This is a genomic window from Stenotrophomonas indicatrix, assembly GCA_041545745.1.
GTDB lineage: Bacteria > Pseudomonadota > Gammaproteobacteria > Xanthomonadales > Xanthomonadaceae > Stenotrophomonas > Stenotrophomonas indicatrix_A.
Genome location: CP168152.1, coordinates 4,459,666 through 4,515,606, shown reverse-complemented (window position 1 = coordinate 4,515,606; position 55,941 = coordinate 4,459,666). Strand labels below are relative to the sequence as shown.

Here is a 55,941-nt window from a genome sequence, read left to right as displayed (position 1 = left end):
TCTGCAGCTGGTGGCAGGGCCCGAGCGAGACTGCGCTGTACATGTATGGCCAGTCGTTCGAGGCGATGCGTGATGCGATCGCTGAATTCGTCGGCAGTTACCCGTTGTGCCAGAACGCACGCGTGGTGCAGATCGCCTGAAGTTGCGGTTCCGGGTGGAGCCGGCCAGCGGCCGGCACTACCGGAGCGCGATCAGCGTGCCGGCTGGGCGGATGCGCCCTGCTGAGCGTTGTCTGCCTTGGCCAGTGATTTGCCGAACTGGTAGCCACCCACAAACAGGACGAAGGCAGCGACACAGGCCAGCACGATGATCAGGCCGGTTTTGGAAGTCGAGCGGGGGCGGTCCTGCATGGAAAATCTCCTTTCAGGTAGGGGTCGCAGCCGGATCATGCGCCGTGGCCGGTGCACGCGCAAGCTGGGCCGTCGCGCTACAGGGCCGGATCTCGCACCTGCTCCCAGTCCAGCCCAAACTTGGCCAGGTATTTGCGCAGACGGTCGGCGTCGTTGGTGCTGGCGCGTTGCGTGCGCGAGACCGCGAACAGCTCGCGACCCGCAGCGGACAGCGACTTCGAGCGCGCGCAGACCCGCACCACTTCTTCCAGCTGCACGCGATCGAAACGGTCCAGTGTGTCCACGGCATCGCCCAACAGCGCATCCAGCGGTGACGGCACATCGCCGCCGCGCCACTGTGCCCGCAGGCGCGCGATCTCGTCTTCCACCCCCTCGATCTGGATGCGCCCGGCACTCGCCAATGTGGCCAAGCGCATGATCGACGCGCCCAGATCGCGGAAGTTGCCGCGCCACGCCGCTTCCGGGCTGGTGGCGAACGCGAGATAGCGCGTGCGTGCCTCAACGTTGAACCGAACCCGCGCATGCTGGTCCTGCGACCACCGTTCCAGCTCGAACTCGATGTTCGGTTCGATGTCTTCCATGCGCTGCGCCAGACCGGGCAGGTGGTACGTCCACAGGTTGAGGCGCGCCAGCAGGTCTTCGCGGAAGCGGCCTTCCAGCACCGACTGCTGCAGATCGCGGTTGGTGCCGGCGATCAGCTGGAAATCGCTCTCCACTTCGCGGTCACTGCCGACCGGCAGGAAGCGCTTCTCTTCAAGTGCGCGCAGCAGCATCGCCTGTTCGTCCTGGCCGAGTTCGCCGATCTCGTCCAGGAACAGCAGCCCCTGGTGCGCTGAGCGCAGCAGGCCGGCGCGGTCGCTGGAAGCACCGGTATAGGCGCCCTTGGTATGGCCGAACAAGGTGCTCATCGCACCATCGCCGCGCAGCGTGGCGCAGTTCACCTCGACGAAGCGACCCGGCAGCTGATGCTTGAGCTTCTTCAGCTCGAACACGCGCTTGGCCAGCTGGCTCTTGCCCGCACCGGTCGGCCCCATCAGCAGCATCGGCGCGCGCGAGCGCGTGGCCACTGTTTCGATCTGTTCGATCATGCGGTTGAAGGCGGCGTTGCGGGTGGCGATGCCGCCCTTCAGCAGGTCGCGGTCCTGCAGCTGCTGCTGGGCGAAGCGCTGGGCGATATGGTCGTAGCGCGACAGGTCCAGGTCGATGATCGCGTACGTACCGGCGGCACCGTCCTGTTTGCGTGGCGGCGAGGTCTGCAGCAGGCGCCCGGGGAAGTGACGGCTCTCGGTCAGCAGGAACCAGCAGATCTGCGCGACGTGCGTACCGGTGGTGATGTGGACGTAGTAGTCCTCCTCCTCCGGCTGGAACGGATAGCTGGCGACGAAGTCGTGCAGGGTGGCGTAGACCCCTTCGAACTCCCACGGATCTGCCAGGTAGGTGTCGTGTCGCTGCACGTTGATGCCCGGCGCAGCCTGCACCAGATCCTCGCAGACCACGCGCGCCAGCTTGCTGTAGCGGCGCTCATCCAGCAGCAGCTCGATGCGGTCGGGCAGGAAATCCTCATGCATGCCCAGTGACACCGTCGGGCGCCACTTCTGCCAGCGGCCCGGGCCTTCGCCCGCGTCGAGCTGGGTGCCGAGCATGCCGAAGACCACCTGCCGACGCGCCATATCCATTCCTATAAAAGATGCGCTGAAAATATATATCTTTTCGCCGAGGCTCGCTGGCAAAAATAGCTCGATTCACAAGAAATGCCATTAAAATCAATTGCATGGGTCCCTTCAGGAAAAGTTGGCACGGCCATTGCTCTATATCCGGCAAGACACGACGCGGGCTGTTCCCGCCGAGGACATCAGCATGGCCAACCTTTCGCTCTTCTCCTGGATGCGCACGCCGCAGCCGCCGCAGGCAGACACCGTCAATGAAGCCGGTGGCCTGGCCTACCGCCGCGACCCGCGTGCAGCGCTGGCGCTGTATGCGGCCACCGGGTGCCTGAACAACACTTTCTACAGCGACGCCGAGGCGCAGCTGCAGCAGGTGCTGGCGCTGACCGCGCAGGTCGAGCCGCGCTTCATCGCCCGCACTGCGCTGTACGCCCGTCAGGTTGCACACATGAAGGACATGCCGGCACTGCTGCTGGCGGTGCTCAGCCTGCGCGATCCGGAGGCGTTCGCTCTGGCGTTTCCGCGGGTGATCGACAACGGCCGCCAACTGCGCACCTTCGTGCAGATCATGCGCAGCGGCCAGGTAGGGCGTCGTTCGCTGGGCTCGCTGCCCAAGCGCAGGGTGCGCGAGTGGATCCAGCAGGCCTCGGCGGAAACGCTGGTGCGTGCGGCGATCGGCCAGCAGCCGTCGCTGGCCGATGTGATACGCATGGTGCACCCGAAGCCGGCCAACGCCGAGCGCAAGGCGCTGTATGCCTGGATCATCGGTCGTGCGTACGACGAGGCGCAGCTGCCGGCGGTGGTGCAGGCCTACGAAGCGTTCAAGCGTGATCCGCGCAGGCTGCCGCCGGACCTGCCGTTCCAGTACTACAGCACGCTGCCGCTGGATGCGGCGCAGTGGTCGGCACTGGCCCGCAATGCATCGTGGCAGTCGATGCGGATGAACCTCAACACGTTCGCCCGCAACGGCGTGTTCGATGATCCAGCGATGGTGCAGGTGATCGCAGAGCGCCTGCGTGATCCGCAGCAGGTGCGTCGTGCCCGTGTACTGCCGTACCAGCTGCTGATGGCCTTCCACGCGGGCGCTGGCTTGCCGTCGCCGATCCTGGAAGCGCTGCAGGATGCGATGGAGATCGCCACGGCGTCGGCACCGGCATTGCCGGGGCGGGTGGTGGTGGCGGTGGACGTGTCCGGTTCCATGCAGTCGCCGGTGACCGGCTACCGCAGGGGCGCCAGCACCGCAGCACGCTGTGTGGACGTGGCGGCGCTGGTTGCAGCCTGCGTGCTGCGCGGGCAGCCGCAGGCCAAGGTATTGCCGTTCGATACCGAGGTGCGTCACGTGCGGTTGAACCCGCGCGACAGCGTGATGACGTTGGCCCGCCAGCTGGCGATCAACGGTGGCGGTACGTCGGTCAGCGCGCCGCTGCACCACCTCAACCTGCGGCGCGAGCCGGTGGACCTGGTGGTGCTGGTGTCGGACAGCGAGAGTTGGCGTGACACCCGCCACGGCGGGCAGACGGCCACGATGCTGCAGTGGGATGCACTGAAGCGCCGCTGCCCACAGGCGCGGCTGGTATGCATCGACCTGCAGCCGGTGGCCAGCAGCCAGACCGTGCAGCGCGATGACGTGCTGCACATCGGAGGCTTCAGCGATGCGGTGTTCGACCTGATCGCGCAGTACGCCGCTGCGGCCGAAGACGGCAGCAGCTGGGTCCAGCGCATCCAGGACATGGCGTTGTAAGGCGGCAGGGAAGCCGCCACGGACCGCCCGGCTGGCAATGGGGCCAGCCGGGCAGGGCCAGGAATTCTTTTTTTGCGGTGAATGCTGGTGGAACTACATTGGTTGTCCCTTCGGGGTCGGGTTCGAGTCCCGCGTTTCCTGCCTGTCGTGAGGAAACAGACGTTCCACTTCCTCTTGTCACCGCACCTTTTCAAACGGCACCGGCAACGGCGCCGATGCTTCACCGCCGGCACCGCGAATGCCGGAGGAACTACAGCCCCTTAAGCTCCAGGTCGCGGGTTCGAGCCCCGCCCGCTGTGGTAACGCAGCGGTAGCTCAGTGGTAGAGCAGGATGTTCCTCCAGATTCTTGTCGTGCTGCCGGCACCTTCGCTTTCGTTGCGCGGGGAATGCAGGTGGAACTACATCGGAAGCCCTTCGGGGTCGGGTTCAAGTCCCGGCCGTCCTCCACGGCAACGTGGGCGACGGAATGTTCCACCCCCTTTGTCACCGCACCTTCTTTGTTTTTGCTTTGGATGAAAGGAAACATCACCATGACCACCCTCAATTACGACGTGATCCAGCAGCCGGGTGCTGCACCGATCAAGCTGTGGACCCGCGGCGTGCCGCTGGAAGACCAGGCGCGCGAGCAGCTGCAGAACATCGCCAAGCTGCCCTTCATCCACAAGTGGATTTCGGTGATGCCCGACGTGCACCTGGGCAAGGGCGCGACGGTGGGTTCGGTGGTGCCGACCATCGGCGCGATCATTCCTGCGGCGGTGGGCGTGGACATCGGCTGCGGCATGATCGCAGTGCGCACCACGCTGGTCGCCAGCGACCTGCCGGACAACCTGTCGGCGGTGCGCAGCGCGATCGAGCGGGCTGTGCCGCACGGCCGCAGCGTCACCCGCGGTGGCCGCGACAAGGGCAGCTGGGACACGCCACCCGAGCTGGCGGTGGAAGGCTGGGCGCAACTGGTGGATGACTTCGCATTGATCTGCGAGCGTCACCCGCGCCTGAAGAACACCAACAACCTCAAGCACCTGGGAACGCTGGGTACCGGTAACCACTTCGTCGAGGTCTGCCTGGACCAGGAGCAGCGCGTGTGGTTCATGCTGCACTCCGGTTCGCGTGGGGTGGGCAATGCCATCGGCACCTACTTCATCGAGCTGGCCAAGCAGGAAATGCGCCGCTGGATGATCAACCTGCCCGACCAGGACCTGGCCTACCTGCCCGAGGGCAGCCAGCACTACGGCGACTATGTGTTCGCGGTGGACTGGGCGCAGCGTTTCGCACGCATGAACCGCGAGGTGATGATGCGCAACGTGGTGGCCGCGGTGCGTACGGTGATCAGCAAGCCGTTCGAGGCCGAGGCCGAGGCGGTGAACTGCCACCACAACTACGTGAACCGCGAGACCCACTTCGGCAAGGAAGTGATGCTGACCCGCAAGGGCGCGGTGAGTGCGCGCAGGGGCGAGCTGGGCATCATTCCGGGCAGCATGGGCGCCAAGAGCTTCATCGTGCGTGGCCTCGGAAACGAGGACAGCTTCCACAGCTGCAGCCACGGCGCCGGCCGCGTGATGAGCCGTACCCAGGCGCGCAAGCTGATCACGGTGGATGACCACGTCAAGGCCACCGCGCACGTGGAATGCCGCAAGGATGCGGAGGTGGTGGATGAATCGCCGGCGGCCTACAAGCCGATCGAGGCGGTAATGGAGGCCCAGCGCGATCTGGTCGAGATCGTGCACACGCTGCGCCAGGTGGTGTGCGTGAAGGGATGAGGCAACCCGTGCGCGACGTACACTGCGCCGCGCACGGCAGCAAGGCCCGGCATCGACACAACGGGTACGGAGGAACAGACAGATGGACATGATTGAACTGGATGGCGGGCACGGTGGCGGACAGCTGCTGCGCTCGGCGTTGACCCTGAGCCTGTGCACCGGTACAGGCTTCACGTTGAACAACATCCGCGCGATCCGGCGCAAGCCGGGGTTGATGCGCCAGCACTTGACCGCGGTGAACGCGGCGGCGCGGGTTGGCAACGCGTGTGTGCACGGTGCAGAGCTGGGCGCTACCTCACTGCGCTTCGAGCCGGGTCTGGTGAGCGCTGGCGACTATCATTTCGCGACCGGCAGCAGTGGCTCGGCAACGCTGGTACTGCAGACCGTGCTGCCGGCACTGTGGCGCGCGCAGGGGCCGTCGCAGCTGCGCTTGGAAGGCGGTACCCACAACCCGTTGGCGCCCAGCGCGGACTTCATTGCCGAAAGCTATCTGCCTGCGCTGCAACGTATGGGCGTGCAGGCGTCGATGCAGCTGCTGCAGCACGGCTTCCATCCGGCGGGCGGTGGCGTGATGGAGGTGCAGGTGCAACCGTGCACGGCGTTGCAGGCGCCGTCGCTGGAGGTGCGTGCACCATTGCAGGGAATCGAGGCACAGGTGCTGATGTCCGGCCTGTCCAGCGGCATCGGCCTGCGCGAACTGCAGGTACTGGCCGAGACGCTGGGCGTGGATCCGCATCCGCGCCATGTGCGGTCGATACGGCCGGCACTGGGACCGGGCAACGTTGCCCTGGTGCGCGTGCGTCATGGTGATCACGTGGAGGTGTTCAGCGGGCATGGCGAGCGCAGTGTCTCCGCCGAGCAGGTCGGCGCGCGCCTGGCTGGGCAGGTGAAGCAGTACCTGGACGGGGCGGGTGCCGTTGGCGAGTACCTGTCCGACCAGTTGCTGCTGCCGATGGCGCTGGCGGGCGGCGGTGCGTTCACCACCCACGTGCTGAGCGATCACCTGGTCAGCAATGCGCGGTTGATCGAGAAGTTCCTGCCGGTGGAATTCGACTGGCAGCCGCACGAGGGGGGCTGGCGGATCACGGTGGAGGGATGACAGCTGCGCCGGGCAGGGTCCGGCGGCTGTCTACGGCGCAGCAACCCGGTGCGGCGCCGCCAGCGTACGCCAGCCCGCGGCGCGTGCCTCGATCATGCCGCGCTGCGCAGGCATCGCTGCGCGCTGCCGGATTGATCCTGCGCAAGGCACGATCTCCACATCGGGTGTGCAATGGTGGCGTTCCCACTGGGTAGATCACCGCGGAGCCCCACCATGTACAAGCGCATCCTGATTGCCACCGACGGGTCCGAACTGGCCGACAAGGGTCTGGCCAAGGGCCTGGAGCTGGCCAAGGACCTCAACGCCGAAGTCGATATCGTCACCGTCTCCGAGCCGTGGGCCGTCGGCATGTACGACGCCATGGGCTGGAGCGTGGGTTACATGAACAGCCCGGAGTACAAGGCCGACCGCGAGGAAGGCGCGCAGAAGGTGCTGCAGCCTGCCCTGGCCAAGGCGGCCGAGCAGGGCATCACCGCCAATCCGGTGCATGTGCTGGACCGCTACGCGGCCGACGGCATCATCGAGACGGCGGGCCAGCGCAACAGCGACCTGATCGTGATGACCTCGCACGGCCGCCGCGGTGTCACCCGCGTGCTGCTGGGCAGCCAGACCGCCGAGGTGCTGGCGCGCAGCACGCTGCCGGTGCTGGTCATCCGCTGAAATGCAGAGCGTCCCGGGGAGGGGACCCGACGCCGGCCGCAGGATGCGCGCCGGCGTTGTTTTTTCCGCCGCCCGGCGGATAGGGCCACCGAAACGCCCAGTAGATCCACGCCATGCGTGGATGGGCCACCGCAATGCCCAGTAGATCCACGCCATGCGTGGATGGCGTGCACCTACCGCAACCACATCACCAGCTGTACAGCTTCCAGTACACCGGCGACACACCATCCTTATCGTTGTCGAAGCGGCCATCGCCGTTCTTGTCATACATGTAGAACGGGGCGCCGCGTGCCGGCGTCACCTTGACCATGCGCAACTGGCCGGACACCCGGTATTCCTCGATGGTGTCGCCGTTGTCCATCGTGCGCTTGGAAACATCGGCGCCCTTGACGTCCACCGGGGGAGCGCCTGCGCCGCCCATGCTGGCGCAGCCAGCAAGCAGGAGCAGGGAAGCCAGCATCAGGGTCTTCATCGGCGGGGCCTTTGCCTGGAAAGAGCCTTGATTATGCCCCATCGCCGCGTCACCGCCGTGTCGCCTCGGTGCAGGCGTGGGCGCGTAGAATCGTCGCATGAGCAGATTAGTCCTGATCGACGGGTCCAGTTACCTGTACCGCGCGTTCCACGCGCTGCCGCCCCTGTCCAATGCACAGGGTGAGCCCACCGGCGCGCTGTTCGGCGTGGTCAACATGCTGCGCTCGACGCTGAAGGAGCGCCCGGCCTACGTCGCCTTCGTCGTCGATGCGCCCGGCAAGACCTTCCGCGACGACCTGTACGACCAGTACAAGGCCAACCGCCCGCCGATGCCCGATGAACTGCGCAGCCAGGTCGAGCCGATGTGCCGCATCGTCGAGGCGCTGGGCATCAGCATCCTGCGCATCGACGGCGTGGAGGCCGACGATGTGATCGGCACGCTGGCGCTGCAGGGCGTGGCGCAGGACCTGAAGGTGACCATCTCCACCGGTGACAAGGATTTCGCTCAGCTGGTGCGCCCGGGCATCGAGCTGGTCAACACCATGACCGGCAGCCGCATGGACTCGGACGCGGCGGTGATGGACAAGTTCGGCGTGCGCGCCGACCAGATCGTCGACCTGCTGGCGCTGATGGGCGACGCGGTCGACAACGTGCCCGGCGTGGAGAAGTGCGGGCCGAAGACCGCTGCCAAGTGGCTGGCCGAATACCAGCATCTGGACGGTGTGATCGCGGCGGCGCCGACCATGAAGGGCAAGATCGGCGAGAACCTGCGCGCCGCGCTGGAGCGCCTGCCGCTGAACAAGGAGCTGGTGACCATCCGCACCGACGTCGCGCTGGACGCCAGCCCGACCACGCTGGCCCTGCGCGATCCGGATGTGCCCACCCTGGGCGAGCTGTACCTGCGTTATGGCTTCACCCAGGCATTGAAGGAGCTGGGCGGGCCGGTACCGGCGCCTGCGGTGGCCAACGACGCGACGCCGAGCCTGCGTGGCACCGCGGCCGGCTTTGCCCGTGCCAGCGCCGAAGCGCCGCCCGCCGGCGAGCTCGATCCGGCGCTGTCGGCGCCCGGCGAGTACGAGACCGTGCTTACCACCGAGCAGCTGCAGGCCTGGGTTGCGCGCGTGCAGCAGGCCGATCTGATCAGCTTCGATACCGAGACCGACGCACTGGATGCGATGCGCGCGCGGCTGGTGGGCATCAGCCTGGCGGTGGAGCCGGGCAAGGCCGCCTACATCCCGGTCGGTCATGACTATCCGGGCGCGCCGGCACAGCTGCCGCTGGCGCAGGTGCTCGATGCGCTGCGGCCGGTGCTGCAGGATCCGGTGAAGAAGAAGCTGGGCCAGCATGGCAAGTACGACCTGCACGTGCTGCGCCGCCATGGCGTGGACGTGCAGGGCTACCACGACGACACCATGCTTGAGAGCTTCGTGCTCAATTCCACCGCCACCCGCCACGACATGGATTCGCTGGCCCTGCGTTACCTGGGCTACAACACCATCAAGTTCGAGGAGGTGGCCGGCAAGGGTGCCAAGCAGATCTCGTTCTCGCAGGTGGGCATCGACGAGGCCAGCCGCTACGCCGCCGAAGACGCCGACATCACCCTGCGCCTGCACCACGCGCTGCAGCCGCAGCTGCTGGCCGAACCGACCCTGGAGAGCGTGTACCGCAGCATCGAGATGCCGCTGGTGCCGGTGCTGGCCAGCATCGAGGCCAATGGCGTGCGGATCGACACCGACGAACTGCGCCGACAGAGCCAGGACCTGTCCTCGCGCATGCTGGCCGCGCAGCAGAAGGCCACCGAACTGGCCGGGCGCAGCTTCAACCTGGATTCGCCCAAGCAGTTGCAGGCGGTGCTGTTCGACGAGCTGAAGCTGCCGGCGGTGGTGAAGACCCCCAAGGGCCAGCCCAGCACCAATGAAGAGGCGCTGGAGGCGATTGCAGAGCAGCACGAGCTGCCGCGGGTGATCCTCGACTACCGTGGCCTGGCCAAGCTGCGCAGCACCTATACCGACAAGCTGCCGGAGATGGTCAACCCCGACACCGGCCGGGTGCACACCAGCTACCACCAGTCCGGCGCCGCCACCGGCCGCCTGTCCTCGTCCGATCCGAACCTGCAGAACATCCCGATCCGCACCGAGGATGGCCGCCGCATCCGCCGCGCGTTCATCGCCCCGGAAGGCTTCCAGCTGCTGGCGGCCGACTATTCGCAGATCGAGCTGCGGATCATGGCCCACCTGTCCGGAGACCCGGGCCTGGTACGCGCCTTCGAGCAGGGCGCCGACGTTCATCGTGCCACCGCCGCCGAGGTGTTCGGCCGCACCCTGGAAGAAGTGACCAGCAACGAGCGTCGCGCGGCCAAGGCGATCAACTTCGGCCTGATGTACGGCATGAGCGCGTTCGGGCTGGCCCGCAACCTCGGCATCGACCGCGGCCAGGCGCAGGACTACGTCGCGCTGTACTTCAGCCGCTATCCGGGCGTGCGTGACTTCATGGAGCGCATGCGCGAGCAGGCCCGGGAGCAGGGCTACGTGGAGACCCTGTTCGGCCGCCGCCTGTACCTGAACGACATTCATGCACGTAACCAGGGCCTGCGTGCCGGTGCTGAACGCGCGGCGATCAATGCCCCGATGCAGGGCACGGCCGCCGACATCATCAAACGCGCCATGGTCGATGTGGACAAGTGGCTGCGTGACAGCGGCGCCCCGGCGCGGATGATCCTGCAGGTGCACGATGAACTGGTATTCGAAGCCGAGGCCGGGTTCATTGAAGAGCTGCGCAGCAATGTCGTGCAGCACATGTCGCAAGCGGCACAATTGCGGGTGCCGTTGGTGGTCGACACCGGTACCGGCAGCAATTGGGATGAGGCGCACTGAGTCGTATTCAGGCCGAAAATGCCGTGAATTCATTCATTTGGTTGATATTTCTGACTCGAACATGAATGTTTCCCTGAGGGGCGCTTATTAAATTGGGCCCCTTCACGAACCGTTAGTGTTCGGAGTGCTTCTATAACTCCCGACAGGCGCAATGCCTGTTATGGATCTCTCCCATCCCCTGGAGCAGATCTCGGAACGGGGGCTCCTCCCCAAGCGCCCGTTCCCCGGCCCCGTTGACCTCCCCCTGGTCAGCGGGGCTTTTTTATTTGTGCGCTGCTGCGCCACGCCGGCCATCGCTCAGCAGGGAAACCCGCAATGCCTGATCTGTTCGCCCTGGCGATGCCGTGGTGGGAATTCATCCGGCGCGCGGCCGCGGTCCAAGCGGTGGTGCTGGGCATGGTCCGGCTGAGCGGCAAGCGCGCGCCGGGCAGATCACCCCGTTCGATGTGTTGCTGATCGTGCTGCTGGGCACCGATACTTCGCTGGCCGGCGGCCTGCTGCTGGCCGCCACGCTGATCCTGCTGAACTACGGCGCGAGCTGGACAGCCGCGCCGATTTCGATGTCGCCGTGCGCCAGCAGAGCTGCATCGGCGTGGAAGAGATGGAACTGGCGCTGCTGGAGACCAACGGTCACATCACCATCATTCCTCGCCGCAAGGAGAGGTAAGGCGCTGTGGTGCATGTCGAGCTTGCTCGACCGCCTTCTGCATGGTGCCAACAGCAGTCGAGCAAGCTCGACGTCTACCAACAACCACACATCACCCCCAGTCGCGGGGCACCAGATAGTCCGCCAGCCTCGCCTCGGCGCTGCCTTCGTCGGGGCTGAAGCCATATTCCCAGCGCACGCGCGGCGGCAGGCTCATCAGGATGCTCTCGCTGCGGCCACCGCTCTGCAGGCCGAACAGCGTGCCGCGGTCGTAGACCAGGTTGAACTCGACGTAGCGGCCACGTCGGTACAGCTGGAACTCGCGTTCGCGCTCGCCGTACGACGTGTCCTTGCGCTGCTGCACGATCGGCAGATACGCATCGAGGAAACCATCGCCGACCGCGCGCAGGTAGGCGAAGTCACGCTCGAAATCGCCGTGCAGATCGTCGAAGAACAGACCGCCCACGCCACGTGTTTCGTTGCGATGGCGCAGGAAGAAATACTCATCGCACCAGCGCTTGTGCGCGGCGTAGCGCTCTTCACCGAACGGCGCGCACAGATCGCGCGCCACCCGATGCCAGTGCTGCACGTCCTTGTCGAACGGGTAGAACGGGGTCAGGTCGAAACCACCGCCGAACCAGCTGGCCACTACCTCGCCATCGCGCTGCGCCTGGAAGAAGCGCACGTTGGCATGGGTGGTCGGCACGTAGGGATTGAGCGGGTGGAATACCAGCGACACCCCGGTGGCGCGCCATGAGGCACCGGCCAGCTCTGGCCGGTTGGCCGAGGCTGAGGGCGGCAGGCGGCTGCCGGCCACATCGGAAAAGCCGATGCCGGCCTGCTCGAACACCGCGCCATCGCGCAGCACGCGGGTGCGGCCACCGCCGCCCTCGGCACGCTGCCACAGGTCTTCCTGGAAGCGTGCGCGGCCATCGGCGGACTCGATCGCCGCACAGATGCGGTCCTGCAGGTCGGTGAGGTAGGCGCGAACGCGCTCGAATTCGTTCATGGCGCGTACTTTACCGCAGGGACGTGGGTGGGCCCTCGCTGGCGCCGCATTGCGCCGCGCCGGGCTGACGCCGGTAACGCTGGTAGCCGGTCCAGGCATCCATGCCCAGCAGGTCGCCATTGGCCAGCAGGCGCAGCACGTAATCGCTGCCGTGGTCATTGCGCAGATGGATGGCACCGTCCAGCAGTCGCACCTGCGAGCGCTGGCTATCGATCGTCGCGTGGCCATCGTCGCCGAACGCAACCGCATCGAGCGTGCCGCCGTCGGCCCGGTACAGGCCACAGGGCGACTCGGTCGCGTCGACCAGGCGCAATGCAGCACCGAGCGCCTGCAGGGGCTCGACCCGTTCGCATGCGCTGTAGCGACCGCTATCGCAGACCGCCTGCAACGCCTGCACGGCCGCCCGCGGATCGCGCGCATTCAACTGCCGCTCGGCCACTTCGGTGCAGAAGCGGCCAGCGCGCTGCTGCAGGCACAGCTGCTGCAGCTGGTCGCGTTGCGCCGCCGGCAGTTCCACCCACGCTGGATTGATGCCGCGGGCGAACGCCTGGCCGCTGGCCTGTGCCACGGCGGCGGCCAACGCGTCACGACTGGCATCACGGCAGGTCAGTACCTCCTCGCGCTCCGCATCGGTAGTGCAGGGCGCCGGTGCGGCGGTAGCCAGCGCTACGCCCATGGCAGACGCGGCAGCGAGGAACGCATCGTCCACGTAGCCCAGCAACAGGCCGCTGCAGGCCGCGCCCACGCCGGCGGTCAGCAGCTGCGGCGGCGTCGCCGCGTGCAGACGAGCGATGCAGCGGTTCGCATCGGCCAAGCAACTGCCGGCGGCGTTCACGGCCACCGGCTGGCAGACCGCCGGTGCACGCAGCTGGTAGTCCTGCAGCGTGTCGTTGATGCGTCTGCCATCGGCACTGGCAGTGAGTGCTGTTGCCACGCCGTCATCCAGGTTGACCAGCACCAGGCCGCTGCCATCGCGTTCGATCTGCAGCGATTCGAGATCAAAGGCCATCGCCAGGCGACGACCCCGGTTGTGTGAGTCGATCACCAGCGCGGTGTCACTCTGCGCATTGACGTACCGGCCACATCGCAGCGGCGCGGGCGTGGAAGCGGAGGCTGCGGCCGGCGCTGGCGGGGTAGTCAGCAGCAGCGCAGTGACGACCAGCAACATCCGGAGCAGGGCAGGCATGCGAGGTCCTTGTCAAAGGCGGAACGCGGGAGAGGCTCAGTGGAAGCGCGCGCGGATGTCCGGCCGCAGCAGGCGCCAGCCGAGCCAGCCCTGCAGCCCCGCGAACAGCACCGAGGTGCCGACCAGGGTCAGGGTGAACAGCACGCGCTGCACCTGCAGCTCATGCTGCGCCGACGGGTCGCTGGCGAGCAGCGCGATCAACACCAGCAGCAGGCGGTCCATCCACCAGGCGATCACGAAGTTGGCCAGCGCGCTCAGGGCCAGCATCCACACATAGGCCCACAGGCCCCATCGTCGCCCGCGCCACAGGCCCCAGCTGGCCAGGGTCGAGACCAGGCAGAGCAGGGCAACCAGCAGCGAGGTGGCCGCTGGGTGTTTCAGCATCCACCACAGGCTGCCGTCGAGCTGCTGTTCCCATGCCAGTGTCACCAGCGTGGTCCAGAACCCGGTGCGGGCCAGTACCGCAGCCATCAGCGCCTGCGCGAGGAAGTAGAGGGTGACCAGCAGGCTCAGCCAGAACGAGCCCTGCGCCACCGCGCCGACCCAGTTGCTGGGTGGCGGTGGGGCGGGTGCTGGAATCGGGGGAATGGAAGCTGACATCCGTTGTCCGGCTGAGTGATGCCCGCCGGGTCAGCGGGCCGTCGCCAGGGCAGCGACCGCCGGCAGGATATGGTGTTCGCTCAAGGGTGCCAAGGGCAGGCCGTGCGGCGGCCGCAGCGGTACCCAGGCCAGTTCGGCGATCTCCGCACGCGCGCACGGCTCACCTTCGATCCACACCCGCCAGGCCTGCGCCTGCACGCGGTGACCGGGCTCGTTCACTGCCCAGTCCTCGAAATTCCCGAGTGCGATGGCGGAGGCAGCGTGCAGCTGCACGCCCAGTTCCTCGTCCAGTTCGCGTGCCAGGGCCTGCAGCGGCTGCTCGCCCGGGTCGGGCTTGCCGCCCGGCTGGATGAAACGGCTGGCACCGTGCTTGCGCACCACCAGCGCCCGGCCGCGATCATCGAGGATGACCGCGGCCACGATGTGGATCGTGGCCGCGGCAACACTCACTTCAGGTTCTGCTCGAACAGCTTGAGGATGCGCTTGTACTGGTCCAGCCAGGAGTCGGCACGCACGTAGCCGTGGCGCTCCAGCGGGTACGGCGCGATCGACCAGTTGTCCTTGTGCAGTTCGATCAGGCGCTGGGTCAGGTTCACCGAATCCTGGAAGAACACGTTGTCGTCCATCATGCCGTGGGCGATCAGCAGGCTGTCCTGCAGGTTCTGTGCGTACTCGATCGGCGACGACACGCGGTACGCCTCCGGGTCGATGTCCGGGGTGTTGAGGATGTTGCTGGTGTAGCCGTGGTTGTACTGGTGCCAGTCGACCACCGGGCGCAGCGCAGCGCCGGCCTTGAACGTGCCCGGCGAGCGGAACAGCGCCATGAAGGTCATGAAACCGCCGTAGGAACCACCGTAGATGCCGGCGTGGTCACGGTCACCCTGCTGGGTGTCGACCAGCCAGTCCAGGCCGTCCTTGTAGTCTTCCAGCTCCGGGTGGCCCATGTTGCGGTAGATCGCCGTGCGCCAGTCGCGGCCGTAGCCCTCGCTGCCGCGGTAGTCCATGTCCAGCACGATGTAACCCTTCTGCACCAGCAGGTTGTGGAACATCTGCTCGCGGAAGTAGGCCGGGTAACGCTGGTGCACGTTCTGCAGGTAGCCGGCACCGTGCACGAACATCACGATCGGGTACTTCTTGCCGGCTTCCTTGTTTTCTGGTTCGTAGTACTTGGCCCAGACCACGCCGGCGCCATGCTTGGATGGCACCGCCACCAGCTTCGGCTGGACCCACTGGCGCGCCTTGTACTCGGCGGTGCGGGTGTCGGTCAGCACGCGCGCCTGGCCAGCACCGGTGCTCGGCACCACCGCCAGCTGCGCCGGCAGGTAGGCGCCGGAATAGCGCACCAGCAGCTGCTGGCCGTCCGGCGACAGCGAGAAGTCTTCCACGCCGTTGAGGTTGGTCAGCTCGCGCACCTGGCGGGCAGTGGTATCGACCGCGCAGACTTCGTAGTCATGCGGGGCCTGCTGGTTGCACAGGAAGTAGAAGCCCTTGCCGTCGGCCGACAGCACCGGCGCCGAGGTCTCCCACTTGCCGCTGGTCAGCGCCTGCGGCTTGCCGCCGCCGGCCTGGATGTACAGGTGCGAGAAGCCGGATTCTTCAGACAGCAGCCACAGTGTGCGGCCATCGGCCATCCAGCCGAAATCGTTGAAGCCCCAGTTGATCCAGGCGTTGTCGGTCAGCCGGTGGCGGTTCTGCACGCGGCCATCGGCAGCGGCAACGCTGACGATCCAGCGGTCCTTGTTGTCGTTGGCACGCAGCATCACCGCGGCCTGCTGGCCGTCAGCGCTCCAACGGATGCCACCGCCCATGAAATCGCTCATCACCTGCACGCTGCGGTCGCCCTTCAGTGCGTCCTTGCCGGCCTTGCGGCGCAGCGCGGCCAGCGGATCGGTGCCGATGCCCGGCAGGCTGGACAGCGACAGCTTCTCGGCCTTGCCGCTGCGTACATCCACGAACCACAGGGTGTGCGGCTCGAAGCCGTTGCGGCCGACGCGCTGACGGGTGTCCTCGGTTTCCTCATAGCCTGACTCGGTCACGTACAGCGGCATCTTGCCGCCGCGGCCGTCATCGAAGTCCTTCGGCTTGGTGGTCACGATCAGGTGGCCCAGGTCCGGCGACAGCACGCTGTCGACGATCTCGACGTCGGCTCCCAGGAACACCGGGCCCGGTGCGCGGGTCGGGTCGGCCTGGCGCCAGCGCTGGTCCTGGTCCTTCAGCGCCTCGCGCTGTTCGCGGTCGCGACGCAGGGTTTCCAGCGTGCGCAGCTGCTGGTCGCGCAGCACGTCGGCCTTCGGCGGCGTGCTCGGATCCTTGTCGGCCTTCAGGCTGGCCACCTGCTGCACACCGCTGGCGGCGGTCCAGTGGAACCAGTTCTGGCCGACGCGCCAGATCACGCCGTTGTCGGCGGCGAAGTTCACGCCTGCGGCGCGTTCGTTGCTGCGGGTCAGCTGGGTCAGCGCGCCGCTGCGCAGGTCGCGGACGAACACATCGCCGTTGCGCACGAAGGCGCTGCGGCTGCGGCTGCGGTCATAGACCGGATCGGCCACGTCCAGGCTGCCACGCTGGTCATCGGCCACCTGTGCGGCCACGCCACCGGCCACCGGCTGGCGGAAGGTGTCGCGCACCGGGCTGCCGTTGCGCTTGAGCTGGTATTCCACCTGCTGGCTGTTCCACGACCACCAGGCCTTCTCCACCGGCGGACCGATCCAGTCCGGGTCGGCCATGGCCTGTTCGATGGTGATCGGCGTCGGCGCGGCCTGGGCGGCCGGAGCGGCCAGCACGGCAGACAGCAGGAGGGACAGGGGCAGCACTCGGGACATGGGCGGACAGCACCAGAAGAGGAAACCGGGCAAGCGTAGCAGCCGCAAGGGCCGGGGGAGGGGGCCACAGGTCATGGCAGCGGGATCGGCAAAGCGGTGCAACCGGTCGGCAGGGCCGCGCATCCAATCTCCTGAACCCGCATCATCCAGCGGACAGGAGCACGACCATGCAGGAACTCATCCCGATCACCCTCTTCATCTGCACCGCCTATGCGATCCATGCCATCGCCGATGCGCGTGCGCGCAGCAAGCTGGTGGCGCCGCACGTGCCGGAAGAGGTGATCCGCTCGCTGGCGCTGCTGGAAGAGGAGCGCCGCCGCCAGGGCGCGCTGCGCTGGGGCATCAGCCTGGTGTGCCTGGCACTGGCCATGGCGCTGCTGGAGGCCATCGGTGCACGCGACCTGACGTTCGGCGCCGCCGCCGCGATGGTCGGCAGCGCCGGCCTGGGTCAGCTGCTGGCCTGGTACTTCACCCGCCCCGCAGTGCGCAAGGGCTGAGCCGGCGCATGCTGCGGGCACAGGGGAAGCCCCACGCATGAGCCTGCTCAGGGGAGCGCTGGCTGCATTGCGGGGGCGGCATCGACCGGATGCCGCGGCGGCAACCACACCCGCCGAGCCGCTGGATGCGGACCAGGTATTGGTGCGCGCGATCATCGACGGCTCGCAACCGGCCTTCGCGCAGCTGGTGGAAACACATCAGCGCACCTGCGCGCATGTGATCGGCCGCGTGGTCGGCGACCGCGACCAGGTGGCCGACCTGTTGCAGGAAACGTTCCTGGCGGCATTCCGCCAGCTGCACCGGTTCCGTTTCGAATCCTCGCTGCGCACCTGGATTTCGCGCGTGGCCTACACCACCGCGCTGCAGTACCTGCGGCGGCGGCGGCTGGAAGCGCAGTGGATGGTGGCGGTGGAAGCGCCCGAGGAGCTGGGGGTTGGTGACGGGGGGCCGGGTCCTTCCGAACTCAGCGAGACATTGCAGGCCGGCCGCCACCTCGGCGCGGCGCTGGAACGATTGAGTGCACCGCAGCGCCTGATCGTAGGCCTGCATTATCTGGAGGATTTCGATCTGGCCGAGATCGAACAGGTGACAGGCCTGGCCCGCGGTACCATCAAGAGCCACCTGTACCGTGCGCGCCAGGTCCTGAAACAGGAACTGGTGCGGCATGCCACCGCCGGAGAGCTGTTGTGAAACGACCGACCGATTCCCGCGATGCGGAAGAGCGCGCGCTGGCGCAGGCGTTGCGTGAGCAGGAACAGCAGGAAGGGACGCCGGATGTGAGCGAGGCGCTGCGGAAGCGCATTACCTCCGAATCGCGCGACAGCGGCGTGGGCTATGTGGTGGTGCAGGTGGTGTTGCTGGGGGCGCTGCTGGCGGGGGGCGTCTGGTATTTCTGGCGCTGAGGCGCCCGCCGGGTGATGGGCCGCTCCAATCGCTGTTGGTAGATGCCGACCTTGGTCGGCGCTTGGGTGTGTGCCAACCAAGGTTGGCAGCTACCAGAGCGGCTAAACGGTAGCGCCGCGCCATGTCGGCTGCGCCTTCTCCACCTGCGACAAAGTGAAGCAGCGCGTCACCCGGTCGCATCCCGGCTTAACAAAATCCTCCTAAAGTGGTCCGGTATCCCACCGGCACCTGGCAGGAGGCGTCCCTTGGACGCGTTGTTGTTGTCGCGGATCCAGTTCGGATTCGTCATCAGTTTCCACGTACTGTTCCCGGCCTTCACCATCGGCACGGCCAGCTGGCTGGCCTTCATCGAATGGCGCTGGCTGCGCACCAAGCTGCCTGTATGGCGCGAGCTGTATTTCTTCTGGCAGAAGATCTTCGCGGTGTCGTTCGGCATGGGCGTGGTCAGCGGCATCGTCATGGCTTTCCAGTTCGGCACCAACTGGCCGCGGCTGAGCGAAGTGGCCGGTACGGTCATCGGCCCGCTGCTGACCTACGAAGTGCTGACCGCGTTCTTCCTGGAGGCCAGCTTCCTCGGCGTGATGATGTTCGGCTGGGGCCGGGTGTCGCCGCGCCTGCATTTCCTGTCCACCTGCATGGTGGCGCTGGGCACGTTGTTTTCGACGTTCTGGATCCTGTCGTCCAACAGCTGGCTGCATACGCCGGCCGGTTACGAGATGGTCAACGGCATCGTCCATCCCGTCGACTGGTGGCAGGTAGTGTTCAACCCGTCCTTCCCGTACCGCCTGGCACACATGGCGCTGGGTTCGTTCATCACCACCTGTTTCGTGATCGGTGGTGTCGGCGCCTGGTACCTGCGTCGTGGCCAACACGTGGAAGCGGGCCGGCGCATGCTGATCGCCGCCGTCGCGTTCGCTGCGCTGACCGTGCCGGTGCAGATCTTCGTCGGCGACATGCATGGCTTGAACACGCTCAAGCACCAGCCGATGAAGATCGCGGCGATGGAAGCGCACTGGCATGAGACCAAGGAGGGCGAGGGCGTGCCGCTGGTGGTGTTCGCGCTGCCCAACGAGGAGGAGGAGCGCAACGACTTCGAGGTGGCCATTCCCAAGCTCGGCAGCGTGATCCTCACCCACACCTTGGACGGTACGTTCGATCCGCTGACGTCGGTGCCGGCCAGCGAGCGGCCGCCGGTGACGCCGGTGTTCTTCGCCTTCCGCATCATGGTCGGGCTGGGCACGCTGATGCTGGTGCTGGCCTGGGTCTCGGCCTTCCAGCGGTGGCGGAAGAAGCTGCTGGCTTCGCCGTGGCTGCTGCGTGGCTGGAACTGGATGCTGCCCAGCGGCTTCATCGCGCTGCTGTCGGGCTGGTTCGTCACCGAGATGGGACGGCAGCCGTGGGTGGTATATGGCGTGCTGCGCACCGCCGATGCGGTCGGCCCGCAGAGTGCGTGGATGACCGCGCTGTCGCTGGGCGTCTACGTGATCGGCTATGCCTTCGTGTTCGGCTGGGGCATCTGGTACCTGGTGAAGATACTGCGCCATGGCCCGCAGCCGTACGACGCAGGCCCGTCGCTGGACCATGGCAGCCACACCCCGGCGCGGCCGCTGTCGGCCGCTGACGAACCGCTGGAGGAGCGCTGACATGGACCTGATGACCTGGCTGCCGGTGGCATGGTTCGCGGTGATCGGCTTCGGTGTGCTGATGTATGTGGTACTGGATGGCTTCGTACTCGGCATCGGCATCCTCGCCCCGTTCGCCGAGGACGAGGAACAGCTGGACCTGATGATGAACACCGCCGCGCCGATCTGGGACGGCAACGAGACCTGGCTGGTGCTCGGCGGCGCCGGCCTGATGGCGGCGTTCCCCAAGGCCTACGCAGTGCTGTTGTCGGCGCTGTACCTGCCGGTGCTGCTGCTGGTGGTGGCGCTGGTGTTCCGTGGCGTGGCCTTCGAGTTCCGTTTCAAGGCGCACCGCTCGCGGCGGCTGTGGAGCGTGGCGTTCGGCCTTGGTTCGCTGCTGGCCACCTTTGCCCAAGGCGTGATCCTCGGCACGCTGGTGCAGGGCCTGCCGCTGGTCGATGGCGTGTACCAGGGCGGCGCGTTCGGCTGGTTCAGCCCGTTCGCGATGCTGACCGGTGCTGCGCTGGTGGCCGGTTACGCATTGCTGGGCAGCACCTGGCTGATCCTGAAGACCGAAGGCCGCGTGCAGGCGTTGGCCCGGCAGATGACCCGGCCGCTGGTGGTGGCGGTGATCGCGGCGATGGGCCTGGTCAGCAGCTGGCTGCCGTTCCTGCAGTCGCGGCTGATGGACCGCTGGTTCAGCGACGGCAATTTCTGGTGGTTGTCGCCGGTGCCGCTGCTGACCCTGGCGGTGGCCATCGCGCTGTGGCGCAGCGCCACCCATCCGCGTCGCGACCTGCCACCGTTCCTGCTCAGCCTGGCCTTGTTCGTGCTCGGCTTCACCGGCCTGGTGCTGGGCATGTGGCCGTACCTGCTGCCGCCGTCGATGACGCTGTGGCAGGCCGCCGCGCCGGCCTCTTCGCTGGGATTCACCCTGGTCGGGCTGGTGCTGCTGCTGCCGGTCATCCTGGGCTACACGGCCTGGTCCTACCGGGTGTTCCGCGGCAAGGTGCGCGCCGACGCCGGCTATCACTGAATCCGTTCGCTGGATCAATCCACGCGGGGAGCGGTCGCTGACCGTTCCCCGTTGTGCTTTGTGAAACATGTCATCCCTGTGTCGGACGTGCTAGCGTGCGCTCCTTTCCGGCCGCCAGAGGGCAGCCGGCGACGTCCTGGACGGATGCATGGCTGCAGGAATGGGGGGCAGCCGCGCGTCGCCGTAATGGCTCGAGACTCTCGTTCGCCCATCGAAACATCACCGGTAATGATCGAATTTTCCGTTGTCGACTGGGCCGCCTGGGCGCCTGGCCTGACCGAGCGTAGCCAATGGATGGGCTGGGCCGGGTCGCCGTCCCTGCCGCAGGGCGAGGACACGCCGGCCCTGGCCGAGATCCCGGCCATGCAGCGCCGCCGTATCGAGCGCCTGGGCCGCATGGCGATCCAGGCCGCGTGCTGGTGCGAGGACGGGCAGGGCGCTGACAGCCAGGTGCCGCTGGTGTTCGCCAGCCGCCATGGCGATGTCGCCCGTTCGATGGACCTGCTGGGCTCGCTGGTGGCCGATCAGCCGCTGTCGCCCACCGGCTTCGGCCTGTCGGTGCACAACGCCATCGCCGCGCTGTATTCGATCGCCCGCGGCCACCGGGGCAACTACCTGGCGTTGTCCGCCGGCCAGTCGACGGTGGAAGCGGCGTGCCTGGAGGCCGTCGGCCTGCTCGATGATGGTGCCAGTGAAGTGCGGATCGTGGTCTATGAGTCGTCATTGCCCGACGTTTACTCCGAATTCGCCGACGAACCCGACCCGTTCTTCGCCTGGTGTTGGCGCCTGGCACCCGTTGGCACCGCCGGTGGCACCGATCTTTCGCTGTCCTGGCAGGTGGCCGGCGACGTCGATCCGACCGCTCCGGGCCTGTTGCCGCATGCGCTGGACCTGCACCGCTTCCTGCTGGCCGGGGATCCGGTGCTGCAGCATGTGACCCAGGGCCAGCGTTGGTCCTGGCGCCGCCGTGGCTGACGCGCTGCGCCGCCTCGAACATGCCTGGCGGGTGTTCGGCACCGGCCTCAGCTTCGCCGCGTTTGGCGTCGGCGGTCTGTTGCTGGGCGTGCTGGTGATGCCGGTACTGCTGTTGATGCGCGACCGGGTCGCGCGTCGTCGCTTGGCCCGCCGGCTGGTCCAGCGCGCCTTCGCCAGCCACGTATGGCTGATGTGCCGGCTGGGGGTGATGACCCTGCAGGTCGATGGGCGCGAACGCCTGCAGCGCGATGGCCTGCTGGTGCTGGCCAACCACCCGACCCTGATCGACGTGGTCTGCCTGATCGCCCTGCTGCCCAACGCCGACTGCGTGGTCAAGCGGGCGGTGGCCTGCAACCCGTTCATGCGCGGCCCGGTGCGTGCGGCGGGCTACATCTCCAATGACGACGGCGCTGGCCTGGTCGATGACTGCGCGGCGGCCGTGCATGCCGGCGGCACCCTGGTCATCTTCCCGGAAGGCACCCGCAGCGTGCCGGGGCAGCCGCTGCGGCTGCAGCGCGGCGCGGCCAACATTGCTGTGCGCGGGCGCCTGGACATCACCCCGGTGCGCATCACCTGCACCCCGCCGACGTTGACCAAGGGCCAGAAGTGGTATCGTGTGCCCTCACGTCGTTTTCACGTTCAGCTGCAGATCGGCGAAGATATCCCGATCGCGCCGTTCCTGGCCGAAGATGACTCGCCAAGGGGGGATGCCCTGGCGGCCCGTCGCGTCACCGACCACCTCACTCGTTATTTCGACCTGTCTGGAGATCCGACCCGTGCAAGCACTTGAGCACGAGATCAAGGAATTGATCATTTCCTCGCTTTCACTGGAGGACATCACCCCGGAGGACATCGATCCGACCGCGCCTCTGTTCGTCGAAGGCCTCGGCCTGGACTCGATCGATGCACTGGAACTGGGCCTGGCGCTGCAGAAGAAGTACGGTGTCAGCCTCTCGGCCGACTCGGAAGAAACCCGTCGCCATTTCTCCAGCGTGCGCGCGCTCGGCGAGTTCGTCGCCGCCCGCCAGTCGTAAGGCGCCAGGAACTGCCATGACCAAGAATGAATTGTTCGAGCGCATCGTCCGCATCCTGACCGACAGCTTCGAGATCGAGCCGGCGCGGATCAGCCCGGAGTCGCGCCTGTACGACGACCTGGACATCGACAGCATCGATGCCGTGGACCTGATCGTGCAGCTCAAGCCGCTGCTCGGCCGCAACCTGCAGCCTGAAGCGTTCAAGGCCGTGCGCACCGTGCAGGACATCGTTGATGTCGTGCATGGCCTGCTGCCCGGTCAGGCCGCTGCCTGACAGCATTACGGACGCCGCGACCATGGCACGGGCACGCATGGTCGTGGTGGCAGCGATTTCGCTTGCCTATCCGGTGCTGGTCTACGTGGCGATGGGCCGCTTCGAGCCGCGCTGGCTGTCCTTGCTGCTGTTCGCGCTGGCCCTGCTGCGCGCGCTGAGCACCCGGCAGCCGTTGTGGTGGGCCGCCGCCGCCGGCGCGGGCCTGCTGGCCGGGCTGGCCACCGTGCTCAACCAGGCCCTGCCGCTGAAGCTGTACCCGGCGCTGGTGAACGTGGTGATGTTGACGGTGTTCGCCACCAGCCTGCGCTTCGGTCCGCCCCTGGTGGAACGCCTGGCGCGCCTGCAGGAGCCGGACCTGCCACCGTTCGCGGTGGCCTATACCCGCCGCGTCACCCAGGTGTGGTGCGGCTTTTTCGTTCTCAATGGTGGTCTCGCCCTGCTCACCGCGCTGTATGCGTCGGATCGGGTCTGGATGCTCTACAACGGATTGTTGGCGTACGTGATGATGGGATTGTTGTTCGGGGGCGAATGGCTGGTACGGCGTCGGGTCAAGGCTGCGCACGCGCATGGCTGACTGGATCGCCCTGGATAGGTTGCTGATCGCGGCGCAACCCGGCCGAGACATCGGTGTCTGCGATGGCATTGCCGTCGATCACGTCGCCTTCCGCCTGCGCGTACTCGCCTGGCATGACGCTTTCAGCACAGCCGAAGGTCGCGACTGGGCGCTCTACTTCGATGACACCGTGGCCTTCGCTGCGGCGTTGTTCGGTGCCTGGCATGCCGGCAAGCGGGTCTTCCTGGCCGCCGACAACCTGCCCGCGACATTGCAGGCGCTGCAGCCGCAGGTGAGTGGCTTTGCAGGTGACCTGTCGGCGGATTACCAGCCGTTGCAGGCCACCGCCATCGCCGACGATGCGTCGCTGTTGCCGTTGGACGAGCGCGCCTGCGAACTCTGTGTATTCACCTCTGGCAGCACCGGCCAGCCCAGTGCGATCAGCAAGCGGCTGGACCAGCTGGCGCGCGAGGTCGATGCGCTGCAGGCCGCCTTCGGCGCCCAGCTCGACGGCGCCCAGGTGCATGGCACCGTGTCCCACCAGCATATCTACGGCCTGCTGTTCCGCGTGCTGTGGCCGCTGGCCGCTGGCCGTGCGATCCAGCCCCGGCGTTTCTTCCACGAAGACCTGGTGGGCGCGTTGGCCGGTACCGATACGGTGCTGGTGGCGACCCCGGCCCATCTCAAGCGCCTGCCCGAGCAGCTCGACTGGGCCAGCCTGCACGGCCGCCTGCGTGCGGTGTTCTCCTCCGGCGGCCCGCTGCCCGAGGACGCAGCGCGCCAGGTCCGCCAGTGGTTGGGCGTGGCGCCCACCGAGGTTTACGGCAGCAGCGAAACCGGTGGCATCGCCTGGCGCCGCTGGGATACCGATGCGCCGCCGTGGCAGCCGTTGCCGGGCGTGCAATGGCGGATCGAGGAGGACTGCCTGGCGGTTGCCTCGCCGCACCTGGAGACCTCGGACTGGTGGCGCACCCAGGATCGCGTGGAAGCACTGGCAGATGGCCGTTTCCGCCTGCTGGGCCGTGCCGACCGCATCGTCAAGATCGAAGAACGACGTGTTTCGCTGGATGCACTGGAGCGCGCGCTGCGCGAGGATCCAGAAGTCGAGGACGTGCGCGTGCTGGTGCTGCAGGGCCAGCGCGAGCAGCTGGCGGCCGTGGTGGTGCCGGCCGATCCGGCGCTGGCACGTGCCGGTGACAGCGCACGGCGTGCGCTGGGGCAGCGGCTCGGTGCGCGGCTGGCGCAGGGCCATGATGCGGTCACCCGGCCGCGGCGCTGGCGCCTGGTCGAATCGCTGCCGATCAATGCCCAGGGCAAGGTCACCCGGGCCGCGCTGGTCGCGTTGTTCCAGCCGATGATGCCGGTGCCGGTCTGGGACTGTCGCGAAGAAGCGGAGGCCACCCTGCGGATGACGCTGGACCCTGCGCTGCGCGCGTTCCAGGGCCACTTCCCGCAGGCGGCGATCCTGCCCGGCGTGGCCCAGCTGGACTGGGCGGTGCGCTTCGGGCGCCAGGCCTTCGTGCTGCCGACCGGTTTCCAGCGCATGGATGCAGTGAAGTTCCAGCGCGTGGCCCGCCCCGGTGACGAGCTGACCCTGCAACTGCAGTGGGAGGCCGAACGCGGCGTGCTGACGTTCCGCTACACCTCCGTGCATGGGGTGCACGCCAGCGGCAGGGTGGTGTTCGCTGATGCGCATTGAGCCGGCCACCGCTGGCGGCGCGTTCGCGCCGCTGGTGGTCATTCCCGTGTACGACCACGAACACGCCATCGGCACGGTCGTCGATGGCGTGCAGGCTGCGGGCCTGCCCTGCCTGCTGGTCGACGACGGCTCGCAGCCGTCCTGCGCGCTGGTGCTGCAGGAACTGGCACAGCGAGCCGGTGTCGATCTGCTGCGGCTGGACGTGAACCAGGGCAAGGGTGGTGCGATGCTGGCCGGGTTCGCCGAAGCGCAGCGTCGTGGGTATACCCATGTGCTGCAGATCGATGCCGACGGACAGCACGACACCGGCGACCTGCCGCGCTTCATCGACGCCGCCCGCGCGCGCCCGGAGGCGTTGATCTGCGGCATTCCGGCCTACGATGCCAGCGTGCCGAAGGCGCGTCTGTATGGTCGCTACGCCACCCACATCTGGGTGTGGATCAACACGCTGTCGCTGCACCTGCGCGACACCATGTGCGGATTCCGCGTGTATCCGTTGCCGCCGGTGCTGCGCCTGGTCGGTGAGGAAGCCATCGGCCGGCGCATGGATTTCGACACCGAAGTGATGGTCCGCCTGTACTGGCGGCAGGTGCCGGTCGAGCACCTGGCCACGCGCGTGACCTATCCGGCCGACGGTGTTTCGCATTTTGATGTGTGGCGCGACAACGTGCGCATCAGTCGCATGCATACCCGGCTGTTCTTCGGCATGCTCTGGCGCGCGCCACGCCTGCTGTGGCGCCGGTTGCAGGGGCAGGGCTGAGATGAGTCGCGCGCAGAACGCCCCGCACTGGGCCGATATCGGCGAGTCCACGTCGGTGGCCGGCGTGCTGTTCCTGTGCTGGGTACACCGCTGGTTCGGGCGCTGGCCGTTCCGCCTGTGCGTGTGGCCGGTGGTGGCCTGCCATTGGCTGGGCAACCGCGTCGGTCGTCAGGCCTCGATGCAGTACCTGCAGCGGTTGCAGGCCCATGTCGGTGCGCTGGGCCATGCGCCGACCCGGCGCGACAGCCTGCGCCACTTCTTCAGCTTCGCCGACACGATGCTGGACAAGATTCTCGGCCTCGGCGGCCGCTATCCGCCCGAGCGCATCCGCCTGCAGCGCGACCTGGTGCTGGGCAGGATCGCGCGCCGCGAAGGCGGCCTGATCCTGACCGCGCACATCGGCTGCCTGGAACTGTGCCAGGTGCTGGCCGAGCAGGTGCCGGGCTTCCGCATCACCGTGCTGGTGCATACCGCGCACGCGCAGCGCTTCAACCGGCTGTTGCAGCGGCTGGACCCGCTGGCGGCAGTGGAGCTGGTGCAGGTCACCGAAATGGGCCCGGCCACGGCGATGATGCTGGCCGACAAGGTCGCGTCGGGCGGCTTCGTCGCCATCGTTGGCGACCGCGTGCCGGTGCAGGGCGGGCGCAGCGTGATGGCCGATTTCCTCGGCCACCGCGCGCCGTTCCCGATCGGCGCTTACGTGCTGGCGGCCGCGCTCGGCTGCCCGGTCTACACGATGTCGTGCCTGCACCAGGGTGACGGCTATCGGGTGGCATTCGAACAGTTCGCCGACCGCGTGGTGCTGCCACGCGGTTCGCGCGATGCCGCACTGGCCGAACAGGCGCAGCGCTTCGCGCGCTGGCTGGAACTCCAGGTCATCCAGTCCCCGCTGGACTGGTTCAATTTCTTCCCCTTCTGGGATCAGGCTCCTCATGACGATTGACGCCGTACCCGTGTGCCGTTTCGGCGATGCACCGCTGACCATCGAAGACGTGGTCGCCCTGGCCCAGCGCAAGTGCGAGGCCGCGCTGAGCGATGTGCCGGCGTTCCGCGCACATATCCAGCGTGGTGCCGACTTCCTGGACCGCCTGCTGCGCGAGGATGGCGTCATCTATGGCGTGACCACCGGCTACGGCGATTCGTGCACGGTGAACATTCCGCCGGCACTGGTCGCCGAGCTGCCGCACCACCTGTACACCTACCACGGCTGCGGCCTGGGCCGTTACCTGGACCAGGCCGAGACCCGTGCCGTGCTGGCCGCGCGCCTGGCCTCGCTGGTGCGCGGCATGTCCGGTGTCAGCGTACCGTTGCTGGAAGGCCTGGCCACGCTGCTGCAGCACGATGTGCTGCCGCTGATTCCCGCCGAAGGCTCGGTGGGTGCCAGTGGCGACCTGACCCCGCTGTCGTACGTGGCAGCCGTGCTGTGCGGCGAACGCGAGGTGCTGCATGACGGCCGCGTGCAGCCGGCTGCCGATGTGCTGGCGAAGATCGGCATGACCCCGCTGAAGCTGCGGCCGAAGGAAGGCCTGGCGATCATGAACGGCACGGCGGTGATGACCGGCCTGGCCTGCCTGGCCTGGCAGCGCGCCGATTACCTGGCACGCATGGCCACGCGCCTGACCGCGTTCAACGTGCTGTCCAGCGACGGCAACGCGCACCACTTCGATGAAACGCTGTTTGCCGCCAAGCCGCACCCCGGGCAGTCGCGCATTGCCGCGCGCCTGCGCAGCGACCTGCACAGCGAGCGCCCGCCGCGCAATGAACAGCGCCTGCAGGACCGCTACTCGCTGCGCTGCGCGCCGCATGTGATCGGCGTGCTGGAAGATACCCTGCCTTTCCTGCGCCAGCTGATCGAAACCGAGCTGAACAGCGCCAACGACAATCCGCTGATCGATGCCGACGGCGAGCGCATCCTGCACGGTGGTCACTTCTACGGCGGCCACATCGCACTGGCGATGGATACGCTGAAGAATACGGTTGCCAACATCGCCGACCTGCTCGACCGGCAGCTGGCGCTGGTGGTCGATGCCCGCTACAACCACGGCCTGCCGGCCAACCTGTCGGCGGCCACCGGCCCGCGCGCGGCGATCAACCATGGCCTGAAGGCGCTGCAGATCAGCGTTTCGGCGTGGACCGCCGAGGCACTGAAGCAGACCATGCCGGCCAGCGTGTTCTCGCGGTCCACCGAATGCCACAACCAGGACAAGGTCAGCATGGGCACCATCGCCGCGCGCGACTGCCTGCGCGTGATCGAGCTGACTGAACAGGTGGTGGCGGCCATGCTGATCGCCGCCCGCCAGGGGCTGGCGCTGCGCGAACGGGTTGGCATGAACGCGCAGCTGCATGGCAGTCTGGCCGACATGTACGCCGACCTGGGGCAGCGCATCGCCCTGGTCGAAGAAGACCGCGCGCTGGATCGCGAACTGCGGGAACTGCTGGTGGAGATCCGCGCGCAACGCTGGGAGCTGTATGTCGGTGAATGAAGGCAACGAACTGGTCGGCGAAATCGAGCTGGCCCCCGCATTCCATGACTGCGATCCGATGAACGTGGTCTGGCATGGCAACTACTTCAAGTACTTCGAGATCGCGCGCTGCGCGTTGCTGAAGCGCTACGACTACGACTATCCGCAGATGCTCGAATCAGGCTACCTGTGGCCGGTGGTCGATGCGCGGGTGAAGTACGTGCGGCCGCTGCTGTTCAACCAGGCGCTGCGTGTGCGCTCGCGCATCGTCGAGTGGGAGAACCGGCTGAAGATCGAATACGAGATCCTCGATGCGGAGAGTGGCCAGGTGCTGACCCGCGCGATGACCATCCAGGTCGCGGTCGACGCGGCCAGCAAGGAAATGCTGTACCAGTGCCCGCCGGTGCTGTGGCAGCGTCTTGGAGTGCCTGCCCCGTGATCCGAATCCTTCGTCTTCCGCGCGTGCTGCTGTGCGCGTTGCTGCTGGTTGCCGCGCCGCTGCTGCAGGCCGCCGATCCCGCCGTCGATGCCATCACCCAGGCCGTCGCCCGGCCGGACGTGTTGCGCGGGCAGTTCACCCAGGAAAAGCAGGTCAGCGGCTTCAAGAACCCGTTGCGTTCGCAGGGCCAGTTCGTGGTCGCGCGCAAGCACGGGGTGATCTGGTCCACGCTCAAGCCGTTCCCCTCCGAGGTGGTGGTCACCGCCGACCGCATCCTCAGCCGCCAGCGCGATGGCAGCACCCGCGTCGAACTGGACGCGCGCCAGCAGCCGGCGATGCGCTCGGTCAACGCAATCATGTTCGCGTTGATGAGCGGCGACGTGCAGGCACTGTCCAGCCAGTTCAATGTCGAAGCCACGCGCGAAGGGCAGGGCTGGCGGCTGAAGCTGACGCCGAAGTCGGCGATGCTGGCCAAGGCTTTCCAGTCGCTGACGTTGCAGGGCGACCGTTACGTGCGCCAGGTCGAGATCGTCGAAGCCAACCAGGATCGCACCCGCATCCAGTTCACTGCGCTGAGCGAAGCACCGGCCACGTTGAACGCCGACGAGGCGCGCCGCTTTGAGTGACAGCGCCGCACCGGATCGCCTGCGCCGCTGGTGGCACTGGCTGGGCATCGCCTGGCTGCTGCTGTTGCTGGTGCTGGGTGCGCAGCAGTGGCGCCTGTGGAGCCAGGAGTCGCGGATCGACACTGACATCCTCGCCCTGCTGCCGCAGGACGCGCACGACCGCCTGCTCAGCGACGTCACCCGGCGCATCGCCGATGGCAGCTCGCGGCAGGTGGTGGTGCTGCTCGGCAGTACCGACGGTGCCGCTGCCAAGCGCGCGCAGGCCGCGTTCGCTGCGGCGATGGCCAGTGATGCCGACAGCGCGCTGCTGGTGCCCAGTGGTTCGATCGAAGGCTGGTTCGATGACGCGCGAGCGTTCTACGCACCGTACCGCGACCGCCTGCTGACACCGGCCCAGCGCGAGCAGCTGCAGCAGGCCGAACCCGCTGCGCTGGCCGAGCAGGCGCTGGGTGCGCTGTACGGACCGATGGGCGCGCCGCGCCTGACCGAGTGGCGGCAGGATCCGCTGTCGCTGTGGCCGCAGTGGTGGCAGCAGCAGGCCCAGGGCTCCGGGCTGCGCCTGGGCGATGACGGTCTGCTGGAGGCCGAGGGCAAGCACTGGGCGGCGCTGCAGTTCGATACGCCGGGCTCGGCCTTCAGGCTCGATGGCGAGCGCCATCTCGATGGTCTGCTCGAACGCGCCGGACAGGCGGCCAAGGCCGCTGCACCGGATCTGGAGATCCTGCATGCCGGCGTTCCGTTGCATGCCGAAGCGGCCGCGGTGCAGGCCAACCAGGAGATCAACACCATCGGCTGGGGCTCGCTGGCCGCGGTGCTGCTGCTGGTGTGGCTCGCGTTCCGCTCGCTGCGGCCGATCCTGCTGGTCGCCGCCTCGCTGCTGATCGGTTGTGGTGTGGCGCTGGCGGTAACCGTGCTGGTGTTCGACAAGGTGCATGTGCTGACCTTGGTGTTCGGTGCCTCGCTGGTCGGTGTGGCCGAGGATTACGGCATCCACTGGTTCGCCTCGCGCCAGGCCGAGCCGGCCGACCGCCGCTGGAAGCTGCTGCGGCATCTGCTGCCTGGCCTCTGGCTCGCCCTGCTGACCAGCGCGCTGGCCTATCTGGCACTGGGCCTGGCGCCGTTCCCCGGCCTGCGGCAGATGGCGTTGTTCTCGGTGGTTGGCCTGGCTGCGGCCTTCCTCACGGTGATCTTCTGGTTCCCGTGGCTGGACGGTGGCGAGATCCGTACGACCCGCTTCGCGCAGTGGCTGGGCAATACGCTGGAGCGTTTCCCGCGCCTGCACGGGCGTCGCCCGGTGGCGATCTTCCTCGGCGTGGCCGCACTGGTGTCGGCCATCGGCATCGCCCGCCTGCAGAGCAACGACGACCTGCGCAGCCTGCAGTCGTCGCCGCCGGCGCTGATGGCCCAGCAGATCCGCCTCAGCCAGCTGCTGGGCATGCCCAGCCCGGCGCAGTTCTACCTGGTGCAGGGCAGCGATGCCGCACAACTGCTGCAACGCGAAGAAGCGCTGACCACGCGCCTGCGTGAACTGACCAACGACAAGCGCATCGGCGGATACCGTGCGATCAGCGACTGGTTGCCGTCGCCTGCGCGGCAGCAGGCCGATGCGGCGCTGACCGCCCGGGTGGAACCGGGCGTGCTGGCTGCGGTCGGCGAAGCGGTGGGCGAGCCCCTGCAGCGCCCTGCATTCGCAGCGGCACCGCTGAGCGCCGAGGCCTTCCTCGCCTCGCCTGCGTCGCAGCCATTCCGCCACCTGTGGGTGGGCAACGTAGGTGGGCAGATGATCAGCGTGGTGATGGTCGATGACCTGTCGCGTGCCGATGCACTGGCCACCCTGCGGGGTGCCGCCGAAGGCCTGGACGGCGTGCGCTGGGTCGACCGCACCGCTGATTTCTCGCAGCTGCTGGGCCACTACCGCAAGCTGATGGGCGGCCTGCTGCTGGTCGGCATCGTGCTGGTGTTCGGCGCCCTGTGGCTGCGCTATCGGCGCCAGGCCTGGCGTGTGTTCGCCCCCACCCTGGTGGCCGGTGCGCTCACCCTGGGCCTGCTTGGCCTGTTCGGCCAGCCGCTGCAGTTGTTCAACGTGCTGGCACTGATGCTGCTGCTGGGCATGGGCATCGACTACGGCATCTTCCTGATCGAGCACCGCGGCGATGCCAGTGCCTGGCTGGCGGTATGCGTGGGTGCGGCCAGCACCTGGCTGTCGTTCGGCCTGCTGGGTCTTTCGCAGACACCGGCGCTGCGCGCGTTCGGGCTCACCCTGCTGTTCGGCATCGGCCTGGTCTGGCTGATCTCGCCGCTGTTCCGGCCGCCACCGCATGACCTGCCGCCGGCCTGAGCAGACACGATTCACTCCGATTCCTCCGCTTTTCCACCTGATCGAGCAACAAGGACGCACCGATGACTACTGCTGTGGATGCCGCTGATTCTTCCAGCCACGAAGACGTGGAACGTACCGAAATCCTGATCATCGGCGCTGGCCCGGCCGGTTCGGTGGCTGCGGCGATGCTGCGCCAGCAGGACCGCCAGGTGCTGATGCTGGAGCGCCAGCAGTTCCCGCGCTTTTCCATCGGCGAGAGCCTGCTGCCGCAGAGCATGGAATACATCGAAGCGGCCGGTCTGCTGCAGGACGTGGTCGAGGCGGGCTTCCAGCACAAGAACGGCGCGGCCTTCGTGCACGGGGAAGCGCGCACCGCGTTCGACTTCCGGAAGAAGTTCTCGCCGGGCTGGGGTACCACCTACCAGGTGCAGCGCGCCGACTTCGACAACGTGCTGGCACGTGGCGCCGAGCGCATGGGCGCGACCCTGCGTTTCGGCGACGAAGTGCTGGCGGTCGAGCCGGGCGAACAGCCGGTGGTCAGCGTGCGCCGCCCGGATGGCAGCGAGTACCGCATCGAAGCCGATTTCATCCTCGACGCCTCTGGCTTCGCGCGCCTGCTGCCACGCCTGCTGGACCTGGAATCGCCGTCCAGCTTCCCGGTGCGTGGCGCGATCTTCTGCCACGTGCGCGACAACATCCCGGCCGAAGCAGATTTCGATCGCAACAAGATCCTGATCACCACCCATCCCGAGCACATCGACGTCTGGTACTGGACGATCCCGTTCTCCAACGGCTGCTGCTCGCTGGGCGTGGTTGCCGAACCGTCATTCTTCGAACGCTACGAAGGCGACGATCTGCAGAAGCTGCAGGCCATCGTCGGCGAGGACCCGAACCTGACCTCGCTGCTGGCCAACGCCGAATGGGCGGTGCTGCCGGTGCGCCGCATCACCGGCTATTCGGCCAACGTCAGCTCGCTGTGGGGCCCGGGCTATGCGCTGCTGGGCAACGCCGGCGAGTTCCTCGATCCAGTGTTCTCCTCCGGCGTCACCATTGCGTTCAAATCCGCGCAGCTGGCCAGCGAATGCCTGAAGCGCCGTTACGCGGGCGAGACCGTCGACTGGGAAAGCGACTTCTCGGTTCCGCTGCGTGCCGGTGTGAAAACCTTCCGCCGCTTCGTCGAAAGCTGGTACCAGGGCGGCTTCCAGAAGATCATCTACCACCCCAACCAGCAGCCGCAGGTGCGCGACATGATCAGCTCCATCCTGGCCGGTTACGCCTGGGACACCAACAATCCGTATGTGGCCGACGACAGCGGCCGCCGCATGCGTGTGCTGGAGGAACTGTGCAGCGCCTGATCGTCCGCCTCTCTGTGGTGCTGCTGTGCCTGCTGCTGGCCGCCTGTGCCAGCCGCATGCCGCGGCCGCTGGTCGAACTGCCGCCGTTGCGGCTGGCACCGTCCAGCCTGCCGGCGCCGTTGGCCCTGCAGCAGCAGCTGCACTTCCGCTTCGGCAGCCACGAGCGTGATCTGGACGCGCTGCTGGAAGCCGACGCGCAGCAGGTGCGGCTGGCCGTGCAGGTGATGGGCCAGACCGGCGTGCGCCTGCAGTGGGATGGCCAGCAGCTGACCCAGCAGCGTGCACCGTGGCTGCCGCCTCAGGTGCGCGCCGAACGCGTGCTGGACGACCTGCAGTTTGCACTGTGGCCGACCGATGCCATTGCCGCCGCGCTGCCGGCCGACTGGCAGGTGAGCGACGACGGCCGCCAGCGCAGCCTGTCGCGCGACGGCACCGTGTGGCTGCAGCTGCAGCGCCTGGCCGATGGCAGCGTGCAGTTGGACAACCGTGCCGAGGGCTACACCCTGCGCATCGAATCGATCGACATGGCCGGCCAGCAATGAAGAGCGCGCCCATTTTCCTGAACGACCTCGGCGTGGTCTGCGCGTTGGGGGAGGGCCGCGCCGCGGTGGCTGCCGCGCTGTTTGCCGATGCGCCTGGCGGCCTGAGCGACAACGCCAGCCTGCTGCCGGGTCGCACCCTCGCGCTGGGCGAAGTGCACAGCCCGTTGCCGACGCTGGAAGCACTGCCGGTGTCCCTGCGTGGCCGCAACAACGCACTGCTGGACGTGGCACTGGCGCAGATCGCGCCGGCCGTTGCCGATGCCATCAGCCGTTACGGTGCCGAGCGTGTGGCCGTAGTGCTGGGTACCAGTACCTCGGGCATCGGTGAATCCGAACAGGCACTGCGTACCCGTGCCGAACACGGCCATTGGCCCGAAGGCTTCGACTACGCGCAGCAGGAAATGGGCACCGCTGCGCGGTTCGTGCGGGAGCGCAGCGGTGCGCTGGGTCCGGCCTGGACGCTGTCCACGGCCTGTTCCTCCAGCGCCAAGGCGTTGATGTCGGCCGCGCGCATGCTGCGTTCGGGCATCGTCGATGCGGTCATCGCCGGTGGTGCCGATTCCCTGTGCCGGTTCACCGTCGCCGGATTCAGCGCGCTCGAATCGGTCTCCGCCGTGCGCTGCAATCCGTTCTCGCAGCATCGCTGCGGGATCAACATCGGCGAGGGCGCCGCGCTGTTCCTGCTGACCCGCGAACCGGGTGCGGTCAGCCTGGCGGGTTGGGGTGAGTCGGCCGACGCGCACCATATGTCCGCACCGGACCCGCAGGGCCTGGGTGCCATCGACGCCCTGCAGCAGGCGTTGCAGCGTGCTGGCTGGGCACCCTCGGAAGTGGATTACGTGAACCTGCATGGCACCGCGACCGGCCACAACGACGCGATGGAAAGCCTGGCGGTGGCGCAGGTGCTGGGCATCGATGTGCCGGCCAGCTCGACCAAGCCACTGACTGGCCACACGCTGGGTGCGTCCGGCGCGATCGAAGCGGCGCTGTGCTGGATCCTGCTGGCCGAGAACCCGCAGCAGCAGCTGCCGCCGCACTGGTGGGACGGCGTAGCCGATCCGGCGCTGCCGGCGTTGCCGCTGGTAGGCCCGGCGACCTTCCTGCAGCAGCCGCCGCGACGGGTGCTGAGCAATTCGTTCGCCTTCGGCGGCAGCAATGCCGTGCTGGCTCTGGAGCGCCGATGAACATGCCGCTGTATGCCATCGAGGAGGTGGTGCCGCACCGCCAGGACATGTGCCTGCTGGACCGCATCCTGCGCTGGGACCAGGAGGGCATCGAGGCGGAACTGGTGGTGCCCGAGGCCGGCCTGTTCATCGAAGACGGCGCGGTCCCGGCATGGGTCGGCATCGAATACATGGCCCAGGCGATTGCGGCCTGGGCCGGCTGCCGTGCACGCACGGCCGGCAACCCGCCACAGCTGGGCTTCCTGCTCGGCAGCCGGCGTTATACCAGCACGCGCAGCAGCTTCCCCAGCGGCACCCGCCTGCAGGTACAGGCGCGTTGCGAGCTGTTGGGCGACAATGGATTAGGAATGTTTGCCTGCCGCATCCTGGCAGGCGAAGAAGAATGGGCGGTTGCCAACGTGTCGGTGTTCGAACCGGCCGACTCGATGGCCTATCTGGAGAGTGGACAGGCATGACAGGGAATCCAAGCGTGCTGGTGACCGGCGCGAGCCGGGGCATCGGCCGGGCCATTGCGCTGCGTATCGCGCGCGATGGCTTCGACGTGGTGGTGCATTGCCGCAGCCGTGTGGAGGAAGCACAGGCGGTGGCCGACGAGATCCAGGCACTGGGCCAGCAGGCCCGCGTGCTGGCCTTCGACGTGGCCGACCGTGCCGCCGCACGTGCCGCGCTGGAAGCGGACGTGGAGGCACATGGCGCCTACTACGGCGTGGTGTGCAATGCAGGCATCGCCCGTGACGGCGCCTTCCCGGCACTGTCCGAGGACGACTGGGACCAGGTGATCCACACCAATCTGGACGGCTTCTACAACGTGCTGCATCCGTTGATCATGCCGATGGTGCGGCGGCGCAAGTCCGGCCGCATCGTCACCCTGTCCTCGGTGTCCGGCGTGGCCGGCAACCGTGGCCAGGTCAATTACAGTGCGGCCAAGGCCGGCATCATCGGTGCCAGCAAGGCATTGGCGCTGGAGCTGGCCAGCCGCCAGATCACCGTCAACTGCGTGGCCCCGGGCCTGATCGAGACCGACATGCTCAACGAAGAAGTGGTCGAACACGCATTGAAGCTGATCCCCGCCGGCCGCGTCGGCCGCCCGGAGGAAGTGGCGGCCACGGTCGCGTTCCTGTTGTCCGAGCCGGCCGGGTACATCACCCGCCAGGTGATCTCGGTCAACGGGGGGATGATCTGATGGCCGCCGATCGTCGCGTGGTGGTCACCGGTGCCGCCGCCATCAGTCCGCTCGGCCACGACTGGCCGACCATCCAGGCCCATCTGCGCAGCTGCCGCAATGCGGTGCGTTCGATGCCGGAATGGGACGTATATGCCGGTTTGAACACCAAGCTGGCCGCGCCGGCGCAGGACTATGAGCTGCCACCGAACTACAACCGCAAGACCACCCGTTCGATGGGCAAGGTCGCGATCATGTCGGTGCGCGCCACCGAGGTCGCCCTGCGTGAGGCAGGCCTGTTCGAGCACCCGGTGTTGCGCAGTGGACGCACCGGCGTGGCCTACGGCTCATCGTCGGGCAGCCACGAGGCCACCGGCGAATTCGGCCGCATGCTGCACGAGTTCACCACCGACGGCATCAGCGCCACCACCTACCTGAAGATGATGAGCCACACCGCGCCGGTCAACATCGGCGTGTTCTTCGGCTTGTCCGGGCGTGTCTACACCACCTCCAGCGCCTGTACGTCGGGCAGCCAGGGCGTGGGTGCCGGCTATGAAGCGATCCGCAGCGGCAAGCAGACGGTGATGGTGGCCGGTGGCGCCGAGCAGCTCGACGCCACCGCCGCGGCAGTATTCGACACCCTGTTCGCCACCAGCACGCGCAACGATGCACCACACACTACGCCGCGTCCGTTCGATGCCGGCCGCGACGGCCTGGTGCTGGGCGAGGGCGCCTGCACGCTGATCCTGGAGGATCTGGAACACGCGCAGGCACGCGGCGCGACCATCCTCGCCGAGATCGTGGGCTACGGCACCAACAGCGACGGCCAGCACGTCACCCAGCCCAGCGCCGACACCATGGCCCAGGCCATGCGCCTGGCGCTGGAAGACGCCGGCCTGCAGCCGGCGCAGATCGACTACGTGAACGCCCACGGCACCGCCACTGACCACGGCGACATCGCCGAGACCCAGGCCACCGCCCAGGTGTTCGGCAGCCGCGTGCCGATCAGCTCGTTGAAGAGCTACGTCGGCCACATGCTGGGCGGTTGCGGCGCGTTCGAAGCCTGGATGAGCATCGAGATGATGCGCGCCGGCTGGTTCGCACCGACCCTGAACCTGGTCGAGGTGGACCCGCGTTGCGGCCAGCTCGACTTCATCACCGGGCAAGGCCGCGAGCTGCAGGCCGAGTACGTGATGAGCAACAACTTCGCCTTCGGCGGCATCAACACCTCGCTGGTGTTCCGCCGCTGGAGCGCGTGACCCCGCTGTACCCGCACCCCAACAAGGAGACGTTCCGATGCGCCGCACCCTGCTGATCGCCACTGCCACCGCGCTGCTGGCCCTGACTTCCACCGCTTCGGCGCGCGATACCCGCGTCGAACAGTCCCTGCGCGAGCTGATCAGTTCGCAGGCCGCCAAAGATGCCGGCATCGACGGCAGCGTGCGCTTCTACCTGGCCGGCCAGCCGGTCAGCGTGCAGCAGCGCCTGGGCGAAGACGTGACCAACAAAAAGACCAACGCCGCCAACAAGAGCGACGTCGAGGCCTGCAACTGGGTTGCCCTGTCGGCGCTGCTGGCTCTGCAGGACGGTGCCAAGTCGCGCGGCGCCAACGCCGTGGTCGACATCGTCAGCTACTACAAGAAAAACGAGTTCAAGAGCGCGACCAACTACGAGTGCTGGGCCGGCACCTTCGTTGCCGGCGTGGCCTTGAAGGGCACCTACGCCAAGGTCAAGTAAGCGCGGCCGACCGGTGGCGCTGGCTGAACGGCGTCGCCACATTGCTGAACCTCACCGGGGAAACGCCGTCGATCACGCCGCCATCGTCGCGTGACGGCTTTCCCCGGTGTCGGCTTTCCGACACAATCACGGCTCTTCCCGGGTTATCGTCCCGTGGACATGCACGCCTACGTCTATAAAAGCCAACTCAAGCCGGACACCTACGTCTATCTCGCCCGACGCGATGACTTCAGCGCTTTGCCTGCGCCGCTGTCGGTGTCGTTGGGTTCGCTCGTCTTCGTGCTGGAAGTGACCCTGGACGCGCAACGCCGGCTGGCCCAGGCCGACCCGGCCAAGGTGCGCAGCGAACTGACCGAGCGCGGGTTCTACCTGCAGGTGCCGCCGTCGGTGAGCAGCATGATGCTGCGCCACTATGACTGAGCTTTCCCGATCCCGCGCCCTGTCGCTGGCCTTCACCCTCGGTGCCTTGCTGGCGCTGGGTTCTGCGCTGGGTGGCCTGCCCGGTGCGGTGCTGGCGGCCCTGGCGCAACCGGCGTTTGCGCTGGGGATTTCGTGGTGGCGGCGCAGCCGTGCGCTGCTGCCGCCGAAGGTGATCGCCGGCCAGGACCTGCCGGCGCTGCTGGCACTGTGGACCGCCGCGCCGTTGCTGCTGGCCCTGCTGCTGGCCTGGCCGCTGGCCGCGCTGCGCGACAGCGGCAGCCTGGCTGCGGTGCTGGGCCTGAGCGTGCTGGTCAGCGCCGGCCTGCTGGCGGCCTGGCGCACCTGGCCGCTGTGGAACGATGTCGAGCGCCTCGATGGCGGCCTGGCCCAGCATTGGCAGGCGTTGGCTGGCCGCGACCTCAGCGCCTGGCGTGGCCTTGGCGTGGCCGCACTGGTGATGGCCCTGGCGGCACTGGTGGTGCTGCCGACCTGGCCGGGCCTGCTGCCGGAAAGCGCTCTTTGGCCGTCGACACTGGCGGTGCTGCTGCTGTCACCGCTGCTGCATCTGCTGCTGCAGCGCATTGCACCGGCGCCGCTGGTCTCGCTGCGCAGCCCGCTTGGCGCTGAACTGCCGGTTGATCGCGAAACGTTGTTCAGCGCGGTCGCCGACACCACACCGCTGGAAGCCCTGGCGCCGCAGGAGCTGACCCCGGCCCTGTACGAAGCAGCGCGCCACGGCCGCATCGACCGTGCGCTGCAACTGCTGCAGGCCGGCGCCGATCCGTATTCCCTGCCGGACCCGAACTGGCGCGACCAGCGCAGCCTGGCGGTGCTCGCCGCCGTACTGCCGGACCTGCGCCTGCTGCGCGAGCTGATCGGCCGCGGCGTCGATGTGAACGCGCCGCACCGCGGCATGACTCCGTTGCTGGCCGCAACCCGCGACAGCTGGCATGGGCGTCCGGAAGCAGTGATGACCCTGCTGGCCAACGGCGCCGATTCGCGCGCTACCGACAGTGAGGGCAACACGCCCCTGCACCACGCCGCGCGCAGTTCCGACCCGGGCGTGGCTGCGCTGCTGCGTGACGCGGCCGCTGAAGTCGACGCACTGAACCGCGATGGCTGGTCGCCGTTGGCGGTGGCCTGCCAGGTCGGCAACTGGCGCCTGGCGCGCTTCCTGCTGGAGCGCGGCGCCCGCAGCGAACCGGCTGACGGCACCCCGGTGCTGCTGGCCGCGGCCGCCACCGAGGACGACGATCCAGCCGGCGTGCAGTTGCTGCTCAAGCACAAGGCCCGTGCCGACGCGCGTGACCGCCAGCGCCGCAGCGCGCTGCACGAAGCAGCACTGGCCGGCCACGTGGACATCATCGGCGTGCTGCTTGCCGCCGGTGCCAACCTGGAAGCGCGTGATGCGCTCGGCCGTACCCCGTGGCTGGAAGCTGCACGTGCCGGCCGCGCGGCCGTGGTCGAGCATCTGCTGCCGCACAAACCCGACCTGGTTGCGGTCGACACCGACGGCCGCAACGCGGTGCTGCTGGCAACGATGGCCGAGGACGTTTCGCCGCTGTTGATCAAGCGCCTGCTGGAACTGGGCATCGCCGCCGACGGCAGCGATCCGGCCGGTCGACGCGCGGTGGACTACGCCGCCGAAGCCGGTCGCTGGGCGATCGTCGCCCTGCTGGACCCGTCCTACCCGTTGCCCGCCGCCGTCAGCGATGGCCTGGCCGAGCGCGGCGAGACGGCCAGCGCCAGCGGCCTGTTGCCCGATCGCCCGCCGTTGACCCTGCTGCGCGAGGCACTGGGGTTCGGCAATACCGATGGCATGGCTGCACTGGCCAGGTTGTGCCAGCCCGATGAACTGGGTGGCCTGCTGCTCGAACCGGAGCTGGCGCTGGAGCCGCGCGCGGTCGACTGGCTGCTCGCCCATGGTGCCGATCCGTACGTGCGTGACGCCTGTGCCGATACGCCGATGTTCGCCCTGCTGTCGCGAGGCATCGATGCCGTGCCGGCCCTGCAGGTGATGCTGCAGCATGGCCTGTCGCCGGCCGGCCGTGGTGGCCTGGCGCGTTTCCTGGCCGCCTGTGCGCAGCACGACCAAGCGGCGCGTGGCCTGGAACAGCTGGCGCTGGAACTGCTGGAACGTGGCGCCGATCCGTTTGCTGCGTCGCCGGCCGGTGATCCGCCGTTGTCACTGGCGGTGCGCCTGGGCTGGCTGCGCCTGCAGCAGGCCCTGCTCACCACCGGCGTGGACCGTGAAGCACGCGACAGCCATGGCATGACCGCGCTGCATCTGGCCACCGCACTGGCGCGCGAAAGTGCCCTGAAGCTGCTGGTGCAGCACGGCGCCTCGCCGGAAGCGCGTGCTGCCGATGGGCAGACACCGCTGGGCGTGGCGCTGTCGATCGGTCGTCGCGATCTGGCCGACTGGCTGGACTGGCGCGTCTGGCCGCTGCCGCGCAGGACGCTGCGCGAAGGTGATCTGCCGGCCGCCGCGATGGCCGGTGATGTCGATGCCGTGCGCCGTCTGAATGATCTGGGCTTTGCCATCGACGCCGTCGATGCGCAGGGCTGCACCGCGCTGCTGCGTGCTGCCGGTGGTGGCCATCTGGCCGTGGTCGACCTGCTGCTGGCGCGCGGCGCTGATCCGCAGCATGCCGCTGCCAGTGGTGCGACGCCGTTGTCGGCGGCGGTCAGCATGCGCCAGGTCGAGATCGTCTCGGCCCTGCTCGACGCCGGTGCGCAGCTCGAACACCGCCTGCCAGGCGGGGTCACCGTGCTGATGCTGGCCTCGGCGCTGGGCCTGCCGGACATCGTGGCGCGCCTGCTCACCGCCGGTGCCGACGTGCATGCCGGCGATGCCCAGCAGCTGGCGCCGTTGCACTGCGCAGCCCTGTATGGCTTCAGTGCGCGCGACCGTTCGCGCCTGCTGGCGTTGCTCGATACCCTGCTGCTGGCCGGTGCAGAGCCGGACCAGGCCGCCGCCGGTGCGGTCACGCCGTTGCTGCTGCTGCTGGGCGCGCGCGCCGAACCGGGCACCGCCTGCGACGAGCAGGTGGTAATGGCCGCTGTCGAGCGCCTGCTGGATGAAGACGTGAGCCTGGACGTGCGCGATCCGCGTGGCTTCGGCCCGCTGCACCTGGCCGCCCTGCACGGGTTGCCGCTGCTGGTGCAGCGCTTGCTGCGCGCTGGTGCCGATCCGGAAGCGCGCGATGGCTTGAACCGCAGCCCGCGCGAGATCGCGGTGATGCGCGGCTTCATTGACGTCGCCGCCGAGTTCGAGCCGCGCGTGCCGGGCGTATCGTCGATGGCCAGGTTCCTGCGCGACAACGGCTGACCGGTCCGGGGTCGGATTCCTTTCCAGCGGAAAGGGCTCTGACCCCAATACCTTGGGATCCTACCCCTGGTGGGTGCTGACCGTTGGTCGGCACGTTGCTTTCAGTAGATCCACGCCATGCGTGGATGATCGTGCGGCGAAACAGAGAAGCATCCACGCATGGCGTGGATCTACTTGTCGTCGCTTTCCGCGTCTGCTTCGAACAGGTGCATCAGGTCGTTGCGCGCATCGCGCGAGGTCTGGATCACCGCCGCCTCGTCGTCGTAGACCAGGTACTGGTCGCGCAGCAGCGTCTCGTCGTGTTCGCGGAACTGCTGCACATGGCGCTCGGCCACGTTCGGGGCCACACCCAGCGCGGTCAGCACGCGCCCGCTCATTTCCAGGCTGGTACCGAACACTTCGCGGAACGGTTCGGCCGACATGTCCATCAACCGCCACGCATGCTGGCGGTTGCGCGCGCGTGCCAGCACCGTCGCGTCCGGGTACAGGCGGCGCACCATGCGCACCGCGCGCAGGTTGGTTTCCGGGTCGTCCACGGTGATCACGAACACGTCGATGTGCTCGCCACCGGCGGCGCGCAGCATCTCCGGCCGGGTCGGGTCGCCGTAGTACAGCTGGTTGCCGAAGCGGCGCAGGTCGGCCACGGTGTCCGGGTTCGCTTCCAGCGCCACGAACGGCACCTTCTGCGCGGTCAGCAGGCGCGCGATCACCTGGCCGAAGCGGCCCATGCCGGCAATCAGCACCTTCGGGCGATTGTCCGGCGCCACCTTGTCGGCCTCCGCCGCTTGCCGTGGCGCGGCCTTCTCCTGGCCGAGCAGGCGCAGCAGGGCGATCATCAGCAACGGGGTGATCGCCATCGACAGGCCGACGATCGCCACCAGCCGGTCATGATTGGCATTGCCCAGCAGGTGCGCACGCTGTGCTTCGTTGAACACCACGAAGGCGAATTCGCCGCCCAGCCACAACACGCTGCCCAGCAGCAACGATTGCCGCGAGCTGAGTTTGGCGACGCGACCGATGGCGTACAGCAGGCTGAACTTCACCACCAGCAGGATCGCCACGCCCGCGGCGATCATCCACGGTTCGGCGGCGATGCGGTCCAGGTCGATGCCCATGCCCACGGCGATGAAGAACAGGCCCAGCAGCAAACCCTTGAACGGTTCGATCTGCGATTCCAGTTCGTGCCGGAATTCCGAATCGGACAGCAGAACGCCGGCCAGGAATGCCCCCAGGCTGGGGCTCAGGCCGGCTTCCTGCATGAACCAGGCGGTGCCCAGCACCACCAGCAAGGCGGTGGCGGTGAACACCTCCGGGCTGCGGGTGCGCGCGATGATGCCGAACAGGCGGCGCAGCACCGGCCGTCCGCACAGAATCACCACCGCCAGCGCGCCCAGTGCGACAGCCGCATCTTCCCAGCGCAGCGTCTCGTTCTTGACCCCACCCAGCAGCGGAATCGCGGCCAGCAGCGGAATGGCGATCAGGTCCTGGAACAGCAGGATGGCAAACCCCAGCCGGCCGTGGTCGCTGTTGATCGCCTTGTGCTCGGACAGCAGCTGCAGGCCGACCGCGGTCGATGACAGCGCCAGCGCCACGCCCACCACCAGCGCGCTCTTCCACTGGAAGTGATCGAGCAGCAGCAGGCCGCCCAGCACCAGCCCGGACAGCGCCACCTGCGCCGCGCCCGCACCGAACACCGAGCGCCGCATCACCTTCAGGCGGGCAGGGGACAGCTCCAGCCCGATCACGAACAGCAGCATGACCACGCCGATCTCGGCCGCGCCGAGGATGCGGTCGGCGTCCTGTACGAAGCCGAGGCCATCCGGCCCCAGCACCACGCCGGCCGCCAGGTAGCCCAGCACCGCGCCGAAGCCGAACTTCTTGAACACCGGCACCGCGATCACCGCGGCCAACAGCAGCACCAGTGCCAGTTCCAGACCACCGCTATGCATGGGAATACCTGGTCATCGGGAGGCCGGCTGTGCGTCCATTCGGCGGGGGGGAAGCGCGGCGGATGCCACCTGGCCATTATGCGCGCGCGGCTGTGTACGCACGAGAACGGCAGTGGGCCCCTTGTCCGGTCACCGGCGGCGGGTTGACCTGCACCGGTCGCAGGTCCAGACTGCCCGCCGCTGCCGGCGTGTCCGTCAGTACACCCCTCCGGAGTCCCCAACCCATGTCCAGCGACAGTAGAAGTCGACCTCGGTCGACGCCAGCGATGGCCACCGCCTGACATCGGGACGGTTTGCCTGCGTTGGCGTTGCGCGATGTCGCACCCCATGAAGGCGAATCACCATGAACCAGAAGCAATTGCTGCGTCCGGTGGCCGATGCCGCAGCATTGTCGGCACCGCTGGCGAACTACAACACCGCCGACGCGGTGGAATTCCTCAACACGCTCGAACTGCAGCGCGCCGCCGAGACACTGGCCGCGCTGTCGTTGCCACGTGCAGTGAAGATGCTGGAGGCGCCGGAGCTGCACCGCAGTGGCGAGCTGGTTGCCGCACTGCCGCCGGCACGCGCCGCCGCGCTGCTGGGGTTGATGGCCGACGACCGTGCCACCGACATCGTCCACGAGCTGGATGAAGAAGAACGCGCGCGGCTGATTCCGCTGCTGGGCAACGAAGCCCGGCAGACCATCCAGAAGCTGCTGAGCTACCCGCCGAACACCGCCGGCGCGCTGATGACCACCGAGTTCGTCGCCGTGCCCGCCACCTGGACCGTGGCCCAGACCCTGCAGCACATCCGCCAGGTCGAGCGCACGCGCGAGACCGTGTATGCGATCTACGTCCTCGACCCGGCCAACCAGCAATTGCAGCAGGTGGTGACCATGCGGCGGCTGATCACCGGCCTGCCGGAGGAATCGATCCTGGACGTGGCCCAGGTCAATCCGCCGGTGATGGTGGATGCGCAGATGGATCAGGAAGACGTAGCACGGCTGATCCGCCGCCACGATCTGCTGGCGATCCCGGTGGTGGATGCGCAACAGCACATGCTCGGCATCGTCACCGTCGATGACATCCTCGATGCACTGATCGAAGAGTCGACCGAAGACGCGCACAAGTTCGGCGGCATGGAAGCGCTGGACAAGCCGTACATGCAGATCGGCTTCTTCGAGATGCTGCGCAAGCGCGCCGGCTGGCTGAGCGTGCTGTTCGTGGGCGAGATGCTGACCGCCAGCGCGATGCAGCACTACGAGGACGAACTGGCGCGCGCGGTGGTGCTGACCCTGTTCATCCCGTTGATCATGAGTTCGGGTGGCAACTCCGGTTCCCAAGCCACTTCGCTGCTGATCCGCAGCCTGGCCCTGCGTGAGCTGCGCCTGCGCGACTGGTGGAAAGTGGCCCTGCGCGAAGTGCCCACCGGCATGGTGCTCGGCGCCATTCTTGGCTGCCTGGCCATCGTGCGCATCGTGATCTGGCAGCTCGGTGGATTCCATGACTACGGCGAGCACTGGATCCTGCTGGCGATCACCATCGGCGCTGCGCTGGTGGGCATCGTCACCTTCGGCTCGCTATCAGGGTCGATGCTGCCCTTCATCCTCAAGCGGCTGGGCTTCGACCCGGCCAGCGCCTCGGCCCCGTTCGTCGCCACCCTGGTGGATGTGACCGGCTTGGTGATCTATTTCAGCATCGCCGCGATGATCCTGCACGGCACCCTGCTGTAAGCGGGGGTCGGATCCCTTCGCTAGGCGAAGGGCTCTGACCCCATCACCACGGAATTTGGGTACCGTAGGCACATGAGTACCTACCACCTGCAGTCCGTGTTCCGTCCGCAGTCGGTCGCGGTGATCGGCGGCAGCCCGCGTGAGCGCTCGGCCGGCCGCGCAGTGATGCGCAACCTGCGCGGCACCGGCTTCCCCGGCAAGGTGGCATGGATCAACCCGCGCCACGCCGAGATCGATGGCATCCGCACGGTAAAGCGGCTGAAGGACCTGGATTGGGTGCCGGAACTGGTGGTGATCACCGCGCCGGCCGCCATCGTGCCGCAGGTTGTGCGCACCGCTGCCGAACGTGGCGTGCAGGCCGCGATCATCCTCACCGCGCATCTGGGTGAGGGCCCAGGCTCGCCGTGGGCACAGGTGGAGGCCGCCGCGCGCGCGCATGGCCTGCGCATCCTCGGCCCGCACTGCCTGGGTGTGATCGCACCGCATGCACGGCTCAATGCCAGCATCGCCGCGCATTTCCCGCAGGCCGGCGACCTCGCGCTGATCTCCGAATCCTCGGCGATCGCCGCTGCCCTGGTGGAGTGGGGCGTGGCACGTTCGGTGGGGTTCTCCGCCGTGGTCTCGTTGGGCGACACCATGGACGTGGACTTCGGCGACCTGCTGGACTATTTCGCCACCGACTACCGCACTCGCGCCATCCTGCTTTACGTCGAGCAGATCAAGGACGCCCGCAAGTTCATGTCGGCCGCACGTGCCGCTGCGCGTGCCAAGCCGGTGGTGGTGGTGAAGTCCGGGCGTGCCGAACGGGTGCAGCCGGGCAGCGCCGATACCCACGTGCAGGCACTGGCGCGCGCCGATGATGTCTACGGCGCGGCATTCAACCGTGCCGGTCTGCTGCGGGTGAGTGCGCTGGACGAACTGTTCACCGCAGCCGAGTCGCTGGGCCGCCTCGGTACCTTCCCCGGGCGTCGCCTGGCCATCCTCAGCAACGGCGGCGGTGTCGGCCACTTGGCGGTGGACCAGCTGATCGCCCTGCATGGCACGCTGGCGCAGCTGTCCGACAGCACCGTGCAGAAGCTCGATGCGGTACTGCCGCAGGGCTGGTCGCGCAGCAACCCGGTCGACATCGTGGTCGATGCCGATGGTGATCGCTATGCCACGGCCATCGAGGCACTGCTGGCCGACAACGAGAACGATGCGGTGCTGGTGGTCAATGTGCCCACGGCGTTCACTTCCTCGGCCGATGCCGCGCAGGCGCTGACCCGCACGCTCGGCCTGCGCCCGCGCCATCACCGCGACAAGCCGGTATTCGCGGTGTGGTTGGGCAACGACGATCAGGCCACCGCTACCCTCAACGCGGCACGCGTGCCGACCTATCCCACCGAAGCCGAAGCCGTGCGCGGTTTCCAGCATCTGGTGCGTTACCGCGAAGCACAGAACGCGTTGATGGAAACGCCGCCGAGCCTGCCGCAGGACTTCAGCGTGGACACCGTGCGTGCACGTGCGCTGGTCGAGGCCGCGCTGGCCAACGGTCAAGGCTGGCTGGATCCACTGGCCACCCATGAACTGCTGAAGGCCTACGGCATCCCCTCTGCGCCGGTGATGCACGCGCGCGATGCGCACGAGGCGATGGACCTGGCGCAACCGCTGCTGGAGCGAGGCGCGACCGTCGCGCTGAAGATCCTGTCGCCCGATATTCCGCACAAATCCGAAGTGGATGGCGTGCGCCTGAACCTGGCGACGTTGCCTGCGGTGCAGAGCGCGGCCAAGGCGATCCTTGCCCGTGCACGGCAGCTGCGGCCGGATGCCCGCATCGACGGCCTGCTGGTGCAGCCGACCATCGTCCGCCCGAAGGCGCGCGAGCTCATCGTCGGTATCGCCGACGACGCCACGTTTGGCCCGGTGATCGTGGTCGGTCGTGGTGGCACGGCGGTGGAAGTCATCAATGACAAGGCGTTGGCGCTGCCCCCGCTGGACCTGCGCCTGGCCCACGAGCTGATCGGCCAGACCCGGGCCTCACGCATTCTCAAGGCCTACGGCGATGTGCCAGCGGCCGACGAGCGCGCGCTGGCGCTGGCGCTGGTCAAGCTGGCGCAGCTGGCAGCAGACATTCCCGAAGTGCGCACGCTGGACATCAACCCGCTGCTGGTCGACAGCAAGGGCATCCTGGCGCTGGACGCGCGCGTGGCCGTTGCGCCGTCGCGCATCCTGCACAAAGGGCGTGGCCATCCGCGCTTCGCCGTGTTCCCGTATCCGAAGGAGTGGGAGCGCACCATCGAACTGTCCGATGGCGGTCGCGCCTTCGTGCGCCCGGTGCGGCCGGAAGATGACGCGTTGTTCCGCGCGTTCTTCGCGCGCGTCAGCGATGAGGATCTGCGCCTGCGCTTCTTCCAGTCGGTCAAGCACTTCAGCCACGAGTTCATCGCCCGCCTGACCCAGCTGGACTACGCGCGCTCGATCGCATTGGTGGCCATTGAGCCGCGCACCGGTGAGATGCTGGGTGCGGTGCGACTGCATGCCGATGCGGATTATCACCGCGGCGAGTACGGCATCCTGATCCGCTCGGACCTGAAGGGCCATGGCATCGGCTGGCGCCTGATGGCGATCATGATCGAGTACGCCAAGTGGCTGGGCCTGGACGTGGTGGAAGGCCAGGTGCTGCGCGAGAACAGCACCATGCTGGCGATGTGCCAGAGCCTGGGCTTCAAGACCAAACTGGACCCGGACGACCCGACGGTGATGATGGTGACGCTGCCGGTGCAGCAGGTGGAGGTACCCGAGGTACCGCCGGTGGTGTGACCGTCACCCTGACGGTAGCGCCGGGCCATGCCCGGCGGAACATCGGATTCAACGCAGCGGCTCGACCATCACCGCTGTGCCATAGCACAGCACTTCGGTCAGCCCGGTCATCACATCAGTGGCGTCGTAGCGCATGCCGATGACCGCGCTGGCACCCAGCTGCCGCGCGTGCTTGACCATGTCGCGATAGGTTTCCTCGCGCGCCTGCTCGCACAGCTCGGTGTAGATGGTGATGTTGCCGCCGAAGATCGTCTGGATACCGCCGAGGAAGTTGCCCACGATCGAGCGCGAGCGCACGGTGATGCCGCGCACCACGCCCAGGTTGCGGACGATGCGGTAGCCGGGCAGCTCGAAGGCGGTGGTCACCATCGAATCATCGAAGCGCGCTGCGGAGGTGGTGGGAGTGCCACTGTTGTAGGGATCGGCCATCGGTGTCTGGTCGTGTTGTGGGTTTGAAGGCGCCACAATACCCGGATGACCGACCGTATTCCCCTGCTCCTCCTCCCCGGCCTGCTCAACGATGCCGAACTCTGGCGCGCGCAGCTGGCCGACCTGGCTGATCTCGCCGACTGCACCGTGGGCGACCAGACCCGCGGCGAGACCCTGCAGGCCGTTGCCGAGGATGTATTGGCACAGGCGCCGGAACGGTTTGCGCTGGCCGGTTTCTCACTGGGCGGCTTCGTCGCCCAGCAGATCCTGCGCACGGCGCCGGAGCGTGTACTGCAGCTGGCCCTGATCGACACCTCGATCCATGCCGACTCCCCGGAACGTGCCGAACAGCGCCGCAGCCAGCGTGCCAGCGTGCGCCTGCCGGGGAAATTCCATGGCTTTGGCGATGTGCTGATGCGCAGCTACATCGATGCTTCGCGGCTGGACGACTACGTGCTGGTGCAGCGTGTGCGCGACATGACCGCGCGGTTGGGTGCGGAGGTATTCCTGCGCCAGAGCGCGCTGGAACGCAGCGACGGCCACGACGTGCTGGCCGGCTACCGCGATCCGCTGCTGATCGTCTGTGGTGCGAACGACCGCATCACGCCGTTGGCGGTGAGCGAAGAGATACACGCGCTGGTGCCGCATTCGCAGCTGGTGGTGGTGCCCGATTGTGGGCATCTGGCACCGATGGAAAAGCCGGATGAAGTCAGTGCGGCGATGCGTGGGTGGTTGTCTGCGGATTGAGGTGGGTCGGGGGCATCGGCGGTTCGTTCCACCCCAGTCTGTTGTAGGCGTGGTAGCGCAGCACGCCGATGCGCTCGTGCAGCATCACTTCGACCAGCAGTAGATTGAAGGTTGAGGGAAGCCAGCCGGGCATGGCACGGATCTGATCGCTGGCCACCCCCTCGGCGGTCACGCCAAAGTGCCGGAAGTAGAGCAGGCTGCGCGGCAGGTGCAGGCCAGAAGTCACCAGCAGCACGTGGGATGCGTGCTCCTTTGCGATCAGCGCGCTGCTGTTGCGTGCGTTCTGCCAGGTGTTCGCGCTGGCGTCCTCCAGCAGGATGGCGGCGGCAGGGATGCCCAGGTCAATCAGTTCGCGCGCATAGACATTGGCTTCGCTGTCCAGGCCTGGAGACGGTGCACCGCCACTGACCAGCACCCTGCAGGTTCCGTCCAGTTGCCGGCAGCGATGGAAGCGCTGCGCTGCGGTCAGCAGCCGACTGTATCCGCCCAGCCCAGGCCGCGCTTGATGACCATTGCCCTGGATGCCCGCACCGAGCAGCACGATGAGCGTGTTCCGGCCCGTCTCCTCCGGCGCCATCGTTGGCAGGCTGTGGGTACGATCGAGCAGCTTCTGCGTCACCGGTGAAACGCTGGTGGTCAGCGCCGCGATTGCTGGAAGGGCGAACAAAGTGGCTGCTCGAGGATGCCAACGCACCAAACCGGCACCGAGCAGCAGAGAGAGGAATATCAGAATCAGCACAGCACCTCCGCTGGCAATTTGAACGTAGTCCGATGGCGCTAGCGCATCGGTGTGCGCATGCTTGATGCCATGGATCTGATGCGGCTGTCACATTGGCTGAGGGTGCTGATCATTCTGGCCGGCGTGCTGCTCGCAATCGGCCTCGGTTACTGGCTTGGCCAGTGGTTTCCGGGCATTTCCCGGCAGATACACGAACGAATGCGATAGCCGAGCAGTCCCGAGGCCTGTCGCAAATGACGGTGTCGCGGACCGCTCTGGACTGATGTGAGTGAGATGTAGCTATGCCATTCGCGACTTGGGAGAGACTCAATGGAGCAGACGATCCAAAGGGCAGGGCAATGTCCGCGGATGTGCAGCGATGCGACACCTGAAATAGGTGAGCAAGCCATGCTGCGGTTGGTGGCGAGGGTTGCGCCGGATCAGCTGGGGGCGTTCATTGCGAGCATTGATGAGGCAATTTCCTGTTGGATAGCCGAGACCGCGGCGGGACTGGGGTGCGACACCGAAGCCGCCATCGTCCGGGTGCACGCCCTGAAGAGTGTCACTGCTGCACTGGGCAGTTCCGTGATTGCCCATGCCTGCGATGAGCTGAGCGAAACGCTGCGCATGGGCGCGCCGATGGAATCGATCGCGCCTCGTTGTTGTGCTGTGGCCGGCGCCGCACAGCGCCTTCTGCGCCGCCATCATGTATCTCTGCGCCTGCAAGGAGACTGAGATGCCATATTCGGACACTCCCTTCGCAAACGCTGAACCCACTGCGTTGCTTCGCGCCGCACGGTCGCTGGGAATGCATCGCCTTTGTCTGCTGCTGTCCTGCCTGCAGGAGCCGCGCGCAAGCTGGATAAGGGTGCTGTTGCAGGCTCTGGTCGTACTCTGGTGCTATCTCTGGACGAAGGGGCCACAACCTGTTCTTGTGAACGAGGCGGTGCATGTACTACCCGCGTCCATCGTGCTGTTTGCGGTCGCCTGCGCATGGGCGCTGTGGATCAACCGCTTCCCGGATCGAGGCACGCAGTGGCGTGATGCAGCAGGCCTGGTACTCAGCCTGGTGATGATCGGCGCGCAGGTCGCACCTGCGTTCATCCTGCTGATGGCGCTGAACGCGATCCTGCCCTTCCTGGTGATCGCTGCAACGGCCATCTACGGACGCAGAGCGATTGTGCCGGCAATCGCTGCCACGACGATCGCACTGCTGTCGGCCGCTCCGGATGGTTACTGGATCTCTCGTCCTGCCTACCTTGCCTACGCGCTGTGCTTGACCATTCTGTTGCCCGCCGTGGTCGCTGCGATGGTGGCCGCGATGCGGGACATCGCGCTGAAGGCCGTCGCGTCACGCAGCGCGCAGGGGCGCTTCGTCGGCGCCATGAGCCATGAACTGCGTACGCCGCTGAACGCGATCATCAACGGTATCCAGTTGATGGAGGTTGATGACATCGCGCAGGCCCAGCGCCGCGCATTGGACGTTGTTGCAAAGAACGCCCGTGCGCTCCGTAACCGTATCGACGACGTACTTGATGTAGCCAGTATTGATGGCGGAGCGCTCCAGCTTCGTTCGGAGGCTTGCTCACTGGCGTCCATTCTCGATGCGATGCTGGCCAGCTGCGAACCCTGCGCCGCCGACAAAGGGGTCGTTCTTCGTGTCGATGGGGATACCAGCGCCATCTGGATGCTGGCCGATGCTGGCCGGATCGAGCAGGTCATCACCAATCTGGTTGGCAATGCCATCAAGTTCAGTCCGATGGGCAGCCAGGCAGATGTTGCCGTGCGGGCTGTGCGTAGCGGTTCGAACTGGGATGTGCGTATTGCAGTATCTGATTCGGGCAACGGAATCGATGAAAAGGATCGTGCTTCGATCTTTTCGCCCTTCGTCCAGCTCAGTGAAGGCGAGGCTCGTTGCGAGCAGGGCGTTGGGCTGGGCCTCTACATTGTGCGCTGGATATCGGACGCCATGAACGGATCGGTCGAGGTCGGCCGCAGCGTGTCGGGTGGCGGACTCTTCGTGTGGCGCTTCACGGTGCCTGTCGCCGAAGAGGCACCAGCGGCACCTTCACTGGACCGGTTGCTGCAGGATCATTCGGCCTCTGTGAGGTCTCTGCATTGCCTGTTGTTCGAGGACGTGGAGACCAATCGACAGGTGGTCGAGAAGCTGCTGGATTGCGCCGGACATCGCATCAGTTGTCGGGGTGATGGACGTGAGGCGCAGGAGGCAATTGAAGCGCTGGCGCCTGATGTCGTGCTGCTGGATCTGCACATGCCCGGTTGCAGCGGCTGGGAGGTGTTGGAGATGATCGGGCAGTTGCCTGCTCCACCGCCTGTCCTGGTGATGAGTGCGGATACCCGCGTGCAGGTGATCGAGCGGGCGCAGGCCTTGGGCGCAGCCGGATTCCTGTGCAAGCCCCTGGAGGTGCAGGAGGTTCTGAACAATCTGCGCGATGTTGCGAGCGGCGCCGCGCCGTGCACCGCCCTGTAGAGAGCCGAGCGTGGGCTCGGCTCTACAACATCAGATCAATCCCAAGCCGGCGCAATGCCTTCCGGATTGGCCAGGCGATGGCCGCGGTCCAGCTTGGCGATCTGGGCCATGTCGTCCTCGGTCAGGCGGATCGCTGCCGCTTCCAGGTTGCTGGCCAGGTTCTCGCGCTTGGTCGACGACGGAATGACCGCGTAGTCCTGCTGCAGCGCCCACGCCAGTGCGATCTGTGCCGGGCTGGCCTGATGGCGGCCGGCGATGGCCTGGATCACCGGGTCCTTGGTCACCTCGCCATAGGCCAGGCTCATGTACGCGGTGACGTGGATGCCGTTGTCCTGCAGGAACTTCACTAGCAGGCGGTTCTGCAGGTACGGGTGGATCTCTACCTGGTTGGTGGCGATCGCATCGGCACCGAGGATCTCAATCGCCTTGCGGGTCTGGGCGATGGTGAAGTTGGAGATGCCAATCTCGCGGGTCAGCCCCTGCGCCTTGGCTTCAGCCAGCGCGGTCAGGTACTCCTCCATCGGCGTATCGACCTTGTCGTTCGGCGACGGCCAGTGGATCAGCGCCAGGTCGACATGGTCGGTGCGCAGCTTTCCCAGGCTGGTGCGCAGGCTCGCCAGCAGTGCGTCGCGCTTGAACTCGGTGATCCACACCTTGGTGGTCAGGTAGATCTCGTCACGCGGCACGCCGGACTCGGCGATGGCCTGGCCGACCTCGGCTTCGTTGCCGTAGATCTGCGCGGTGTCGATGGCGCGGTAGCCGACGTCCAGTGCGTTGCGCACCGAGTCGATCACGGTCTGGTCTTTCAGGCGGAAGGTGCCAAGGCCGAAAGCGGGGACAGTCATGGGGAACTCCAAAGCGGGGGAAGGAGGTGATTGCAGAGGGTAGGGCAGGGGCCGTGTGCATGCCGGCAACGGTGCATTGCGCTCATCAATGCGCCGCCACCGTGATGCCCTCGGCGCGATCATCGATGCCGTCGCGACGGTCCAGGCGGCCGCTCAGTACGGTCAGGCCATACGCGCCGACCACCACCAGCGCACCCAGCCACGGCGTATGCATCAGGCCGATGTGCTCGACCACCAGGCCGCCCAGCGACGCACCCAGTGCGATGCCAATGTTGAAGGCGGCGATGTTCAGGCCCGAGGCCACATCGGTGGCCTGCGGTGCGTAGCGCTGTGCCTGCTTGACTACATACACCTGCAGGCCGGGCACGTTGCCGAATGCCACTGCGCCCAATGCCAGTACGGTCAGCAGCATCAGCCAGGTGTTGTGGGCGGTGAAGGTCATCACCAGCAGCACCACGGCCAGCAGCGCGAAGATGCGCTTCAGCGCGGGCACCGGACCCATGCGGTCGGCCATGCGGCCACCCCACAGGTTGCCGATCGCCACCGACACGCCATACACCAGCAGCACCAGGCTGACCGCGTTGGCCGAGAAGCCGGTGACGTCCTGCAGGATCGGCGTCAGGTAGGTGAAGGACAGGAACGTGCCGCCGTAGCCGAGTGCGGTGATGGCGTAGACCATCAGCAGGCGCGGCTGCGCAAGCACGCCCAGCTGCTGGCGGAAGGTGGCCGGCGCGCTCTGTGCCAGGCCGCGCGGCACGAACAGCAGCGCGCCCAGCAGCGCGATCACGCCCAGCCCGGCCACGGCCAGGAACGTAGCGCGCCAGCCCAGGTGCTGGCCGATGAAGGTGCCCAGCGGTACGCCGGTCACCAGTGCCACGGTCAAGCCGGTGAACATGATGGCGATGGCACTGGCGGCCTTCTCCTTCGGCACCACCGCGGTGGCGATGATCGAGCCGATCGAGAAGAACACGCCGTGGGCCAGGCCGGTGAGGATGCGGGCGACGATCAGCGAGGTGTAACCCGGTGCCATCCACGCGATGACGTTGCCGAGGGTGAACAGCACCATCAGCGCCACCAGCAACGTCTTGCGCGGCACACGGCCGGTGAGCGCGGTCAGCACCGGTGCGCCGACGGCCACGCCGAGGGCATACAGGGAGACCAGCAGACCCGCCGACGGCAGGCTGACCTGCAGGTCGGCGGCGATGGTCGGGATCAGGCCGACGATGACGAACTCGGTGGTGCCGATGGCAAAGGCGCCGAGGGTCAGCGCCAGCAGGGCGAGCGGAATGCCACGGATCATGACAGTGTCCAGAGGGAAGGAAGGCGCGCAGTGTGCGCGGCCGACCTTTGCCGAAAAACCGGTCTTCACGCCAATCACTCTTGCCTGGTGGTCAATAATGACGGCATGAAAACCACCCTCGACGAAATGCAGGCCTTCCTGGCGGTGATCGACAGCGGTTCGATCAGCGCCGCCGCCGAGCAGCTGGGGCAGACGCCTTCAGGCGTGAGCCGCGCGCTGGGCAGGCTGGAGGACAAGCTGGGCACGACCCTGCTGACCCGTACCACCCGCCGCCTGCACCTGACCGCCGAGGGCGAGGCCTACCTGCGCCATGCCCGGGCGATCATCGATGCGGTGGAATCGGCCGAGGAACAGATGGCTGCGCGGCGCGAACGTCCGGCTGGCCGGCTGCGGGTGGATGCGGCGATGCCGTTCGTGCTGCACGTGATCGCGCCGTTGGTGGCCGGCTACCGCGCGCGCTACCCGGAGGTGCAGCTGGAGTTGAACAGTTCCGAGCGCTACATCGACCTGCTGGAGCGGCGTACCGACCTGGCGATCCGCATCGGCCCGCTGGCCGATTCCACCCTGCATGCACGGCCGCTGGGGCGCTGCCGGCTGCAGCTGCTGGCCAGCCTGGGCTATCTGGCCGCGCACGGGGAGCCGACCAGCGTGGCGGCATTGGGTCAGCACACGCTGCTGGGGTTCAACGAGCCGGAGTCATTGAACCGCTGGCCACTGCCGGGCGATGCCGATGGGCAGCTGCTGGTGCGCCCGGATATCGCGGTGTCCAGCGGCGAGACCCTGCGCACGCTGGCGGTGGAGGGCGTGGGCATCACCTGCCTGTCCGACTTCGTGACCGAACGTGATCGTGCGGCCGGCACGTTGGTGCCGGTGCTGGCCGCACAGACGCTGGATGTGTACCAGCCGATCCACGCGGTGTACTACCGCAACACGGCCGTATCGGCGCGTATCAGCTCGTTCCTGGATTACCTGGGTGAAGCGATGGCTGCATCGGATTACCTGCGCTGATGCATTGTGTGGGTTGCCGGCCAGCGGCCGGCACTACCCGTATGCATATTGCCCGGTAGTGCCGGCCGCTGGCCGGCACACGACACAATCACGCCGCGTGCGCCAAGGCACCCTTCGCTGCCGTCGCGGCTCC

General features: G+C 67.3%; 53 protein-coding genes and 1 pseudogene (2 of these 54 cut by a window edge). 40 read left to right on the top strand and 14 right to left on the bottom strand.

What is annotated here, in order from left to right:
• Positions 1 to 140, top strand: the 3' end of a protein-coding gene (locus ACEF39_RS20590; protein ID WP_500286426.1) for a hypothetical protein. 415 nt of this gene lie to the left of the window's left edge; 140 of the gene's 555 nt are visible here — the last part of the coding sequence; its start codon lies off the left edge, out of view; its stop codon occupies positions 138 to 140.
• A gap of 51 nt (positions 141 to 191) precedes the next feature.
• On the opposite strand, the gene ACEF39_RS20585 is transcribed toward ACEF39_RS20590, so the two are convergent.
• A complete protein-coding gene (locus ACEF39_RS20585; RefSeq protein ID WP_500286425.1) occupies positions 192 to 350 on the bottom strand; it encodes a hypothetical protein in 159 nt (52 codons plus the stop codon).
• Between the two features lie 77 nt (positions 351 to 427).
• Positions 428 to 2,020 (bottom strand): RNA repair transcriptional activator RtcR, encoded by a 1,593-nt coding sequence (gene rtcR / locus ACEF39_RS20580; RefSeq protein WP_500286424.1) that lies wholly within the window; start codon positions 2,018 to 2,020, stop codon positions 428 to 430.
• Positions 2,021 to 2,207: 187 nt separating this feature from the next.
• Here rtcR and ACEF39_RS20575 point away from each other — a divergent pair, with 187 nt between their 5' ends.
• From ACEF39_RS20575 to ACEF39_RS20560, 4 genes are all read left to right on the top strand, one after another.
• Positions 2,208 to 3,755 carry a VWA domain-containing protein gene (locus tag ACEF39_RS20575; protein WP_500286423.1) on the top strand — a complete coding sequence of 516 codons (1,548 nt, stop codon included), beginning with the start codon at positions 2,208 to 2,210 and terminating at the stop codon, positions 3,753 to 3,755.
• A 531-nt stretch (positions 3,756 to 4,286) separates the two neighbouring features.
• Positions 4,287 to 5,513, top strand: coding sequence for an RtcB family protein (locus tag ACEF39_RS20570; RefSeq protein ID WP_500286422.1), 1,227 nt, complete (start codon positions 4,287 to 4,289; stop codon positions 5,511 to 5,513).
• An 82-nt stretch (positions 5,514 to 5,595) separates the two neighbouring features.
• Complete coding sequence (rtcA, locus tag ACEF39_RS20565) at positions 5,596 to 6,612, top strand: RNA 3'-terminal phosphate cyclase (RefSeq protein WP_500286421.1); 1,017 nt, start codon at positions 5,596 to 5,598, stop codon at positions 6,610 to 6,612.
• Positions 6,613 to 6,825: 213 nt separating this feature from the next.
• On the top strand, positions 6,826 to 7,272 hold the full coding sequence (locus ACEF39_RS20560) for a universal stress protein (RefSeq protein ID WP_025878044.1): 447 nt from the start codon (positions 6,826 to 6,828) through the stop codon (positions 7,270 to 7,272).
• A gap of 187 nt (positions 7,273 to 7,459) precedes the next feature.
• On the opposite strand, the gene ACEF39_RS20555 is transcribed toward ACEF39_RS20560, so the two are convergent.
• A complete protein-coding gene (locus tag ACEF39_RS20555) occupies positions 7,460 to 7,744 on the bottom strand; it encodes a DUF2782 domain-containing protein (protein ID WP_025878043.1) in 285 nt (94 codons plus the stop codon).
• 97 nt (positions 7,745 to 7,841) lie between these two features.
• On the opposite strand from ACEF39_RS20555, the gene polA reads away from it, so the two are divergent.
• Together polA and ACEF39_RS20545 are read left to right on the top strand one after the other, a co-directional pair.
• A complete protein-coding gene (polA, locus tag ACEF39_RS20550; protein ID WP_500286420.1) occupies positions 7,842 to 10,616 on the top strand; it encodes a DNA polymerase I in 2,775 nt (924 codons plus the stop codon).
• A gap of 315 nt (positions 10,617 to 10,931) precedes the next feature.
• Positions 10,932 to 11,283 (top strand): annotated as a pseudogene (locus ACEF39_RS20545) (DUF421 domain-containing protein).
• A 91-nt stretch (positions 11,284 to 11,374) separates the two neighbouring features.
• Here ACEF39_RS20545 and hemF read toward each other — a convergent pair.
• The 5 genes from hemF to ACEF39_RS20520 are packed head-to-tail and all read right to left on the bottom strand — an operon-like array spanning position 11,375 to position 16,876.
• Positions 11,375 to 12,271: an oxygen-dependent coproporphyrinogen oxidase gene (hemF, locus tag ACEF39_RS20540; protein WP_500286419.1), complete on the bottom strand. Its 897-nt coding sequence runs from the start codon at positions 12,269 to 12,271 to the stop codon at positions 11,375 to 11,377.
• Positions 12,272 to 12,281: 10 nt separating this feature from the next.
• The gene (locus tag ACEF39_RS20535; protein ID WP_500286418.1) at positions 12,282 to 13,457 is read right to left on the bottom strand and encodes a hypothetical protein; all 1,176 of its coding nucleotides are present in this window, start codon (positions 13,455 to 13,457) and stop codon (positions 12,282 to 12,284) included.
• Positions 13,458 to 13,493: 36 nt separating this feature from the next.
• On the bottom strand, positions 13,494 to 14,057 hold the full coding sequence (locus tag ACEF39_RS20530) for a hypothetical protein (RefSeq protein ID WP_500286417.1): 564 nt from the start codon (positions 14,055 to 14,057) through the stop codon (positions 13,494 to 13,496).
• Between the two features lie 30 nt (positions 14,058 to 14,087).
• Positions 14,088 to 14,507, bottom strand: a complete 420-nt coding sequence (locus ACEF39_RS20525; RefSeq protein ID WP_500286416.1) for an NUDIX hydrolase — start codon at positions 14,505 to 14,507, stop codon at positions 14,088 to 14,090.
• Positions 14,504 to 16,876: a S9 family peptidase gene (locus ACEF39_RS20520; protein WP_500286415.1), complete on the bottom strand. Its 2,373-nt coding sequence runs from the start codon at positions 16,874 to 16,876 to the stop codon at positions 14,504 to 14,506. Before ACEF39_RS20520 ends, ACEF39_RS20525 begins: the two co-directional genes overlap by 4 nt.
• A 167-nt stretch (positions 16,877 to 17,043) precedes the next feature.
• Here ACEF39_RS20520 and ACEF39_RS20515 point away from each other — a divergent pair, with 167 nt between their 5' ends.
• The 26 genes from ACEF39_RS20515 (at position 17,044) to ACEF39_RS20390 (ending at position 41,808) form a co-directional block, all read left to right on the top strand.
• The gene (locus ACEF39_RS20515; RefSeq protein WP_500286414.1) at positions 17,044 to 17,373 is read left to right on the top strand and encodes a hypothetical protein; all 330 of its coding nucleotides are present in this window, start codon (positions 17,044 to 17,046) and stop codon (positions 17,371 to 17,373) included.
• Positions 17,374 to 17,410: 37 nt separating this feature from the next.
• Entirely contained in the window at positions 17,411 to 18,064 is a 654-nt protein-coding gene (locus tag ACEF39_RS20510; RefSeq protein ID WP_500286413.1) for an RNA polymerase sigma factor, read from the top strand.
• Entirely contained in the window at positions 18,061 to 18,276 is a 216-nt protein-coding gene (locus ACEF39_RS20505; RefSeq protein WP_500286412.1) for a hypothetical protein, read from the top strand. The genes ACEF39_RS20510 and ACEF39_RS20505 overlap by 4 nt, the downstream gene beginning before the upstream one ends.
• A gap of 246 nt (positions 18,277 to 18,522) precedes the next feature.
• Positions 18,523 to 19,920, top strand: a complete 1,398-nt coding sequence (locus tag ACEF39_RS20500) for a cytochrome ubiquinol oxidase subunit I (RefSeq protein WP_500286411.1) — start codon at positions 18,523 to 18,525, stop codon at positions 19,918 to 19,920.
• A 1-nt stretch (position 19,921) separates the two neighbouring features.
• Complete coding sequence (gene cydB, locus ACEF39_RS20495; protein ID WP_500286410.1) at positions 19,922 to 20,935, top strand: cytochrome d ubiquinol oxidase subunit II; 1,014 nt, start codon at positions 19,922 to 19,924, stop codon at positions 20,933 to 20,935.
• Positions 20,936 to 21,163: 228 nt separating this feature from the next.
• Complete coding sequence (locus tag ACEF39_RS20490) at positions 21,164 to 21,910, top strand: beta-ketoacyl synthase chain length factor (RefSeq protein WP_500286409.1); 747 nt, start codon at positions 21,164 to 21,166, stop codon at positions 21,908 to 21,910.
• A complete protein-coding gene (locus ACEF39_RS20485; RefSeq protein ID WP_500286408.1) occupies positions 21,903 to 22,700 on the top strand; it encodes a lysophospholipid acyltransferase family protein in 798 nt (265 codons plus the stop codon). The genes ACEF39_RS20490 and ACEF39_RS20485 overlap by 8 nt, the downstream gene beginning before the upstream one ends.
• The gene (locus ACEF39_RS20480; protein WP_005411610.1) at positions 22,687 to 22,944 is read left to right on the top strand and encodes a phosphopantetheine-binding protein; all 258 of its coding nucleotides are present in this window, start codon (positions 22,687 to 22,689) and stop codon (positions 22,942 to 22,944) included. The genes ACEF39_RS20485 and ACEF39_RS20480 overlap by 14 nt, the downstream gene beginning before the upstream one ends.
• 16 nt (positions 22,945 to 22,960) lie before the next feature.
• On the top strand, positions 22,961 to 23,218 hold the full coding sequence (locus ACEF39_RS20475) for an acyl carrier protein (protein ID WP_025878014.1): 258 nt from the start codon (positions 22,961 to 22,963) through the stop codon (positions 23,216 to 23,218).
• A 22-nt stretch (positions 23,219 to 23,240) separates the two neighbouring features.
• Positions 23,241 to 23,792 (top strand): COG4648 family protein, encoded by a 552-nt coding sequence (locus tag ACEF39_RS20470; protein WP_500286407.1) that lies wholly within the window; start codon positions 23,241 to 23,243, stop codon positions 23,790 to 23,792.
• The gene (locus ACEF39_RS20465; RefSeq protein WP_500286406.1) at positions 23,785 to 25,470 is read left to right on the top strand and encodes an ApeI family dehydratase; all 1,686 of its coding nucleotides are present in this window, start codon (positions 23,785 to 23,787) and stop codon (positions 25,468 to 25,470) included. The genes ACEF39_RS20470 and ACEF39_RS20465 overlap by 8 nt, the downstream gene beginning before the upstream one ends.
• Positions 25,460 to 26,230: a glycosyltransferase family 2 protein gene (locus ACEF39_RS20460; RefSeq protein WP_500286405.1), complete on the top strand. Its 771-nt coding sequence runs from the start codon at positions 25,460 to 25,462 to the stop codon at positions 26,228 to 26,230. The genes ACEF39_RS20465 and ACEF39_RS20460 overlap by 11 nt, the downstream gene beginning before the upstream one ends.
• 1 nt (position 26,231) lies before the next feature.
• Positions 26,232 to 27,173, top strand: a complete 942-nt coding sequence (locus ACEF39_RS20455) for a lysophospholipid acyltransferase family protein (protein WP_500286404.1) — start codon at positions 26,232 to 26,234, stop codon at positions 27,171 to 27,173.
• Positions 27,163 to 28,713: an HAL/PAL/TAL family ammonia-lyase gene (locus tag ACEF39_RS20450; protein WP_500286403.1), complete on the top strand. Its 1,551-nt coding sequence runs from the start codon at positions 27,163 to 27,165 to the stop codon at positions 28,711 to 28,713. Before ACEF39_RS20455 ends, ACEF39_RS20450 begins: the two co-directional genes overlap by 11 nt.
• A complete protein-coding gene (locus tag ACEF39_RS20445; RefSeq protein WP_100553989.1) occupies positions 28,700 to 29,131 on the top strand; it encodes an acyl-CoA thioesterase in 432 nt (143 codons plus the stop codon). Before ACEF39_RS20450 ends, ACEF39_RS20445 begins: the two co-directional genes overlap by 14 nt.
• On the top strand, positions 29,128 to 29,757 hold the full coding sequence (locus tag ACEF39_RS20440; protein WP_500286402.1) for an outer membrane lipoprotein carrier protein LolA: 630 nt from the start codon (positions 29,128 to 29,130) through the stop codon (positions 29,755 to 29,757). Before ACEF39_RS20445 ends, ACEF39_RS20440 begins: the two co-directional genes overlap by 4 nt.
• Entirely contained in the window at positions 29,750 to 32,095 is a 2,346-nt protein-coding gene (locus tag ACEF39_RS20435) for an MMPL family transporter (RefSeq protein ID WP_500286401.1), read from the top strand. Before ACEF39_RS20440 ends, ACEF39_RS20435 begins: the two co-directional genes overlap by 8 nt.
• A 62-nt stretch (positions 32,096 to 32,157) precedes the next feature.
• Complete coding sequence (locus ACEF39_RS20430) at positions 32,158 to 33,432, top strand: NAD(P)/FAD-dependent oxidoreductase (protein ID WP_500286400.1); 1,275 nt, start codon at positions 32,158 to 32,160, stop codon at positions 33,430 to 33,432.
• A complete protein-coding gene (locus ACEF39_RS20425; protein WP_500286399.1) occupies positions 33,420 to 33,974 on the top strand; it encodes a DUF3261 domain-containing protein in 555 nt (184 codons plus the stop codon). Before ACEF39_RS20430 ends, ACEF39_RS20425 begins: the two co-directional genes overlap by 13 nt.
• Positions 33,971 to 35,158: a beta-ketoacyl-[acyl-carrier-protein] synthase family protein gene (locus ACEF39_RS20420; RefSeq protein WP_500286398.1), complete on the top strand. Its 1,188-nt coding sequence runs from the start codon at positions 33,971 to 33,973 to the stop codon at positions 35,156 to 35,158. The genes ACEF39_RS20425 and ACEF39_RS20420 overlap by 4 nt, the downstream gene beginning before the upstream one ends.
• Positions 35,155 to 35,613 carry a hotdog family protein gene (locus ACEF39_RS20415; RefSeq protein WP_108267722.1) on the top strand — a complete coding sequence of 153 codons (459 nt, stop codon included), beginning with the start codon at positions 35,155 to 35,157 and terminating at the stop codon, positions 35,611 to 35,613. Before ACEF39_RS20420 ends, ACEF39_RS20415 begins: the two co-directional genes overlap by 4 nt.
• Positions 35,610 to 36,341 carry a 3-ketoacyl-ACP reductase FabG2 gene (locus tag ACEF39_RS20410; RefSeq protein ID WP_500286397.1) on the top strand — a complete coding sequence of 244 codons (732 nt, stop codon included), beginning with the start codon at positions 35,610 to 35,612 and terminating at the stop codon, positions 36,339 to 36,341. The genes ACEF39_RS20415 and ACEF39_RS20410 overlap by 4 nt, the downstream gene beginning before the upstream one ends.
• The gene (locus ACEF39_RS20405; RefSeq protein ID WP_025877989.1) at positions 36,341 to 37,579 is read left to right on the top strand and encodes a beta-ketoacyl-ACP synthase; all 1,239 of its coding nucleotides are present in this window, start codon (positions 36,341 to 36,343) and stop codon (positions 37,577 to 37,579) included. The genes ACEF39_RS20410 and ACEF39_RS20405 overlap by 1 nt, the downstream gene beginning before the upstream one ends.
• A 37-nt stretch (positions 37,580 to 37,616) precedes the next feature.
• Positions 37,617 to 38,057: a hypothetical protein gene (locus tag ACEF39_RS20400; RefSeq protein ID WP_025877987.1), complete on the top strand. Its 441-nt coding sequence runs from the start codon at positions 37,617 to 37,619 to the stop codon at positions 38,055 to 38,057.
• Positions 38,058 to 38,216: 159 nt separating this feature from the next.
• Complete coding sequence (locus tag ACEF39_RS20395; RefSeq protein ID WP_500288059.1) at positions 38,217 to 38,477, top strand: YcgL domain-containing protein; 261 nt, start codon at positions 38,217 to 38,219, stop codon at positions 38,475 to 38,477.
• On the top strand, positions 38,470 to 41,808 hold the full coding sequence (locus ACEF39_RS20390) for an ankyrin repeat domain-containing protein (RefSeq protein WP_500286396.1): 3,339 nt from the start codon (positions 38,470 to 38,472) through the stop codon (positions 41,806 to 41,808). The genes ACEF39_RS20395 and ACEF39_RS20390 overlap by 8 nt, the downstream gene beginning before the upstream one ends.
• A gap of 170 nt (positions 41,809 to 41,978) precedes the next feature.
• On the opposite strand, the gene ACEF39_RS20385 is transcribed toward ACEF39_RS20390, so the two are convergent.
• Positions 41,979 to 43,757 (bottom strand): monovalent cation:proton antiporter-2 (CPA2) family protein, encoded by a 1,779-nt coding sequence (locus ACEF39_RS20385; RefSeq protein WP_500286395.1) that lies wholly within the window; start codon positions 43,755 to 43,757, stop codon positions 41,979 to 41,981.
• 343 nt (positions 43,758 to 44,100) lie between these two features.
• Between ACEF39_RS20385 and mgtE the strand changes: the two genes are divergently transcribed.
• Positions 44,101 to 45,471 carry a magnesium transporter gene (gene mgtE / locus ACEF39_RS20380; RefSeq protein ID WP_025877611.1) on the top strand — a complete coding sequence of 457 codons (1,371 nt, stop codon included), beginning with the start codon at positions 44,101 to 44,103 and terminating at the stop codon, positions 45,469 to 45,471.
• 72 nt (positions 45,472 to 45,543) lie between these two features.
• Positions 45,544 to 48,270, top strand: coding sequence for a bifunctional acetate--CoA ligase family protein/GNAT family N-acetyltransferase (locus tag ACEF39_RS20375; protein ID WP_500286394.1), 2,727 nt, complete (start codon positions 45,544 to 45,546; stop codon positions 48,268 to 48,270).
• Positions 48,271 to 48,318: 48 nt separating this feature from the next.
• Here the strand turns inward: ACEF39_RS20375 and ACEF39_RS20370 are convergent, their stop codons facing one another.
• Positions 48,319 to 48,699: a YbjQ family protein gene (locus ACEF39_RS20370; protein WP_500286393.1), complete on the bottom strand. Its 381-nt coding sequence runs from the start codon at positions 48,697 to 48,699 to the stop codon at positions 48,319 to 48,321.
• Between the two features lie 45 nt (positions 48,700 to 48,744).
• Here ACEF39_RS20370 and ACEF39_RS20365 point away from each other — a divergent pair, with 45 nt between their 5' ends.
• Positions 48,745 to 49,446, top strand: a complete 702-nt coding sequence (locus ACEF39_RS20365) for an alpha/beta fold hydrolase (protein WP_500286392.1) — start codon at positions 48,745 to 48,747, stop codon at positions 49,444 to 49,446.
• Here ACEF39_RS20365 and ACEF39_RS20360 read toward each other — a convergent pair.
• Complete coding sequence (locus ACEF39_RS20360) at positions 49,409 to 50,113, bottom strand: YdcF family protein (RefSeq protein ID WP_500286391.1); 705 nt, start codon at positions 50,111 to 50,113, stop codon at positions 49,409 to 49,411. The two genes, ACEF39_RS20365 and ACEF39_RS20360, sit on opposite strands and share 38 nt — an antisense overlap.
• Before the next feature lie 129 nt (positions 50,114 to 50,242).
• Between ACEF39_RS20360 and ACEF39_RS20355 the strand changes: the two genes are divergently transcribed.
• The 3 genes from ACEF39_RS20355 (at position 50,243) to ACEF39_RS20345 (ending at position 52,655) form a co-directional block, all read left to right on the top strand.
• Positions 50,243 to 50,392 (top strand): hypothetical protein, encoded by a 150-nt coding sequence (locus tag ACEF39_RS20355; protein WP_500286390.1) that lies wholly within the window; start codon positions 50,243 to 50,245, stop codon positions 50,390 to 50,392.
• A 102-nt stretch (positions 50,393 to 50,494) separates the two neighbouring features.
• Positions 50,495 to 50,899 carry a hypothetical protein gene (locus ACEF39_RS20350; RefSeq protein ID WP_500286389.1) on the top strand — a complete coding sequence of 135 codons (405 nt, stop codon included), beginning with the start codon at positions 50,495 to 50,497 and terminating at the stop codon, positions 50,897 to 50,899.
• Between the two features lies 1 nt (position 50,900).
• A complete protein-coding gene (locus ACEF39_RS20345) occupies positions 50,901 to 52,655 on the top strand; it encodes an ATP-binding response regulator (protein WP_500286388.1) in 1,755 nt (584 codons plus the stop codon).
• 35 nt (positions 52,656 to 52,690) lie between these two features.
• Here ACEF39_RS20345 and dkgB read toward each other — a convergent pair whose 3' ends face one another.
• Both dkgB and ACEF39_RS20335 read right to left on the bottom strand, forming a co-directional pair.
• Complete coding sequence (gene dkgB, locus ACEF39_RS20340; RefSeq protein ID WP_500286387.1) at positions 52,691 to 53,500, bottom strand: 2,5-didehydrogluconate reductase DkgB; 810 nt, start codon at positions 53,498 to 53,500, stop codon at positions 52,691 to 52,693.
• Between the two features lie 85 nt (positions 53,501 to 53,585).
• Positions 53,586 to 54,800, bottom strand: coding sequence for an MFS transporter (locus ACEF39_RS20335; RefSeq protein WP_089237714.1), 1,215 nt, complete (start codon positions 54,798 to 54,800; stop codon positions 53,586 to 53,588).
• A 105-nt stretch (positions 54,801 to 54,905) separates the two neighbouring features.
• Between ACEF39_RS20335 and ACEF39_RS20330 the strand changes: the two genes are divergently transcribed.
• A complete protein-coding gene (locus ACEF39_RS20330; protein WP_500286386.1) occupies positions 54,906 to 55,808 on the top strand; it encodes a LysR substrate-binding domain-containing protein in 903 nt (300 codons plus the stop codon).
• Between the two features lie 88 nt (positions 55,809 to 55,896).
• Here ACEF39_RS20330 and ACEF39_RS20325 read toward each other — a convergent pair whose 3' ends face one another.
• A protein-coding gene (locus ACEF39_RS20325; protein ID WP_500286385.1) for a methyl-accepting chemotaxis protein crosses the window boundary here: on the bottom strand, positions 55,897 to 55,941 show its 3' portion. 2,076 nt of this gene lie beyond the right edge of the window; the window shows 45 of its 2,121 coding nt (coding positions 2,077-2,121); the start codon falls outside the window, past its right edge — the gene reads right to left on this strand; its stop codon occupies positions 55,897 to 55,899.

Excerpts from the sequence above, each read along its gene's own strand:
- ACEF39_RS20585 (WP_500286425.1), bottom strand. The coding sequence starts at position 350 with ATGCAGGACCGCCCCCGCTCGACTTCCAAAACCGGCCTGATCATCGTG.
- rtcR (WP_500286424.1), bottom strand. The coding sequence starts at position 2,020 with ATGGCGCGTCGGCAGGTGGTCTTCGGCATGCTCGGCACCCAGCTCGAC.
- ACEF39_RS20575 (WP_500286423.1), top strand. The coding sequence starts at position 2,208 with ATGGCCAACCTTTCGCTCTTCTCCTGGATGCGCACGCCGCAGCCGCCG.
- ACEF39_RS20570 (WP_500286422.1), top strand. The coding sequence starts at position 4,287 with ATGACCACCCTCAATTACGACGTGATCCAGCAGCCGGGTGCTGCACCG.
- rtcA (WP_500286421.1), top strand. The coding sequence starts at position 5,596 with ATGGACATGATTGAACTGGATGGCGGGCACGGTGGCGGACAGCTGCTG.
- ACEF39_RS20560 (WP_025878044.1), top strand. The coding sequence starts at position 6,826 with ATGTACAAGCGCATCCTGATTGCCACCGACGGGTCCGAACTGGCCGAC.
- ACEF39_RS20555 (WP_025878043.1), bottom strand. The coding sequence starts at position 7,744 with ATGAAGACCCTGATGCTGGCTTCCCTGCTCCTGCTTGCTGGCTGCGCC.
- polA (WP_500286420.1), top strand. The coding sequence starts at position 7,842 with ATGAGCAGATTAGTCCTGATCGACGGGTCCAGTTACCTGTACCGCGCG.
- hemF (WP_500286419.1), bottom strand. The coding sequence starts at position 12,271 with ATGAACGAATTCGAGCGCGTTCGCGCCTACCTCACCGACCTGCAGGAC.
- ACEF39_RS20535 (WP_500286418.1), bottom strand. The coding sequence starts at position 13,457 with ATGCCTGCCCTGCTCCGGATGTTGCTGGTCGTCACTGCGCTGCTGCTG.
- ACEF39_RS20530 (WP_500286417.1), bottom strand. The coding sequence starts at position 14,057 with ATGTCAGCTTCCATTCCCCCGATTCCAGCACCCGCCCCACCGCCACCC.
- ACEF39_RS20520 (WP_500286415.1), bottom strand. The coding sequence starts at position 16,876 with ATGTCCCGAGTGCTGCCCCTGTCCCTCCTGCTGTCTGCCGTGCTGGCC.
- ACEF39_RS20515 (WP_500286414.1), top strand. The coding sequence starts at position 17,044 with ATGCAGGAACTCATCCCGATCACCCTCTTCATCTGCACCGCCTATGCG.
- ACEF39_RS20510 (WP_500286413.1), top strand. The coding sequence starts at position 17,411 with ATGAGCCTGCTCAGGGGAGCGCTGGCTGCATTGCGGGGGCGGCATCGA.
- cydB (WP_500286410.1), top strand. The coding sequence starts at position 19,922 with ATGGACCTGATGACCTGGCTGCCGGTGGCATGGTTCGCGGTGATCGGC.
- ACEF39_RS20490 (WP_500286409.1), top strand. The coding sequence starts at position 21,164 with ATGATCGAATTTTCCGTTGTCGACTGGGCCGCCTGGGCGCCTGGCCTG.
- ACEF39_RS20475 (WP_025878014.1), top strand. The coding sequence starts at position 22,961 with ATGACCAAGAATGAATTGTTCGAGCGCATCGTCCGCATCCTGACCGAC.
- ACEF39_RS20470 (WP_500286407.1), top strand. The coding sequence starts at position 23,241 with ATGGCACGGGCACGCATGGTCGTGGTGGCAGCGATTTCGCTTGCCTAT.
- ACEF39_RS20465 (WP_500286406.1), top strand. The coding sequence starts at position 23,785 with ATGGCTGACTGGATCGCCCTGGATAGGTTGCTGATCGCGGCGCAACCC.
- ACEF39_RS20460 (WP_500286405.1), top strand. The coding sequence starts at position 25,460 with ATGCGCATTGAGCCGGCCACCGCTGGCGGCGCGTTCGCGCCGCTGGTG.
- ACEF39_RS20455 (WP_500286404.1), top strand. The coding sequence starts at position 26,232 with ATGAGTCGCGCGCAGAACGCCCCGCACTGGGCCGATATCGGCGAGTCC.
- ACEF39_RS20450 (WP_500286403.1), top strand. The coding sequence starts at position 27,163 with ATGACGATTGACGCCGTACCCGTGTGCCGTTTCGGCGATGCACCGCTG.
- ACEF39_RS20445 (WP_100553989.1), top strand. The coding sequence starts at position 28,700 with ATGTCGGTGAATGAAGGCAACGAACTGGTCGGCGAAATCGAGCTGGCC.
- ACEF39_RS20430 (WP_500286400.1), top strand. The coding sequence starts at position 32,158 with ATGACTACTGCTGTGGATGCCGCTGATTCTTCCAGCCACGAAGACGTG.
- ACEF39_RS20420 (WP_500286398.1), top strand. The coding sequence starts at position 33,971 with ATGAAGAGCGCGCCCATTTTCCTGAACGACCTCGGCGTGGTCTGCGCG.
- ACEF39_RS20415 (WP_108267722.1), top strand. The coding sequence starts at position 35,155 with ATGAACATGCCGCTGTATGCCATCGAGGAGGTGGTGCCGCACCGCCAG.
- ACEF39_RS20410 (WP_500286397.1), top strand. The coding sequence starts at position 35,610 with ATGACAGGGAATCCAAGCGTGCTGGTGACCGGCGCGAGCCGGGGCATC.
- ACEF39_RS20405 (WP_025877989.1), top strand. The coding sequence starts at position 36,341 with ATGGCCGCCGATCGTCGCGTGGTGGTCACCGGTGCCGCCGCCATCAGT.
- ACEF39_RS20400 (WP_025877987.1), top strand. The coding sequence starts at position 37,617 with ATGCGCCGCACCCTGCTGATCGCCACTGCCACCGCGCTGCTGGCCCTG.
- ACEF39_RS20395 (WP_500288059.1), top strand. The coding sequence starts at position 38,217 with ATGCACGCCTACGTCTATAAAAGCCAACTCAAGCCGGACACCTACGTC.
- ACEF39_RS20390 (WP_500286396.1), top strand. The coding sequence starts at position 38,470 with ATGACTGAGCTTTCCCGATCCCGCGCCCTGTCGCTGGCCTTCACCCTC.
- ACEF39_RS20385 (WP_500286395.1), bottom strand. The coding sequence starts at position 43,757 with ATGCATAGCGGTGGTCTGGAACTGGCACTGGTGCTGCTGTTGGCCGCG.
- mgtE (WP_025877611.1), top strand. The coding sequence starts at position 44,101 with ATGAACCAGAAGCAATTGCTGCGTCCGGTGGCCGATGCCGCAGCATTG.
- ACEF39_RS20375 (WP_500286394.1), top strand. The coding sequence starts at position 45,544 with ATGAGTACCTACCACCTGCAGTCCGTGTTCCGTCCGCAGTCGGTCGCG.
- ACEF39_RS20370 (WP_500286393.1), bottom strand. The coding sequence starts at position 48,699 with ATGGCCGATCCCTACAACAGTGGCACTCCCACCACCTCCGCAGCGCGC.
- ACEF39_RS20365 (WP_500286392.1), top strand. The coding sequence starts at position 48,745 with ATGACCGACCGTATTCCCCTGCTCCTCCTCCCCGGCCTGCTCAACGAT.
- ACEF39_RS20355 (WP_500286390.1), top strand. The coding sequence starts at position 50,243 with ATGCTTGATGCCATGGATCTGATGCGGCTGTCACATTGGCTGAGGGTG.
- ACEF39_RS20350 (WP_500286389.1), top strand. The coding sequence starts at position 50,495 with ATGGAGCAGACGATCCAAAGGGCAGGGCAATGTCCGCGGATGTGCAGC.
- ACEF39_RS20345 (WP_500286388.1), top strand. The coding sequence starts at position 50,901 with ATGCCATATTCGGACACTCCCTTCGCAAACGCTGAACCCACTGCGTTG.
- dkgB (WP_500286387.1), bottom strand. The coding sequence starts at position 53,500 with ATGACTGTCCCCGCTTTCGGCCTTGGCACCTTCCGCCTGAAAGACCAG.
- ACEF39_RS20335 (WP_089237714.1), bottom strand. The coding sequence starts at position 54,800 with ATGATCCGTGGCATTCCGCTCGCCCTGCTGGCGCTGACCCTCGGCGCC.
- ACEF39_RS20330 (WP_500286386.1), top strand. The coding sequence starts at position 54,906 with ATGAAAACCACCCTCGACGAAATGCAGGCCTTCCTGGCGGTGATCGAC.